Genomic DNA, 57,671 nt, shown 5'->3' with positions numbered 1-57,671 from the left:
TTGCCGTAGTGCAGGATCGGCACGCAACCCACCGAATTGTGCACGCTCATGATCGTCGAGCAGGCACCGTCGCCCGCGGCGATTTCTTCCAGGGCCATGGCGTAGGCCAGGTAACCGGTGTCGCAACCGCCCCACTGTTCCGGCACCAGCATGCCGAAAAAACCCAGTTCGGCCATTTCACCGATGGCTTCCTTGGGGAATCGGTGCTCACGGTCCCACTCGGCAGCGAAAGGTTTCAGGCGCTCCTGGGCAAAATCCCGGGCCGCGTCGCGAATCTGCTGTTGTTCGTCATTGGGAAGCATGACTATTCCTTAACATTATTTTGGACCCTGTAGGAGCGAGCATGCTCGCGATGGACGTCAACGATGACGCGGGAAGCCTGATTCCCCGCAGTGCTCTCGAGTTCATCGCGAGCATGCTCGCTCCTACAGAAATCGTGTCAGTAGAGGCATTCCACGGCCATGGCCGTCGCTTCACCGCCGCCGATACAAATCGCCGCCACGCCGCGCTTCAAGCCTTTGTGCCGTAGGGCCGAGAGCAGGGTCACAATAATCCGCGCACCGGAGGTACCGATCGGATGACCCAGGGCACAAGCACCGCCGTGCACGTTGAGTTTCTCGTGAGGGATTTCCAGCTGAGTCATTGCCACCAGGCTGACAACTGCAAACGCTTCGTTGATCTCGAACAGGTCGACCTGATCCAGCGACCAACCGGTTTTCTTCAGCAGTTTCTTTATCGCACCGATGGGCGCCACCGGAAACAGGCTCGGGGTATCGGCAAACGCCGCGTGCCCGTGAATCACCGCCAGTGGCTTCAGGCCTTGTTTCTGCGCTTGCGACTGGCGCATCAACACCAGCGCCGCCGCGCCGTCGGAAATCGAACTGGCATTGGCTGCCGTCACGGTGCCGCCCTCGCGGAACGCCGGTTTCAGCGTGGCAATCTTGTCGAGCCTGGCTTTCGGTGGCTGCTCATCATCGCTGATCGTCACCTGCTCTTTGCCGACGGTCACGGTCAGCGGCACGATCTCGTCCTTGAAACTGCCATCCTTGATCGCCTGCTGAGCGCGGGTGGTCGAGGCAATGGCGAAGGCGTCCTGGGCTTCACGGCTGAAACCGTGGGTTTCAGCGCACTCCTCGGCGAAGGTGCCCATCAGGCGGCCCTTGTCGTAGGCGTCCTCCAGACCGTCGAGGAACATCGAATCCAGCACCCGGCCGTGGCCCATGCGATAACCCGCACGGGCGCGGTCCAGCAGGTATGGCGCGTTGGACATGCTTTCCATGCCGCCGGCTACCACCACGTCGGCACTGCCGGCGAGCAGCATGTCGTGGGCCAGAATGGTCGCTTCCATGCCGGAACCGCACATTTTGTTCAGGGTGGTGCAGCGGGTCGATTTATCCAGCCCCGCGCCTAGCGCCGCTTGACGCGCCGGGGCCTGGCCGAGTCCGGCAGGCAGCACGCAGCCGAACAGCACCTCATCGACAGCATCACTGGCAACACCGGCACGCTCCACCGCCGCCTTGATGGCCGCGGCACCGAGTTGCGGCGCGGTCAGGCTTTTCAGTTCGCCCTGGAAACCACCCATCGGGGTGCGCACGGCGCTGACGATGACAATTGGATCATTGGATTGAGTCATGACAAATCCTCCTTACTTGGCCGCCATGCGCAAGGCACCGTCGAGACGGATTACCTCGCCGTTGAGCATGCTGTTTTCAATAATATGCCTGACCAGCCCCGCGTACTCGGCCGGTTTGCCCAAACGCGGCGGGAATGGCACGCCAGCGGCCAGAGAATCACGCACTTCCTGTGTCATGCCGGCCATCATCGGGGTTTCAAAAATGCCCGGTGCGATGGTCATCACACGGATACCGAAGCGCGCCAACTCACGGGCGGCGGGCAACGTCAGGCTGACAATCGCGCCTTTGGACGCCGCGTAAGCCGCCTGGCCGATCTGGCCGTCGTAAGCCGCCGCCGAGGCGGTGTTGATGATCACACCGCGCTCGCCATCGGCGTCCGCTTCGGTTTCCGCGATTGCCGCCGCCGCCAGACGCAGCATGTTGAAACTGCCGATCAGGTTGACGTTGATCACCTGGCTGAAACTGGACAGCGCATGCGGGCCGTTCTTGCCGAGGATCTTCTCGCCGCGCACGATACCTGCGCAGTTGACCAGACCGTTGAGACCACCGAAGGCTTTGACCGTGGCCTGCACCGCTGCTTCGGCGGCCGCTTCGTTGCTGATGTCAGCGACAACACTCTGCGCACCCAGGCGCTGGGCCTGTGCCGCGACCGCATCGGCGTTCATGTCCACCAGCATCACCTTCGCGCCGGCTGCGACCAGCACTTCAGCGGTGGCTGCACCGAGGCCGGAAGCCCCGCCGGTGACGATAAAAACCTTGTTCTCGATCTGCATCATTGTTTCCTTGAATTCATGCTGAAACGTTCTTCGCGGCGGCCTCTTGAGCCTTGGCGATTTCCTGATTACGCAAAATAAAGCGCTGCAATTTGCCGCTTGGGGTTTTCGGCAGTTCGCTGACAAATTCGATTTCACGGGGGTACGAATGCGCCGCCAGACGCTTGCGCACGTGTTGGCGCAGTTCTTCGGCGAGCTCCGGTGCAGCGCGGTATTGCGGGCTGAGCACGACGAAAGCCTTGACCAGTTCTGTACGTTCCGGATCTGGCTTGCCGACGACGGCGGCTTCGACCACGGCCGGGTGTTCGATCAGCGCACTCTCGACATCAAACGGCCCGACGCGATAGCCGGAAGTGGTGATCACATCATCACTGCGCCCAACGAAACTGATGCTGCCATCCGGGTTCCACTCGACGGTGTCGCCGCTCAGGTAATAGTTACCCACGAAGGCCTTGGTTGGCCCGCCTTCATAACCCGCGAACCAGCACATCGGCGACTGGCTGCGATCGATGGCCAAAATGCCCGGCTGGCCGACACCCAGTTCCTTGTAGTCGTCATCCAGCACCACGATGCGGTGACCGGGCGAAGCAAAACCGGCGGCGCCCATATGAATCGGATGCTCCAGGCCATGGTGGTTGCACAGCACCATGCCCAGTTCGGTCTGTCCGTAATGGTCGTGAATGACCACGCCGAGGTTGTCGGCGAACCAGCGAATCACTTCCGGGTTCAGCGGCTCCCCCGCGCTGCTGACAATGCGCAGTTTGCCCTTGATCGATTTGGCGAATTCATCGCCGCCGGCAATCAACAGACGGTACGCGGTCGGCGAACCGGTGAGGTTGGTAATTGCGTATTTGTTGATCACCCGGCACGTGCTTTCGAGGGTGAACGGACCATCGTAAAAGGTGATCGGATGCCCCATGGCCATGGGACCTGTGACACCAAAGTAGATGCCGTAGGCCCAACCCGGATCGGCGACGTTCCAGAACGCGTCTTCGGGACGCAAATCCACGGCGTCGCGTGTGTAGCTCTCGAAAGCGACAATAGCCTTGAGCGGTACCGACAGCGCTTTCGAAGGGCCGGTAGTGCCCGAGGTAAACATCAGCAGGAAGGGGTCTTCGCCGCTCAGCAGCACCGGATCGCAAGTCGCAGGATAATTGGCCAGTTCGGCCCAGAAACTGAAATCACCGCGCACGATGCCCTGCCCTTTGGCGCCAGCGACGGTGACGATGGTCGGGCAATCGGCGACTTCGGCGAGTTTCGACCGGTTGACCGCGTCGGTGACCACCACTTTGGCGCCAGAGCTGCTCAGACGGTGCTCAATGGCTTTGGGGCCAAACGCGGTAAACAGCGGTTGATACACCGCACCGATGCGCCAGGTGGCGAACACGGTGATCAGCAGTTCGATATTACGTGGCAGGAGACCGGCAACCTTGTCGCCTTTTTTCACGCCTTGCGCGAGCAGGAAATTGGCGAAGCGTGCAGCCTTTTCTTGCAGGTCGGTGAAGGTGTAAGTCGCGCTGGCGCCGTCGCGACCTTCCCAGAACAGGGCGATTCGGCCCGGCAAGGCATGGCGATCGCAACATTCGACACAGGCGTTGAGGGCTGTCAGATCACCGGCGAGTGCAGCATCGACGGTGTGTTGATAGTTGAACTGAGAAGTAGCAGACAAGTAATCGCGCATTGCCAGAATCCCTCTGTGTTTTTTATTAGGTTGGGGGAACCGTAATCAACAGGGAAATACTCGCTCTGCGCGGGTTGGCAGGCAATGGTCTAAGTTATCAAGTTGTCTGACTGGTTTGGCCAAAGCCCGCAAGGCGTCAGGAGATGAAGCGAACCCCGGGTTTGGCGCGCTCGTCGACGGTGAGCTCGAACACGTCCGCACGCGCGTAATGCCCGACCACGTCGTAGTCGTATCGAGCTCGGACGAGGTCATCGGTATCGATTTCGGCGGTAAGCAAACCGGAGCCATCGCGCAGCGGTCCGGCCAAAATGTCGCCCATTGGGCCGACGATGACGCTGCCGCCGGCAATCAGTGGCCGGTCCGCCGGCCAATTGGCGATGTCTAGCCCCAAGGCTTGCGGCGAAGCCTGAACCTGACAGGCGCTGACCACGAAGCAACGCCCTTCGTGGGCAATGTGGCGCATGCTGACTTGCCACATCTCCCGCTCGTCCACTGTCGGTGCGCACCACACCTCCACGCCTTTGGCGTACATCGCGGTACGCAGTAGCGGCATCATGTTTTCCCAGCAAATCACAGCGCCGATTCGCCCGACCTGGCTGTCGATCACCGGTAACGTCGAGCCATCGCCCTTGCCCCAGATCAACCGTTCGGTGCCTGTGGGCATCAGTTTTCGATGTCTGGCAACCAGCCCGGCCTGTGGATCGAAATGCAACGCGGTGCAATACAAGGTGCTGCCTGCCCGTTCGATCACACCCACGACCAGATTGGCCCCGGTGCGCGAGGACAGCCCGGCCAGCACCTCGGTTTCGATGCCGGGAACGTCAATGGCATTGGCGAAATATCGGGCAAACGCTTCACGCCCTTCGGGCAGTCGATAACCCAGTTGCGTGCCGAAGCCTTCACCCTTGGGATAGCCGCCCAACAGGGCTTCGGGCATCACCACCAGACCGGCCCCGGCTTCGACGATCGCGTTTTCATAGGACAGGATCTGGTCCAGGGTGTCAGCTTTACCGCCCGGCGAAGCACCGATTTGCAGGGCGGCAACAATGGATGTGGGCATCTTGGAAAACTCCGTTGGGATCAGGTGTTGCTCATTCTCCGGCGCCACTGGATCATGAATAAAGCCCTGATCACTGCTGAATGATATGAGCCACATGAATATCACCGACATCGACCTCAACCTGCTCAAAGTCTTCGAAGCCCTGCACGAAGAATCCAGCGCCAGCCGTGCGGCCCTGCGCCTTGGCGTGACGCAGTCGGCGGTCAGCGCAGCCCTGCGCCGGTTGCGCGAGGTGTATGACGATCAACTGTTCGTGCGTACGGGCCGAGGGCTCGCGCCATCGCTCAAGGCCAATCAGCTGAAACCGGTGGTCAGCGAAGCCTTGAACAAATGCCGCCAGAGCCTGGCGATGGTTGATCCGGCCGCGACTGTGTACGACGGACGCTCGGTCATCGTAGGCCTATCGGATGATTTCGAAATTGCCTACGGGCGACGCTTGATCGAAGAAATCGCTCGGCGGGCACCGAAACTGCGCCTGATTTTTCGCCAGACCCACAGCCAGATCGTCGGCCAGGCATTGATGGAGCGCGGCATCGACCTGGCGATTACCGCTGGCGGATTCGCCGAGCGACTGCTCAGCCGGCAAGTATTGGGCGAAGGCGGTTACTTGTGCCTGGCGGACCCTGCGAGTCTGGCCGAGGGGCAGCAACACATCAGCCTCGAGGAGTTTGTCGCCCGCGAACACATTCTGGTGTCGTCCGGCGGATTTATCGGCATCACTGATGAAGGGCTCGCGGCGCTGGGGTTGAGCCGACGGGTGTGTGCCTCGACCACGCATTTCGCGGCGTTGCCGCATCTACTCAAAGGCAGTCACGCCGTGGCGACCATTCCCGCTCATGCAGCGCGAAGCATCGCGACAATCACCGGGCTGGCATTGCTGCCCTGCCCTTTGGCGCTGCCGCGCTATCCGATCGAACTGGGTTGGCGCACCAGCACCCAGCTCGATCCGGTGGTCGTTAAAGTGCGAGAAGCGATTATCTCCATCTTCTAGTAGGAGCTGCCATCAGGCTGCGATCTTTAAAAAAAGATCAAAAGATCGCAGCCTGCGGCAGCTCCTACTTGGCCGCCATCAGGCGATTGACTTCACTGCGCACCATATTGGCGAATTCCGGCGGCGACATGCCGTCCAGCTCGGATCGCACCCATTCGGCCCATTTGCCTTTGCGCTTGGCCCGCTCGCCAAACAACCGCGCGGCTTCGCCCTTGGCTTTGCCCAGGTTGTTTTGCCAGAGGTCGAACAGACGGGATTTCTCGTCTTCAAGCGCTGCGCGCTCGGCAAGGGATTTGTCGGCCAGATTGAAGCTCATGGGAATTTCCTGCTGCGTAAAATTGGCGACATCTTACACTGTAGGACGAAACGTCCTGCGCCGGTTTACAGCAAAATTGCGTCCCCGTGACGATTGGACTGCAACTTTTGCACCGGCGGCAGACTCCATTGTTCACTGTCCACTCACCTGCAAGGAGTACGTCAATGGCCCGGAAAACCGCCACGCAAGTCGCTGATGAACAAATCAAGGATCAGGCCTTCAGCGAACTGTCGACGCTGATAGAAGAATCGGAAAAACTGCTCAAGAGCAGTGCATCTCTGGTTGGAGAGGAAGCGGAGACCCTGCGCGAGCAAATCTCCTTGAAACTCCAGCAGGCCAGGGATTCAGTCAGCAGCGTCCGCGACCGGACATTGCCTGCGGTCGAAGCCACGCAAACCTACATTGGCGGACATCCATGGCAAACCGTTGCGATTTCCGCCGGATTTGGCCTGGTGGTTGGCTTACTGCTCGGCCGTCGCTAAACCCATCATTTGCACTCACCGAAACCCCTGTAGGAGCGAGCCTGCTCGCGATGGACGCAAGAACGCCGCGTTTACCCAGTAAGCACGGGTTTTCGTTGACGTCCATCGCGAGCAGGCTCGCTCCTACAGTTTGAAAATTCAGATTCCGCCCAACTCCCGCAGATTCGCCATTGTTTGCGCATCCAGCGTAATGCCTCCAGCCTTGGACTTGGCACGCTGCTGATGACGTCGATCCCCCGGCAGCCGCTTCAAACCGACTCCGTGCATTTGTCGCACCAGCTCCTTGCTGCGCTCGGCAAAACCTTGTCCGGCAGCCTTGCTCGGGTCAATCACGATCAGTAGCTGGCCGGTCCACGGCGTTTTAGCGCCCGGGTGGTTTTTCCAATCGAACTCGAAGGAAAAATTGCCCCCGGTCAGCGCCGCCGCCAACAGTTCGACCATCATCGACAACGCCGAGCCCTTGTGACCGCCGAACGGCAGCAATGCTCCCCCTTCAAGAATCGCTTTAGGGTCGGTGGTCGGTTGACCGAGGCTGTCCACACCCATGCCCTCCGGCAAGCGTTCGCCCTTGCGCGCGGCAATCTGGACATCGCCATGGGCAATGGCGCTGGTGGCGAGATCAAAGACAATCGGTGCACCGTCGGCCCGTGGGGCGGCGAAGGCAATCGGGTTGGTGCCGAACAACGGTCGATCGGCACCATGGGGGACCACGCAGGTCATGCTGTTGACCACACTCAATGCCACCAGTCCCTCGTCCGCGAAAGGCTCGACGTCCGGCCACAATGCGGCGAAATGGTGCGAATTGCGGATTGCCAACACCGCGATCCCGGCGCTGCGAACCTTTTCAACCAGCAAGGGACGCGCTGCCGCCAGCGCGGGTTGTGCAAAACCATTGCCGGCATCGACACGGACAAAACCAGACGCAACATCTTCAATCACCGGAACAGCCTGGCCATTGACCCAGCCGCTTTGCAGCGTCGACACATAACCCGGAATCCGGAACACGCCATGGCTGTGTGCACCATCGCGCTCGGCGCCGGCGCAATTGAGCGCCAGGGTTCGGGCGACCTCGGCAGACGTGCCATGGCGGACAAAAATGTGTTCGAGCAGTAGAACGAGCGAGTCGAAATCGAGCGTTTGTTCGGCCGAACTGACTGCCATTTCAGGCGATGCGGTCATCAGAAGCTCCAGTGTTTTTTATTGTTAAGCACGTTGACTCGCCGATTAAGCGCTTTCTTGTGGGCTCGCTGTCAAGTCTTCACGACGGGTTTCGGGTGAGCAATATGTACCGCACCAGTGCAGCGCATTGATCGTACCGTTTTTCCTCGAACCAAGATCAATCGCAACATTTCGAGGAAACACCATGACTGATTCATTCATACCGTATTTTTTCGACGAGGCTGAACGCGCCTCCAAGGCAAAACAACCCGGTGACCGGGAAAAAGCGCTGGGTTTCACAACAGATGATCTGAACTGGCTGCAGGCGGTTTATCTGCCTACCGATGCGACCCGAAAGGCCAATGTCAAACCCATGTCCGTCCACCAGTTGCTACTGGACTTGCCTGACTCGATCAAAACCCCGCTAGCCGGTGCCTTTGCGATGAGCCGGCCCGTCGAGGGTGACGTTGTGCTCTACACACCCTGGAAAGGCCTGGTCAAATACGCCGACATGGATGACCTCAAGACCGACCTCAAAACCTGCTTGACGCAGGACACCGGCAAACTCGAACTGCTACGTTTCCTGTCGGTTCACCGGCGCCATGTCGTGCTCGCAGGCGATACGCCAGACATCTCCATCGAAGTCGTTGAAGGTGCTGTGTTCGAGCACCAGCAAACCACCCTCGAACTCAATCGCACGCAAAATGTCGAGGCGATGATGGCCGAACTGCGCAAGACGCCTACGTTGCAATCGATGCTGGATGAGACGCTCAACATTGCGTTCTTCAGTTCATTCCCAAAACTGGATCAACGCCGCACCCGCCTGGAATGCACTCGTCCGGCTGTCGGTAAAATCGAAACCCCTTCCCCAACCACATCACTGTCCTTGAGCGAAGCCTTGTTGCAGCGCTACGCGAGTAACCCCCGGCCGGCCAATGAAACCAGGACCTTTTCCAACCCTAAACATGGCGTCAGCAGCAAAGCCGACAATCAGACCTGGGAAAGCACCCTGACCGATATTGCCGGAGGCTTTACACCTCGCCTGCAAAGCCAGATCGAAACGTTCTGGAACACCGAGCTCCGCAAAGGTCTGTCGCGCGAGGCATTTTTTACCGAGTGCTTGTGCGACACCTTTCACCTCAATCTGTTGCTCAAGCGCCAGGAAGGGGTTTTGACAACCGAGGAATATCTACGCCTGGTCAAGGTCAGTCTCGCCTCTGTTGCGGACAACCCGCTTCGCATCGAAAAAGTCCGCATATCCGCGCCGTTCAAACACTATGTCGACCTGGCCTCGACACTGATGATCGGCGAAAGCGGTACACCCGGTTTTCTGTATACCCAAACCAGGGGGATCGAAGCGACGACGGACTTGCCTGCGCTACAGAAAATCGTGCTGCTGATGCTGAAAAGCGAAGGCCACGAAGACAATTTGCTGAACTACATGTCACTGGATGAACGCCGTACTTTTCTCGATCTGGAGTCAGACAAGCGCACCGTTACCGGCGTACCGATCCCTCGTCCCGTATTTGAACATTTGATGGCGGACATTCTGGCCAAGCAGCAGGAGAACCTCACGTGTGCATTGAGAGCCTTCCTTGAAAGCAAAGGCAAGCATGACCTTCATGGGTTGGTGGGCAAGGCACTGGATGTGCGTGGCTACATTGATGATCGATTGCTGGCCATCGATGGCGACGAGCGCTGGAATGCCCAGGCAGTGCACCAATGGGCCGCACAGCCGGCCACCGTGCGTGCCGAAACAGCCAAAGCCCACCTGGCCTTGCTTAACACGCTCACGCAGGCTCTGGAGCACAATCTGCAGAGCCACCCTGCGATCCCCGCCGCCACGCTGACCGTGGCGGACGCAAAAAAGACGGTGGACGCGTCCGTGAAAAAACTGCAATCGGACTTTGCGCACCTGCTTGGCCTGGGGTTGAAAAGCGAACTGGAACTTCGAACGGTCGACCGCACGCTGAGCGCGACGGAACAGGCCATGATCAAAGCAGTGCTCGACAACCCGGTGCGCCTGCAAAGGGCCGCGCTCAATAACAATATTCCCGATATTTGCTCCCTGGCGCTCAAGGCGAACGGTTCCGACACGTTGTTGAAATTGTCCAGTTGCTTCGTGCTGACTGAACGACGCGATACGGACCCGACGAAATCGGGTAAGGCGATTTTGTGGACTCCGGCGTTGGGGTATGAGCCCTTCCCTTCATTGCCGGCGTTAAAGACAGAACTGGATCAGCGCCTGCTGGAGCACGATAAACGCACGTTTCTGCTTGAGAATCTAAGTCGAAGCGAACGGTCACCCACGCGAAGTTACACGCTGGCACCACTGCAGCAAGTGAACGAAAACTTTCTGGACCAAGTGCAAAGGCCTTTTGTCCAACTGGACGAAACGAGCGTCACAGAGGCACTTGCCACGACGGCGTCCACCGCAACGCGCGCCCGTCTTTTACACCAGATAGCCTTGCGCCAGCCTCAGACCGGGTTACGCCGGGCAACCGACATCGCCAAGGCTCTGACCACCCGACAAAGCCTTCCGGCATGGCTCGCCAACGCGTCCATTGAAGATCAGGTCCTGCATGCGGAATTGCTTCAACAGTACCTCGACTGCGTCAAAGATGATCAGGATTGCCTGAGTGACATTCCCTCGCTGGCGCGCACGGCGCACCAGGAGCTTCAGAAACTGCTCAAGGCGGACACGTTTGATCTTGATCCGGACAAGATCGAGTTGAAATTCACCGCGCCCCAAGTGTCGACACAAATTCTTACGGCGTTTGCACTCAGTCATTTCGATGATCTGGATGCCGCCCGATTCACCGTCGCATCGCTCGACACCACCCCGATCCCTGGCAAAGTCGACGCAACCTATGTCAAAGACCTGATACGAAAACTGAACCTTGGCCAACGCCATCAAGAAGTACTGAAGCAGTATTTTGCGCCGACCCATACTGACGCCCCGGCGCGCAGAAAGCGTTTTGTATCGCAGGTACCCTGGCAACTGATGCACTACGCCCACACGCAAAAGTTGCGTGAGCGCTTGAGCGAAAGCGGATTCGATCTGGTCAAGCAAATCATGGATATGCCCGACGCAACTGCGCGGGCAGCGGTGAACGATGCAAAAGCGATTATCCGGCCTTTGGAATTCGTCGGCATCAAGAAAGACCAGACAATCCAGGTACCCGGTGTCTATCTGATCGGGACCCACGGCAACGATTCCGGCAGACAGGTTCTGGTGGCGCCTTACAGCCCCAGGCACGGCCTCAAGGAGTATGAAGATCAACACGCCTTGATGTCCGAACTAAAGGCCCCGGGCATGCTGCGCCACTGGGTTCTCGGTCGATTGCCGGATTCCGACCGGACACTCTGCAAAGAGCGGTTTTCACTCGACAGTCAGGAAGCTGCGGTCAGTCTTGCTTCCAATCCGCTGAAGGGAAACGTACTGGTGCAGTTGTTCAAGGATAATGCTGTGCTGCTCGGCCAACTCTTGGGTTGCCAGGCCGACACTGAAGCCCAAAGTGAATGGGCAACCGTCAAACACGTGTTGGGCGAAGACTTGCGAGAAATGTTTTCGTTCTGCATGGGCAAACTGGCGTATCCAATTACGGTGTGGCGCAGTTTTCGTCAAATCCAGGCGTCTGCCGAACACTTGCAAAACCATCACTGGACAGCCGCGGTCTCCGGATTGGTCAGCGGCCTGGCGCAACTCGCCTCACTGCGTGGCTCGATGGTCACGAAGAACGCCCCTTCTGCTGCCGTCAGCACGCTGCCGACAGAAACACCCGACACTCCATTCAACTGGAAAGACATTGCGGTCACGGCACTTGAGCGCACGCAATTGAAGCAACACGAAGCCAGCGACGTAGAGCTGCATTCAATGGCATTGGACACGGCACTCGGGCTCTATAAGCACGCCGCAACCCAAAAGACCTATGGTGCCGTTGAAGGCAAGGTGTATCCGGTCGAAAAGAAACGAACGCGCTGGCGCATCGTTGGTAACAAAAAACCGGGGCCCTATTTGCGTCAGAGTGTTACCCGGCAATGGATCATCGACCCGCCACCCGCATTACCAATGGCCCCAAGCCAGGGCGTGCTCAAACGGGTGGAAACTGTGATGGCCGTCTGGGAAGGCATGAATGTCGACGCAAACGGTATGCCGCAGATCCGTGAGCGATTCCCGGTCAAGGCACGGGAGATAGAAGAAGGCCTGAACCAGGCGACCACCTATGTCTGGAATGCCTTTCGCAACCTGCAGTTGCTCAAAGAAACCGGTGATGCAGTCACACCGGTCCATCAACTCATCATGGACTTCGCCGACGTGCCGAAAGTGGAGCCCATCCACGTAACCATGGTGGAAAAGGTCATTGCAGAGATTTTTACTGCCTTGCTGGACCCGACACTAAGAGCACCGAACAGCAAACGTTTTGCGGTTGGACGCGTCCTCGCGGACCCGGAAAACACATTCGGTTTCATCGTTCCGTCCGACCCCAAACGAAAAATCTATCTGGCGGAGCAGTTCTTCCGGCCTGTCTTCGATTACTACCGCAACTACATGTCGGATGCAGCCTTTCCGATCCGGGCTCACACCCGCGCCGCCACGTTGATTCATGAGCTCTCGCACATCGTATGCAACACCGAGGACATCGCCTATCTCGACTCCGGCAGACCGTTTCACACGCTGATTGAAACAACGAGCGTGCGGGCCAGGGCGCTGAAGGACGCACTCAGCAATCTGCACAAAAAGGGATTGTCGAGCCAGACACCTTTGCCCGAGCTGTTCTCTCGTTACAACGACGATCTGCAAGTCTGGGAGGACCTGGGGCAAACATACTATGAAGAAACCGACCGTCCCCTTTTGCAGGTTTTGCGACTGACCGGTGACAAAACCCTCAGTGACGCACGCATTCGCTTCAAAAGAGACCCATTGGTCAGACTGGCTGTACAACTGGGCAATGCTGACAGCGTGACGTTACTGATCACCCAAATGGGACGCCAACTGCATGTCAGCGCCCCTTGAATCCGAAAATAGGTGCGCGTTTGATGGGTAATTGCCATGATCGATGTTCTCGCCGGCTGCCTCCAAGGTTAGAATGCAGGAAATCAGGATGGGCCAATGACCGAACAAACGCTCTCGGAAGCCGAATACGACGCCATCACCGATGCCGCTGCGCATTGGTGCATGCGTTTGCACGCCAATGACTGCACCGAGCACGAGCGCCTGGCGTTCGTGCAATGGCGTGATGCACATCCGCTGCATGCGTTCGAGTACGAGGCCATGCTGGAAATCTGGGACGTCGCGGGGGAGTTGCCTCGTCCGGACACCGTCGTGCCAATGCTTCGCGTCAAACCCGCCACCCCGTGGCGCACCCTGGGCATTGCTGCTGCGGTGTGCGCCCTGGCGTTGCCACTGGCGGCCTATAGCGGCTGGCATCTGGGTTGGGTTCCAAATTCGTACCAGCACTTCGAGGCGATCGACAATGTCCGTCATGTGACCTTGAACGATGGCAGTCAGGTCGAGCTGAACCTGGGCAGCGAGCTGACGTTCAGCAACTACAAGAATCAGCGGCAAGTCACGCTGGACAAAGGCGAGGCGTTCTTCAGCGTCAGCCATGACACCCGCCACCCCTTTGTGGTCAAGGCTGCCGAAGGTCGAATTCGGGTGACAGGCACAAAATTCAACGTCTGGATGTATGAAGACCAGGTGAAGGTCAACCTGGTCGAAGGTTCGGTGCTGGTCACCAGCAACGATGACCTGCCCGGTGACGGTCTGCGCCTGGGACCTTCGATGCAGGCGAGTTACGGCAGGGGTGACTTCACTCCCCGCATCAGCCAGACCTATGACAGCGACACAACGCTGGCCTGGCGACAGGGCAAACTGGTGCTCGATGACCTGGCTTTGAATGATGCGCTGCCACTAATCAATCGCTACCTGGACAAGCCATTGATCGTTGCCGATAACAGCACCGGTTCGATCCATATTGGCGGCATCTACAACATCAAGGACATCAATGGGCTGGTGAAATCCCTTCCACGGGTCTTGCCGGTCTATTTGACGCGTAACCAGAGCGGCAATCTGGTGGTGAATTCGATCCCGCAAAAACCTTCAAAAAGCTGAAAAGACCGCAACCCTTTCGGGATGCGGCCTTTTTTGTTCACACATATTCACTTAGTGCGCCGCCACCTTGCCAGGCTTGTCTTCCTGTTGTCGGATGGTCTGCACCTGATACTGCGGATCGGAAGTGATCTGCTGTTCGGTAAACGGCAATACACCCAGTTGCTTCTGCGAAAAGGCCGATGTCTGGTCCCGAGCGTACTTTGACGCCGGTTCACTGGACAACGAGAACGCTAACAGTCCTTTGGCTTGCGGCCCGTTGTCATCGAACGTCACCACTTGCAGGTAGCTGGTGCCGCTGACCACTTCGCGCTTGCCGTCGGTTCGCGGCACGCTTTGAATGGCGTTGTAGACACCCAGCGCTCCCGGCCCGCCATGAATCGGTGTCTGCTGACCGCCGCTGCTGACCACCTGAATATCGCCCCAGCGGCTGTTGGCTTTGAGCCCGGACTCAGTCACCTGTTCAACTGACGCCAGCATCGCCCCGCGCAACGCCTTCGCCACCTCGGGACGATCGACCGCGAGGCCGCGTGGGGTGTGTTGCGGGTCATTTGGATCGAACGCCACACGCCAGGCATCCGGGAATTGCTCCAGCGCCTCCATGACATTCTGGAAGTGCACGAAACCCAGGCCGCTGTTGAGGTTTGCATGGCGGTCCCAGGTCGTGAGGCTGACGCACAGCGGCGCAAGGTTTTTTGCATCGGCACTGAGCCCCGTCGCGCAGAACTGCAACAAATCCGGCATGACCTGCTCAGCCTGATAGACCTGATCGTCCATCACCATGTGTTGCAAGTCTTGCGCGCCGATTTTGCCAGCTTTGGTCAGCGCACTCAGACGCGCCAGCGCAAATCGCGAACGCAGCCCCAGCGGCTGACCGTCCTGACTGATCAACGGCGAATAGCCCGTCAACGGTTGCGCCGGGTTGGCCATCCATGCCGAGTCGTTGGAGTGCTGGACAAAGTCCTTGCGCAGCAATTGCGGCAACTGGCTGGACGCGTAGATCCCTTTTTGTGCGGCCTGCGGGTCGATGTCCCAGGCGCAGGCGCTGTTGGAACCGTCCAGAATGATCATCTGCAAGCCGATTCGCGGATCGCTGCATTTCGCGAGTTTGTCGGCGCCCACGTTCGGCACCACCGACAGGTTCATGTAGAGGGTCTGCCCCTGATCGTCCGCCGCCAGCGTGTTGACCCACGGAATGCCTTGAATGGAGTGCACCGACTCCTGGAAGTCCTTGAGGTTGCCAGCACGGTTCATTGCATACCACTGCTGCAGCACGCGATCGTTATCCAGATTGGCATCGCGCAGGCTGAACGCGTGCTGATTGTCCCAGTCGAGCTTGCCGGGCCATTGCACGATCGGACCGAACTTCGAACTGTAGACCTCATGGGTAATTGCCTTGATCTGCCCGTCCGCCAGCTTGACGTTGACGGTCAAGGTCTGCTTGTCCAGCGGCAAGGACTCACCATCCAACAGGTAACGCGTCGAATCCTTGGGGTCCAGTTGCAGGCGATACAAGGTGAAATGCTTGGACGAGTCCACCGTATGGGTCCAGGCCAGGTGTCGATTGAAACCGATGTTGATCACCGGCAGACCGGGTAATGCAGCGCCCATCACGTCCAGTTTGCCGGGGATGGTCAGGTGCATCTGATAGAAGCGCATGCCGCCGACCCACGGAAAATGCGGATTGGCCAACAGCATGCCGCGCCCGTTGAAGGAACTGTCGCTGCCGACCGCCACGGCATTGCTGCCCCGGTCCAGCGCGAAACGCTGCATACGTGTAGTCGCGACCTGGAAAGCGGCGTGGTCATTCGATGCCTGGGTAACCGACTTGGGTGGCGTAGCACCGGCCAGGGCTTCGGCGAACTGCCCCACACCGCCTTCGACCAGTAGACGACGGGTTAACTTGACCAGGTCCATCGCCGTAATCTCCCGCACCCAGTCGCCCTGGCATTGCACCGGCAACGTCTGGGCGCGACGCTCCGCCAGGCCACGGTTGTAACCCGCGACATAACCTTTAATCAGTTCGCGGACTTCAGGCGTTTGTGCCTGCCAGAAACCCGCGACAGCCTGCGGGTTGTTCAGCCACATGAAGAACAGATCGCTGGTCAGGTTTTCACGTTCTTCGACGGTGAACTGGTCCGGCCCGAAATACCGCGAGCGCTCGCCGTTGACCGTGGTGATTTCGTTGGCCAACAGGCACAGGTTGTCCTGGGCGTAGGCATAACCGATGCCGTACCCGAGACCACGTTCATTGTCTGCACGAATGTGCGGCACACCGAAACTGGTCCGGCGGATCTCGGCAGTCGCCTGCTCGGGTTGGGTGCGCGCGTTCGCTGCAAGGCTCAACCCCAGAAACACGCCTGCCAGGCTCAACCTGGTTAACTGGCTGGAAATAATCACGCTCGCTCCTGATCGAAAAAACGATGGCCACAGTCCTGCGTACAGATACGCACTGCGCCTCCCTTTAGGGACGAAGCTCACAAAATTAATTTAGGGTTTACGCGGCACAGGACCGAGTGCTTACAACCCGATCACACAGCTTCGACAAAATTTCTACATTCAAGTCTTCATGATTTGGGCTGCTCAAACGTCTAGTTATACAAGAGCGCCCATTTTTTCCTGATCAGGCTCTGAAAAGGAGTTTTGCAATGTACAACTCGCAACTGCCAGCGGACGGTAGCAACGCGCCAAAGGGTACTTCCATGGGAGTCGGCGTATTCGAGCCGCGTACCGAACGCCACGGCAACGAACGGATCAGGGTTCTGCTCAAGAACTTCGGTTTGCGAACCAGTCTGATTCGCCTCAAAGTCATCGATGCCCTGCTCACGGCCGCCGAAAGCGACCGCAGCCTCGGGGTGCGTGGCGTGCACAGCCATTTGCTGGAACTGGATATCCCGCTGTCTTTTCTAAGCGTTCGCGAAGTGCTGAAGCGCCTGTGCAGTGAAGGTGTGATCGTCCTCAATCCGGACAAAAGCTACAGCCTGCACCCCAAGGCTGCCGCCATGCTCCACCAGTAAACAGGACCGGGCCCTGGATCAGGGCTTGACCTTACGGCGCATCACGCCATTGATGACCACCACGATCACCGCCACGCCGATGGCGATGTACTGGAACATTTTTTCGCTGATAGCGCCGGTGTTCTGCAGCCAGGAAAGGCCAAACATGATTCCCAGTACGACGAGGGAGATCAGAATCGAGTATTTCAAACGTTGCGACTGGGTCATTGCGGTTTCCTGAAACTGAAAGATGTATCCGACTTGGCGGGGCCTCATGTTACAGCCGATGAAACGTTTTGGCTTCATCGCGGCGATATCTTGAGGGTTTTCCCCTTGAGCATCAGCACCGACGCTCAAGAGACCACCTGACAATGTTGTAATGTCCCCTTCATCCGGCTGACAGCATTGATCTACCATGATCTGGCTGGCGCACTCTGTAGCACTTGGAAACAATCCTCGAATGCCTGACCGATAAAACAGGTCAGAATGCGTTTTTTTGCCCGTTAGCCGAGACCAAAGCCCATGCGAACCCACCTGCGCCTGATCGCCCTGAGCGCCCTGTTTGTTTCCTCCCTGGCTCAAGCCGCCGACCTGATTCCGATCGAAGTCCACCGCGACGCCAATTGCGGTTGCTGCAAGAAGTGGATCAGCCATCTGGAGGCCAATGGTTTCAAGGTCGAGGATCACGTTGAAGCCAACATGAGCGAGTTCAAAAAGGAGCATGGCGTACCGCCGCGTCTCGCGTCATGCCACACCGGCCTCATCAATGGCAAATTTGTCGAAGGTCACGTACCTGCCGATCAGGTGCTGGCCTTGACCAAGCGCAACGATCTGCTGGGCGTCGCCGCTCCCGGCATGCCAATGGGTTCGCCCGGCATGGAAATGGACGGCATGAGTGATGCTTACCAAGTCATCGGCTTGAAAAAGGATGGCACTGATGTGGTGGTTGCGGACTATCCGGCGCATTGATACCCGGGGCGTACATCGGCCTGTTTTTTGCCGCATTCGGTGCTGCGACGTTGCTGCCTTTGCAGTCCGAAGCCGTACTGGTGGGATTGCTGGCCAGCGATCGGTACGAGATCGGGTTGTTGCTGGGTGTGGCAACGCTGGGCAACGTCCTCGGTTCGCTGCTTAACTGGTGGCTGGGACGCGGTATCGAGCGGTTTCGCGATCGGCGCTGGTTTCCGGTCAGTCCTGAACGCCTGGAAAAAGCCCGGATTTATTACCAGCGTGGGGGCCATTGGTCGTTGCTGCTCAGTTGGTTACCGGTGATCGGCGATCCGCTGACCCTCGTGGCCGGGGTGATGCGCGAGCCGTTGGGGCGGTTCCTGTTGATCGTCACCCTCGCCAAAGGTGCCCGCTATAGTGTGCTGGCACTCGCGACTTTGGGCTGGATGGGTTGAACCAACAAGGGCGGCGATTGCCTGCTTAATGTCGCCCTAATCAAGCCGATCCAGGATCGGCGGATTTTTGATGGAGTTAACCCATGTCGCTGCCCTTACCCCGCTGGCTTCCCCGACTGCTGCTGACCACCGCCCTGCCCCTTACGGCCTCGGCCCAAGGGCCTGTCTATGGTCCCGAGTTGCAAGGTTTCGAGTATCCCTACACGCTCAAGCACTTCGCCTTTGAATCTCAGGGCAAATCCCTGCAAATGGGTTACATGGACGTCGCCGCGCAAGGCAAGGCCAACGGTCGCAGCGTGGTGCTGATGCACGGCAAGAACTTCTGCGGCGCTACCTGGGAAAGCTCAATCAAAGCCTTGAGCGACGCTGGTTACCGGGTCATTGCCCCCGACCAGATCGGATTCTGCACCTCCAGCAAACCGGACAACTACCAATACACCTTCCAGCAGCTGGCCAGTAACACCCAACAGTTGCTCAAAGCCCTCGGCATCCAGAAAGCCACGCTGCTCGGGCACTCCACCGGCGGCATGCTCGCCACCCGTTATGCCCTGCAATACCCCGAAAACGTCGAACAACTGGCGATGGTCAACCCGATTGGCCTGGAAGACTGGAAAGCCCTCGGCGTGCCCTATCGCACGGTAGACCAATGGTACGCGCGCGAACTCAAGCTCAGCGCCGACGGCATCCGCACCTACGAGCGCAACACGTATTACGGTGGCCGCTGGAAACCGGAGTTTGATCGTTGGGTGGACATGCTCGCCGGCCTGAACACAGGCTCTGGACATACCCAGGTCGCCTGGAATTCGGCGCTGATCTACGACATGATTTTCACCCAACCGGTTTACTACGAATTCCACAACCTGAAGATGCCGACCCTGTTGTTGATCGGTACGTCCGACTCCACGGCCATCGGTAGCGACATTGCATCGCCCGAGGTCAAGGCGAAAATCGGCCATTACGACCTACTCGGCAAACAGGTGGCGAAGCTGATCCCTCATTCGACGCTGATCGAATTCCCGGGGATGGGCCACGCGCCGCAAATGGAAGAACCGGAAAAATTCCACCAGGCCTTGTTGACCTGGCTGAGCAAATCCAGTCCGACGGGTAAATGAGGAGCGGCTGATGGCGTTGCAGATTGCAGTGATCGACGATTGGCAGGACGTGGCTCGGGGCGTGGTGGACTGGTCGGTGCTGGATGCGGTTGGCCAGGTGAGTTTCCTGCATGACTACCCTGCTGATAACGAGATTCTGGCGCAGCGCTTGGTTGATTTCGAAGTGATCTGCGTGATGCGCGAACGCACGCGCTTCGATGAAGACCTGCTGCGTCGCCTGCCAAAACTCAAGCTGCTGGTCACCGCAGGCATGCGCAATGCCGCCCTGGACCTGAAGGCCGCCGCCGCACTGGGCATCCAGGTCAGTGGCACTGACAGCTACAAACATGCCGCACCGGAATTGACCTGGGCGCTGATCATGGCCGCGATGCGCAATCTGGTGAACGAGGCCAACGCCCTGCGTGCCGGAAAATGGCAACAAGGCCTGGGCGGCGATCTGCACGGCAAGACGTTGGCAATCCTCGGCCTGGGCAGCATTGGCCAGCGTGTTGCGCAGTTTGGCCAGGTGTTCGGCATGCGGGTGATTGCCTGGAGCGAAAACCTCACCGCCGATCGTGCTGCCGAAGACGGCGTGACCTATGTCAGCAAGCAGCAACTGTTCGAACAGGCCGACGTGCTGTCGGTGCACCTGGTACTCAGCGACCGCAGCCGGGGTCTGGTAGACGCCCAGGCGCTGGCGTGGATGAAGCCGACGGCGTTGCTGGTGAATACCGCGCGTGGGCCGATTGTCGATGAGACTGCGTTGATCAAGGCGTTACAGAAACAACGACTTGCCGGTGCAGCGCTGGATGTCTTCGAACACGAGCCGTTATCGGAGCATCATCCGTTCCGGACCCTGGACAACGTGCTGGCCACGCCCCATGTCGGCTACGTCAGCGAGCAGAACTATCATCAGTTTTTCTCGCAGATGATCGAAGGCATCCAGGCATGGGCGGCGGGGCAACCCGTTCGCGTGCTGGGCTGAGAAAAACCTTCGACTTTTGCAATCCCACCGATGTCTCAACCTTGCGCTATAAATTGCAAGGACGTAACCCGATCCGAAACGCATCCACCTGTGGAGCATTGCCCATGAAAGTCCGTTTCGCTATGTTGGCTTCCCCATTGTTTCTGGCTGTTGCGTTGTCCAGCACCCTCGCGCTGGCGAACGGTGACGATGAGGATGACGTCCCCGCCAAACCCAATTGCCCCAAGGGCCAGGTTTTCGACACCAAGTCGCAGAAATGCGTCAAGCAAACCAGCAGCCTGGTGCCTGACGAAGACCGCACCCGCTACGCCTATCAGTTGGCCAGGGACGGGCGCTATGAAGAAGCCCTGGCCCTGCTCGACACCCTGAAAAACCCGAACACTGCCAAGGCCCTGAATTATCGCGGCTACGCCACGCGTAAACTGGGGCGCACCGACGAAGGCATCGGTTACTACCTGCAATCGGTAAAACTCGACCCGCAGTACGCGCAAGTACGCGAATACCTCGGCGAGGCCTATGTGATCAAAGGCCGGCTGGACCTGGCGCAAGAACAGTTGCAGCAGATCAAATCCATTTGCGGTAATACCCGTTGCGAGGAATACCGTGACCTGGCCGAAGCCATCGACGGCTCATCGAAGACCTGAGGCACACTCATCGTCGGCCGGGAGTTTCAAGAGCTGTTGTGCGCTCGGAAACTCTCCCTGCCGCGCCTGGAGCGTATATCGCACCTTATCGCCAACCACAAAGCACTGACCGGCCGTGGTGATGCCCGCCCCTAACCTGATCGCCACACAGGCGCAAAGTCCATCCTCAGGTTTGATCAGCGCAAAACACGTGGACGTAGAGTCAACCCTGACATCCCTGAATGCACTGATCGTCCCCTGACCGCATTTTGTTATTATTGGTGCGCTCATTCCGGCCTCCTTACCCTTGTCTTCCGCCTGACTACACACGGACAGTGAAACGCACAAGTTGCCGACATGACTACTGTAAAACATGACAGTCAGTACATTGCGGCGGGTCAGAAAGGCTGCCGTTCGTCCAATTCAGCCCGTTGCAGGCAACCACAACCTGAAACGCGCCCCACCCAACGGCGAACCTTCGACCGTCAGCGTCCCGCCTTGGGCTTCCAACGCCCGTCGACTGATTGCCAATCCCAACCCGAACCCGCCCGTGGCCCGATCACGACTGCGATCAAGGCGGTAGAAGGGTTCGAAAATACGCTCGCGCTCGTCTTCGGGAATGCCGATGCCGTCATCATCCACCCAGATCTCGCATCCGCCGGCGTAGACCTGAACCCCGATCTGGATGCGTTCTTCGCAATAACGCATGGCATTGCGCAGCAGGTTCTGCAGGGCACGGGCCGTCAAGCGTGGGTCGAGACTGAAGCGTTCCAGTTGACCGTGGAGCAACACGTCGATGACGATGTCCGGTGACTGCTCTTCATCGACACTGCCCAAAATGCTGTCGATAAACTCATCCAGCGACACCTCGACCTGTTCCGGCAGTTGCGCCGGGTTTTGCAGGCGGCTGTAGGAAAGCAACTCCAGCACCAGTTCATCCAGTTCGCGAATGTGTGCCACCAGGCTCTGCAACCGCTCGCGACTGGCGGTCGGCAAATCCTCGGACAGGGCCAGCGCCAGGCCGAAGTCCAGGCGAGTCAGCGGTGTGCGCAGTTCATGGGACACTGCATTGAGCAGATCCCGCTGCTGATTGAGCAGGTTCTCGATGTCACCGGCCATGGTATCGAACACATTGGCCAGACTGCCGATGTTGGAACTGGCGGGGATTTTCGTACGTTCGCTCAAATGTCCTTTACCGAAGCGTTCGGCAGTGCCTTTGAGGCGCTCCAGATCGCGCCAGTGCGGGCGCAGCCACAGCAACAGACAGGCAAGCATGGTCGCGCCGATCAGCACGTTGATGCTCCAGTACAGGAGGTTGACGTCCATCGGGTCCGGCGGCACAACCATTTGCACGACCATCCGATCATCCAGCGGCGCCACCGCCAGTGTGCGCCAGCCCCAGTCGCCGACGCGTACTACATTCTCGCCGAACTGCAAGCGTTGCTGTTCTTCAAGCGTCAAACCGACATCGTCGTTGCCGCTGAGCACGATATGCAGCGGGCTGAATTCTTTGTCCATTTGCTCGGCCAAAGCTGGCCACTGCTCGGCGGGCACGCCATGAAACTGTTTGACGATCAGGGTCTGCAACCCGCGGGAGTAATCAAGGTTGTAGGTGACAAAACGCTCCTGGAAAACCCTGACCACCAAGTCTGGCACCAGATAGATTGCCGCGCTGTACGAAACAATGGTCACGACATACAAGCGAAAGAGGATTTTGAACATCGGCTCAGCATTCCCACTCGGAGCGGCTGAACAGATAACCCTTGCCCCACACCGTCTTGATCTTGCGTGCCTCGCCGGCGTGGTCGTCGAACTTGCGCCGCAATTTGGAAATCGCCACGTCCACGGAACGGTCGGTGCCGTTGAATTCGATACCGCGCAGACGTTGCAGGATCTGGTCGCGACTCAGCACTTCGCCCGCATGCCGGGCCAGCACCACCAGCAGGTTGTACTCGCCGCTGGACAATTCGACCAGCTGCTCGCGCCAGGTCACCGTGCGTTCGGACAGATCGATGCACAGGTTGCCCATCAGAATGCGATCGTTGGCGGTTTGCGGTTCGCTGAGGCTGCTGCGCCGCAACAAGGTTCGCACCCGGGCCAGCAACACTCTCGGCTCACAAGGCTTGGTCACGTAGTCGTCAGCGCCCATCTCCAGGCCGAGCACCTGATCGTGGCTGTCATCGCGCGCAGTGAGCATCAGGATCGGCAACGTTGCCGAGTCAGCGCGAAGCAAGCGGCAGACTTGCAAACCGTCGAGGCCGGGTAGCATCAGGTCGAGGATCACCAGGTCCGGCGGACTGGTCCGCGCACGTTCGCGCACGTGGTCACCGCGGCCGATCACGCTGACGGAGTAGCCGTTGCGTTCCAGGTAGCTGGCAATCAGTTCGGCCAGAGCGGTGTCGTCTTCGACCAGGAGAATGTTGGGCATGGGGTGTTTCCAGAAAGTGCAGTGGCGTCTGTTCCGGCCCTATCGCTGGCAAGCCAGCTCCTACAGGTCGTGCGCTGAAAATCCTTGTAGGAGCTGGCTTGCCAGCGAAGGCGGCCTGACAGACGCAATAAATTTCAAGAAGTGCAGGATATACGCCCTCCCCCCCCCCTGAGTAAAACCCTTACACAATTTCACACAGCACCAACAAAGCTTCACCGCTACCCTCGCTGTCGCCCAGTAGGATGCTGGGGGTCTTTATTGGGGTATTTCATGTCAAAGAATCTGCTTGCCAGGCTCAGCCTGATCGCATTGGCGTTGGCGCTTGGCGCCTGTGACAAGTCCTCGAACGCTGAAGAGCCGGAGCCACTGGCCACCGTGCGCATCGAGACCCTCGAAGCCCAGCCGCTGACCATCAGCAGCGAACTGAGCGGCCGGATTGCCGCACCACGTATCGCCGAAGTGCGCGCACGTGTTGCGGGCGTGGTGTTGCAGCGCACCTTCCGTGAAGGCAGCGACGTGAAAAAAGGCGACGTGCTATTCCGTATCGACCCGGCGCCGTTCAAGGCTGACCTGGACAGCGCCGAAGCCGTCCTGCGCAAGGCCGAGGCCAATGCGTTCCAGGCCCGGTTGCAGGAACAACGCTACGCCCAGTTGATCGACGACAAGGCCATCAGCGGTCAGGAGTATGACAACGCCCGTGCCAACGCCCGGCAGACCGCCGCCGAAGTCGCTGCCAGTAAAGCCGCCGTGGAGCGAGCGAAACTGAACCTCGGTTACGCCACGGTTACCGCACCGATTTCAGGGCGTGTCGGCCGTGCACTGGTCACCGAAGGCGCACTGGTCGGACAGAACGAAACCACACCGCTGGCGCTGATTCAGCAGCTCGATCCGATCCATGCCGACCTGACCCAGTCCACTCGCGAACTCAATGACCTGCGCCGAGCTTTTCGTTCCGGCCAGTTGCAGCAGGTCGGCCAGGGTCAGGCCAAGGCCACGTTGATTCAGGATGACGGCAGCCTTTATCCACTGCCGGGCAAACTGTTGTTCAGCGACATCACCGTTGATCCGGGTACGGGGCAGATTATTCTGCGCAGTGAATTTCCCAATCCGGATCTGGATTTGCTCCCTGGTAGCTTCGTGCGGGTACGCCTGGAGCAAGCGGTCAATCAGCAAGGTCTCAGCGTGCCGCAACGGGCGGTCCAGCGTGACAGCGCCGGCATCGCCCAGGTGCTGATGCTCGACGCCGAACAACGGGTCGCGCAACAGCCGGTCGAGTTGGGCGCCGTGCAGAACGATCGCTGGATCGTCACCGGCGGGCTCAAGCCAGGCGACCGTATTGTCGTTGAAGGCCTGCAACACGCCCGCCCTGGCGAGAAAGTGCAGATCGACGACACTCCTCTTCCACTGGCCCAGATGTCTGGCCAATAAGCAGGACGCTTGTTTATGCCGCAGTTCTTTATCGACCGCCCAGTGTTCGCCTGGGTGGTCGCCCTGTTTATTCTGTTGGCCGGTGCGCTGGCCATTCCGCAATTGCCGGTGGCGCAATACCCCGACGTCGCGCCGCCGCAGATCGAAATCTACGCCGTGTACCCGGGCGCTTCGGCGCAGACCGTGGACGAGAGCGTGGTCAGCCTGATCGAGGAGGAACTCAACGGCGCCGATCACCTGCTGTATTTCGAATCCCAGAGCAGCCTCGGCAGCGCCACCGTGAAGGCCACGTTTAAACCGGGCACCAATCCGGAGCTGGCCCAGGTCGATGTGCAGAACCGCCTTAAAGCCGTGGAATCCCGTTTGCCGCAAGCGGTCATTCAACAGGGCTTGCAGGTGGAGAAAGTCTCCTCGGGCTTCCTGCTGTTGATCGCCCTCACTTCCAGTGACGGCAAGCTCGACGACGTGGCGCTCAGCGATTACCTGGCACGCAACGTGATGAACGAGATCAAGCGTCTGGACGGTGTCGGCAAAGCGCAGTTGTACGGCGCCGAACGGGCCATGCGGGTGTGGATCGATCCGCAGAAACTGATCGGTTTCAACCTGACCCCTGCCGACGTCAACGCCGCCATTGTCGCGCAGAATGCCCAGGTTTCAGCGGGCAGCATCGGTGACTTGCCGACTCGCACCACCCAGGAAATCACTGCGACCATTCTGGTCAAAGGCCAGCTCTCGACGCCGGAAGAATTCGCCGACATCGTGCTCAAGGCCAATCCCGATGGCTCCACAGTGCGCATCCGCGATGTGGCGCGGGTCGAGATCGGCAGCCAGGAATACCAGTTTTCCACGCGTCTGAACGGCAAGCCGTCCACCGCTGTCGCCGTGCAGTTGTCGCCCGGCGCCAATGCCCTGAACACCGCAACCCTGGTGCGGGCGAAGATGGACGAACTCAAGCGCTACTTCCCGGCCAACGTCGAGTATTCGATTCCGTACGACACCTCGCCTTTCGTCAAAGTCTCGATCACCAAAGTGGTTTACACCCTCGGCGAGGCGATGTTGCTGGTGTTCGCGGTGATGTTCCTGTTCCTCCAGAACATCCGCTACACGCTGATCCCGACGCTGGTGGTGCCGGTCGCCCTGATGGGTACGTTCGCAACGATGCTGGCGCTGGGCTTTTCGATCAACGTACTGACCATGTTCGGCATGGTACTGGCCATCGGCATTCTGGTGGACGACGCCATTGTGGTGGTGGAGAACGTCGAGCGGATCATGGCCACCGAAGGTTTGTCGCCCAAGGACGCCACGCGCAAGGCGATGACACAGATCACCGGCGCCATCATCGGCATCACGCTGGTGCTTGTGGCGGTGTTCATTCCAATGGCGTTCATGCAAGGCTCGGTAGGAGTGATCTACCAGCAGTTCTCGCTGTCGATGGCGACCTCGATCCTGTTCTCGGCGTTCCTCGCCCTGACCTTGACCCCGGCGCTGTGCGCCACGCTGCTCAAGCCGATTGCCAAAGGCGAACACCACGAAAAAACCGGGTTCTTCGGCTGGTTCAACCGCCGCTTCGAGCAACTGACCGACCGCTATCAGGGCTGGGTCGCCTATGCGTTGAAACGCACCGCACGCTACCTGGTGATCTACGCAGTGCTGCTGGTGGGGCTGGGTTTTGCCTTCAGTCGCTTGCCCTCTTCGTTCCTGCCGGTGGAAGACCAGGGTTACACCATCACCGACATTCAACTGCCACCGGGTGCGAGCAAGAACCGCACGGTGCAGGTGGCCGGGCAAATCGAAGCGCACAATGCGACCGAGCCAGGTATTCGCGACAGCGTGGTGATCCTGGGTTTCAGTTTCTCCGGCAGCGGCCAGAACGCGGCGCTCGCCTTCAGCACGCTAAAGGACTGGTCGGCGCGCAGCAGCGATGATTCGGCCAGCGCCATTGCCGATCGCGCCAACATCGCCCTCAGCCAGATCAAGGACGCCGTGACCTTTTCCGTGCTGCCGCCACCGGTGGATGGCCTCGGCACGTCCAGCGGCTTCGAGTTCCGCTTGCAGGATCGCGGTGGTCTTGGCCACGTGGCACTGATGGAAGCCCGCACTGCGTTTCTGGCGGCAGCCGAGAAGAGTCCGATCCTGATGAACGTACGAGAGAGCTCGCTGGCCGAAGCGCCACAGGTCGAGTTGATCGTTGACCGCAAGCAAGCCAACGCGTTGGGCGTGTCTTTTGCCGACGTCGGTAACGTACTGTCCACCGCTGTCGGCTCGGCCTACATCAACGACTTCCCCAACCAGGGACGGATGCAGCGGGTAATGGTACAGGCCGAAGGTGATCAACGCAGTCAGGTGGACGACTTGCTGAAGATCCACGTGCGCAACACCCATGGGAAAATGGTGCCGTTGTCCGCCTTCGTCCAGGCCAAATGGACTCAGGGTCCGGCGCAACTGACCCGCTACAACGGCTACCCGGCAATCGCCATTTCCGGCGAGCCTCAAGCGGGTCACAGCACCGGCGAGGCCATGGCCGAAATCGAGCGTCTGGTAGCACAAGGCCCGGCGGGGTTGGGCCAGGAGTGGACCGGGTTGTCGCTACAGGAGCGCTTGTCCGGCAGCCAGGCGCCGATCCTGCTCGGTTTGTCATTGTTGATCGTGTTTCTGTGTCTGGCGGCGCTCTACGAGAGTTGGTCGATCCCGACCTCGGTGTTGCTGGTGGTGCCTTTGGGCGTGCTGGGTGCGGTGTTGGCGGTAACGTTGCGCGGGATGCCCAACGATGTGTTCTTCAAGGTCGGGCTGATCACCATCATTGGTCTGTCGGCGAAAAACGCGATTCTCATCATCGAGTTCGCCAAGAGCCTGTACGACGAAGGCCACGACCTGATCGATGCGACCCTGCAAGCCGCACGTTTGCGGTTGCGGCCGATTGTCATGACTTCACTGGCGTTCATCCTCGGTGTGGTGCCCTTGGCGATTGCCACCGGCGCCAGTTCGGCGAGCCAACAGGCTATCGGCACCGGGGTGATTGGCGGGATGATCACGGCGACACTGGCGGTGGTATTTGTACCCGTGTTTTTTGTGGTGGTGATGAAACTGGTGCGCAAGCGCTAACCAACACCACACCCCCTGCAGGAGCTGCCGAAGGCTGCGATCTTTTGATCCAGATCTTCGGCAGGCAACCTGAACATCAAAAGATCGCAGCCTTCGGCAGCTCCTGCATAAGCAGTGCTATGGTGCAAGGACGCCTCTGCAAAGCGAGTCTCCATGCCCTTCCTTCCCCGTACTCATCCTCGCCTGTCTGCCGCCATCCTGCTCGGCATCGCAGTGGGCATCCTGATGCCGGCCGACTCGGTCATCAGCAAGATCCTCTTCGGTTGGAACGCCGGGGTCTGGACTTACCTGATTCTGATGTCCTGGCTTGTCGTGCGCTCGAAAGCCCCAGACGTGAAACGCATCGCCGAAATCGAAGACGAAAATGCCGGCCTGGTGTTGTTGGTCGTGTGCATCGCCGCGATCGCCAGCCTGGCGACGATCACCTTTGAACTGGCAGGCAGCAAGGATCTGGAAACCACCCGCAAGCTGCTCCATTACGGTTTCACCGCCTTCACAGTGCTTGGTTCCTGGCTGTTGATCGGGGTGATTTTCAGCGTGCACTACGCCCGCCTGTTTTATACCTGGGAAGGTAAAGAGCCCGCCTTGCGCTTTGCCGAGGGACTGGACACGCCCAACTACTGGGACTTCCTGTACTTCTCGTTCACCATCGGCGTGGCCGTGCAGACTTCTGATGTCGGCGTCGCGACGCGCGACATGCGCAAGATTGTGCTGGCGCAATCGCTGATCGGTTTCCTGTTCAATACCGCCATCCTCGGTTTCTCGATCAACATTGCGGCTGGCTTGTTCAATTGATGGCTGCACAAACCTTCTAGCCATTGCTCGGGTTACAAGCGTTAAATGGAACGGCCATCCGCTTCACAGGTGCAGCATGACCACTCACAACTGGCTCGATCTGGCCCAGGACGCTGACACCGGCATCGAGACCCTGCGCGCGCATTTCCAGGGCCACGCCTACGACCCGCACTGGCATGACAGTTACCTGGTCGGTGTCACCGAGCAAGGCGTCCAACAGTTCAATTGCCGCCGGGCAAAACATCAAAGCACGCCTGGGCAGGTTTTTTTGCTGGAGCCGGGTGACATTCACGACGGCGAAGCGCCGACCGATGAAGGCTTCACCTACCGCATGCTGTACCTCGATCCGCAATGGTTACAGCGTGAGGTCGGTGCTGTATTTGATAACGCGCCGCACAACAGTGAGTTGAGTTTCGCCATTACCCTGGCCAGCGATGCGCGACTGGCCCACGCTGCCAGCCTCGCATTCGAAACCCTGCACGTTGGCGAACTGAAAATCGTGCGCCAGGCAGCCCTCGACGGTTTGGTAGAACGGCTGACCCATCACCTGCACTGGCGCACCCGCTATGGTGAAGACCCGCGCCTGCCCCTGGTTGCGCAAAAAGCCCGGGACTATCTGCATGCCAACGCGCAAGCCGACATCGGCCTCGATCAATTGGCCGCCGTCACCGGTGTCGACCGCTTTCGCCTGACCCGCGCGTTTAAAGCAGCGTATGGCATCGCGCCCCACGCGTACCTGGTGCAATTGCGTCTGGCCACGGCGAGACGAATGCTGGCCCGTGGAGAACAACCGGCGACGGTGGCCATGGCCCTGGGCTTTGCCGACCAGAGCCATTTGGGGCGATGGTTCGTACGCGCCTACGGCCTGACGCCAGCGTTGTACCGCAAGCGCTGCTCAAATCTTCCAGACAGGTAAGCCACCGATTGTGAAGATCCACCTTAATGATCTTCACCGGAGTTTGCCTGCGATGCTGTCCTCTTTCCCGACGTTGCTGCCCTTTGTGCTGTTCGCCTTCGTGGCATCGATCACCCCTGGCCCGACCAACATCCTGGTGCTGAGCAACAGTGCCCGTTTCGGTATGGCCGCCGCCGTTCCGATCATCCTCGGCGCCTGCGCCAGCGCCGCAATCCTTGTATTGCTGGTGGGTACTGGTGCCGGTTCAGCATTGATTCAATGGCCCTTGGTGCAAACGCTTATGCGGTGGGCGGGCGTGACATGGCTCAGTTACCTGGCATGGCAGATTCTCCGGGCCCCCGCCGCGGGTATTTCTGCCCGGAACGACGAAGAGCGCCTCAGTCTGCTCGGGGCAGCCAGCCTGCAATGGATCAACCCCAAGACCTGGATGATGGCGTTGGCGGTGGTCAGCGTGTTTGCTGACGTGGGCGAAGATCGCCTTGTGCATGTGATGTATCTGTCCCTGGCATTTTTTCTGATTTCCTTGCCGTGCCTCGGGGTCTGGGCGTTGCTCGGCGCGGGCTCCAGCCGCTGGTTGCGTTCGCCCTGCGCCATGCAACGTTTCAATCGTTGTACGGGCCTGTTGCTCTTGGGTTCAGCCTGGTTAAGCCTGCTGGCCTGATTTCCATTTGTCGGTTTTTATCGAACGCTGCGCCATCGAGTGCTTGACGGCGGATTCGTTTCTGGTGTCTTCTGAAACCGGTTTCAGCGCTACAGCGCTCAGCCTTATAAATCCAATAAGAAGGTTTCAGACCGTGAACGATTTTTCCGCCGCCCAGCGCAGCCGCGTGACCATGCTTGACGTGGCCGAACACGCCAAGGTCTCCAAGGCCAGCGTCTCGCGGTTCATCGGCGAAGACCGCGCCTTACTCTCCGATGCCATTGCCCAGCGCATCGAGCAGTCCATTGCCGAATTGGGCTATCGCCCGAACCAGATGGCCCGGGGTCTGAAGCGCGGGCGCACGCGCCTGATCGGCATGCTGGTGGCCGACATTCGCAACCCTTATTCAATCGCCGTGATGCATGGGGTGGAAACCGCCTGCCGCCAGCACGGTTACAGCCTGGTGGTGTGCAACACCGACCGCGATGATGAACAGGAACGCCAGCACCTGGCCCTGCTGCGCTCGTACAACATCGAAGGCCTGATCGTGAACACCCTCGGCCATCACCGCAACGAATTGCACGAACTGCACCGGGAAATGCCCCTGGTACTGGTGGATCGCAAAGTCGAGCATCTTGAAAGCGACATGGTCGGACTGGACAACCCCGCAGCGGTGGCCATGGCCCTCACCCATCTTGAAGAACGCGGCTACCGCGATGTATTGATGGTGACGGAGCCGTTCGACGGCACCAGTTCGCGGATCGAGCGGGTCGACAGCTTCAAGGCTCAGGTCGAACATCGCCCGGCCCTGCGCGGCACGTTGATCGAAACCGGCAGCGATTTGACTGCACGGCTGAAAGACTTTCTTGAATCGCCAGGCCCCGGCCCAAAAGCGCTGTTTTGCGCCAACGGAGTTGCGGCACTGGCCAGCACCTATGCGTTGCGTGATCTCAAGTGCAAGCTGTTTGAGGACGTGGGTTTGATCGCCCTGGATGACCTGGATTGGTATCCCCTGGTGGGCAGTGGCATTACCGCCCTCGCCCAGCCAACCAGCGCAATTGGCGCCAGTGCGTTTGAGTGTTTGCTCAAGCGGTTGCGCGGGGATGACGGTGCGGTGCGGACGCTGGATTTTTCGGCGCAGTTGATCATTAGAGGGTCGACCCTTGGGATTTCTCAGTGAGTTTTCTGCCCTCATCGCGAGCATGCTCGCTCCTACAGTAGATGAGCGTACGCAGAGCCATTGTAGGAGCAAGCTTGCTCGCGATGAGGCCGTCACCAGCGACGCCTATTTTTTTGAACAAAAATGAAACCGGTTTCAGAGGTAGAAAAACAATGAACAAACCACCCGTTTCCATCAGCCTCTCAAGCTACGGCGCCGACCTGGTGCGCCAGCGAGGCCAGGGCAGTTTCATCGAATTATTGGCCGCCGCCGGCGCCACTCACATCGAATGGCGCGAAGAGCTACTGACCACTGAAGCCCCCGCGCAATTGGCTCAAGCCACTCAAGCTGAGGGCCTGCAAAGTGTGTACTCCTCGCCGATGGAGCTGTGGCTCGCCGGCCAATCCAAACCCAATCCCGAACTGGTCAGCGCCCTGCAGCGCGCCCAGGTATTCGGCGCGAAATGGCTGAAAGTGTCGTTGGGGTACTTCACAGACAACAGTGACCTGCAAACCCTGGCCCGAATGCTTATAGCGAGCCCCCTGCAGCTGCTGGTTGAGAACGATCAGACCCTGCAGGGTGGCCGCATCGAACCTTTCCAGCGGTTTTTCGATGAAGTCGAACGGCACAGCCTGACAATCAAAATGACTTTCGATATCGGCAACTGGCATTGGCAGGATCAGTCCGCTGCCAGCGCCGCACGGTTGCTCGGCCGTTATGTCGGTTATGTGCACTGCAAAGCAGTCACTCGACGCGCCGACGGCAAACTGGTCGCCATCCCACCCGCCGCCAGCGATCAGCAACAGTGGGAACACCTGCTGCGGCACATGGCCCAAGGCGTTTTGCGGGCCGCGGAGTACCCGCTGCAAGGCGACGATCTGCTGCAACTGACCACCGAACACGTCGCCGCCCTCGCCCAACTCGGCCAGTCGCAACGGGATAGCGCTCATGTCTGAGATCGATATCCTCTCGTTCGGCGAAACCATGGCGATGTTCGTCGCCGAGCAAACCGGTGACTTGGCCAGCGTCAACGCTTTCCACAAACGCATAGCCGGCGCTGACAGCAACGTCGCCATTGGCCTGTCGCGGCTGGGCTTCAACGTCGCGTGGCTGAGCCGGGTCGGTGCCGACTCTCTGGGTCGGTTCGTGATCGACACGCTGGAAAAAGAAGGTCTGGACTGCCGCCACGTCGACATCGACACCGCCCATCCCACCGGCTTTCAGTTCAAGTCCCGCACCGATGACGGCGGTGATCCCGTCGTCGAGTACTTTCGCCGGGGTTCGGCGGCCAGTCACTTGTCGGCGCATTCGATCGTTCCAGGGCTACTCAATGCACGGCATCTGCACGCCACCGGCATTCCACCGGCGCTGTCGGAAACGGCTCGGCAGATGACGTTCGAATTGATGAGCCGCATGCGTGATGGTGGGCGCAGCGTGTCCTTCGATCCCAACCTGCGCCCAAGCCTGTGGGCCAGCGAGCAACTGATGATCACTGAGATCAACCGCCTCGCCGCCCTCGCCCATTGGGTGTTGCCGGGGTTGAGCGAAGGTCGGTTGCTGACCGGTTTCGACGAACCGGCCGACATCGCCGCGTTTTACCTCGACCAGGGCGCCGAGGCCGTGGTGATCAAACTGGGGGCGCACGGCGCTTATTACCGCACGCACCTGGATTGCGGTTTTGTTGCCGGCGTGCCCGTGCGAACGGTGGTCGACACGGTCGGTGCCGGCGACGGTTTTGCTGTCGGCGTGATCAGCGCGCTGTTGGAAAACCACAGCATTGTCGACGCCGTGCAGCGTGCCAACTGGATTGGCAGCCGAGCGGTGCAGAGCCGAGGAGATATGGAGGGGTTGCCGACCCGTACCGAAATGCTCGCTGAATTTGAGACCGCCATCGCGAGCAGGCTCGCTCCCACATTAGAACGCGTTCCCCTGTAGGAGCGAGCCTGCTCGCGATGAGGCCCGCACAGTCACTGAAGATTCGAACCCGTTACCTGCTGCGACAAAAACAACAAGCTCAGGAGCACCACTCATGAAAACCGCAACGCTCGCCACCCGCCGCTGGTGGTACATCATGCCCATCGTGTTCATTACCTACAGCCTGGCGTATCTGGATCGTGCCAACTACGGTTTCGCCGCCGCTTCAGGCATGGCCGCCGACCTGATGATCACCCCGGGCCTGTCATCGCTGCTCGGCGCGCTGTTCTTCCTCGGATACTTTTTCTTCCAGGTGCCGGGGGCGATCTACGCGCAAAAGCATAGCGTGAAGAAACTGATTTTCGTCAGCCTGATTCTCTGGGGCAGCCTGGCAACGTTGACCGGCATCGTCTCCAACGCCTACTGGCTGATCGTCATCCGCTTCATGCTCGGTGTGGTCGAAGCGGCGGTGATGCCGGCGATGCTGATCTATCTGTGCCATTGGTTCACCCGCGCGGAACGCTCGCGGGCCAACACCTTCCTGATTCTCGGCAACCCGGTGACCATGCTCTGGATGTCGGTGGTCTCGGGCTATCTGGTGCAGCACTACAGCTGGCGCTGGATGTTCATCGTCGAAGGTTTGCCGGCGGTGCTCTGGGCATTCATCTGGTGGCGGCTGGCCGATGATCGTCCGGCCCAGGCCAAGTGGCTCAGCGAGCAGGAAAAACAGGATCTGGAAAGCGCCCTGGCCGCCGAACAGGTCGGCATCAAAGCGGTAAAAAATTACGCCGAAGCGTTCCGCTCGCCCAAGGTGATCATCCTGGCCCTGCAGTTTTTCTGCTGGAGCATCGGCGTATATGGTTTCGTGCTGTGGCTGCCGTCGATCCTCAAGGCTGGCGCGCAAATGGACATGATCCAGGCCGGATGGCTGTCGGCATTGCCTTATCTGGCGGCCGTCATCGGCATGCTGTTGGTGTCGTGGGGTTCGGACAAACTGCAGAAACGCAAGCGCTTCGTCTGGCCGCCGCTGCTGATTGCTTCGATTGCCTTCTACGGTTCCTACGCCCTGGGCGCCGAACATTTCTGGTGGTCGTACGCCCTGCTGGTGCTCGCCGGCGCCTGCATGTACGCGCCGTATGGCCCGTTCTTCGCGATCATCCCGGAAATCCTCCCGGCCAACGTTGCGGGTGGCGCCATGGCGCTGATCAACAGCATGGGTGCGCTAGGTTCATTTGGCGGCTCTTATCTGGTCGGTTACCTGAACAGCTCCACCGGTTCGCCCGGCGCATCGTTCCTGTTGATGAGCGGCGCATTGATGCTTTCGGTGGTGCTGACCGTACTCCTCAAGCCCGGTGCCAGCGACCGTGAGCAGACCACGATAGCGCGTACCGCCACCGCCCATTCCTGAATTGAAGTCGAGATCACCCAAATGAAAAAGCAGGTCGTTCTGTACAAAAAACTTTCGCCGCTGCTCATGGCTCGCCTGCAGGAGCAGGCTGAGGTCACGCTGATCGACAGCCTTGATGCACAAGGCATGGCAAAACTGCGTGACAGCTTGCCCCGCGCCCACGGTCTGCTCGGCGCCAGCCTGAAACTGGATGCCGAACTGCTGGACCGGGCGCCGCACCTCCAAGCCATCGCCAGTGTCTCGGTGGGCGTCGACAACTACGACATTGACTACCTCAACGAGCGTCGGATCTTGCTCAGCAACACCCCTGATGTGCTGACAGAAACCACCGCCGACACCGGTTTCGCGCTGATTCTCGCCAGCGCCAGGCGAGTGGTGGAATTGGCGAATCTGGTTCGCTCAGGCGAATGGAAACGCAACATCGGCCCGCCGCATTTCGGCAGTGACGTGCACGGTAAAACCTTGGGCATCATCGGGATGGGACGTATCGGCGAGGCCTTGGCGCAGCGTGGGCATTTCGGTTTTGGTATGCCGGTGATCTACCACAGCCATTCGCCAAAACCGGCGGTGGAGCAACGTTTCAGAGCGCAGTACCGCGGCCTGACCGAGCTGTTGCAGCAAGCGGATTTCATATGCCTGACGTTGCCGTTAACCGCCGAAACCGAAGGCCTGATCGGTGCCAAAGAGTTCGCGCTAATGCGGCCCGACAGCATTTTCATCAACATTTCCCGAGGCAAGGTGGTCAATGAAGCAGCGTTGATCGATGCCTTGAGCACGGGTCAGATTCGTGCGGCGGGGCTGGATGTTTTCGAACGTGAGCCACTCAATCCTGATTCGCCGTTGTTGCGGCTGAACAACGTGGTGGCGACGCCGCACATCGGCTCTGCAACCCATGAAACACGTGAAGCCATGGCCAAGTGTGCGGTAGATAACCTGTTGGCGGCGCTGGCGGGTGAGCGGCCGGTGAATCTGGTGAATGCCAGGGCGTGGAAAGCTTGAGAACCTGATCGTTCGCGGGCAAACCATTGTGCGAGCGAGCCTGTTCCGGGCGGCGTGCGACGATGGACTTGCCAGCGCCGGGTTTATCCAGCATGCACGCGGTGTCGTTAACGACCATCGCTGGCAAGCTTGCTCGTGCAATCGCGATGAGTGGCGCCAGAAGACTGTGTTATCCCCGATATCAGCAAATCCGCCGCACACAACGCCATGCGTCGACAGGCATCCGCCAGCCTGGTTTGATCCACCACCAGGCCGATGCGGATGTACCCCGCCGCACTCGGGCCGAACGCTTCGCCCGCCAGTACCGACACGCCATACCCTTCGAGCAGCCGCTCGGCGAAGTGCTGGGCGGACAATCCGGTCTTTCGTACATCGACCATCACGAACATCCCGCCATCGGGCCGAACAGGCCTGAGGCTCGGACACAGGCTCAGACTTGCGCACACCAGGTCGCGCCGCTGGCGATACTCCTCACGCATGCAGGCGACTTCCGGCAGGTCTTGATCCAGCGCCAATTGCGCAGCGTTCTGCACGAAGTCCGGAATCCCGAACAGCATCGACAGCGACAGATTCACCAGGTGTTCGGCCATGGGTTTGGGGCCGATCACCCATCCCACCCGCCATCCACTCATGGCATGGGATTTGGAAAGACTGTTGATCGTCGCAGTGCGCTCGGCCATGCCCGGCAGACTGGCCGGGCTGATGTGCTTACCCTCGTACAACAGATCGCTATAGACCTCGTCACTGATCAGCCACAGATCATGACGAATGCACAGCGCAGCCAGCGCTTGCCAGATGGGGAGCGACAGGCTGGCGCCGGAAGGATTGTTCGGACTGTTGAGTAAAATGGCTCGAGTCTTCGGTGTGATCCGAGCGGCGACATCGGCCGGATCCACGCGAAACCCGTTTGCCGAACGAACGGGCACCGACACCAGTTTGGCTGCACACGCGCCGATCACGCCTTCGTAGGTCACATACATGGGCTCGGCGATGATCACTTCATCGCACGGGTCCAGCAGGCATTGTGCGACCGAGTACACGGCGCACTGCGCACCCGGAAAGACGATGACATGGTCTGCATCGACGGGTTGACCGCTGCGCTGGCGATGTTGACGGGCGATGCTGTTACGCAACCCTCGATTGCCCCGTACTTCGGGGTAATGAGTGTCGCCAGCCAGCAGACTGGCGATCGCGGCCTGAACAATGGGTTTGGGTGTCTCGAAGTCTGGATCGCCGATCGAGAGCAGCAGGACATCGGCCCCCTGCTCGCGCAGCTCCAGCGCTCGATCATGAATCTGCCAGGCCGCCGCTCCTTCTCCCGCGATTCGTTGGGTCAAGGCTGAATAGCGCATGTCGTTCTCCTGTCGCGCGAATTCCTAGCCTCAACCCTATCTCAATTCATGAAACACGCCACCCTTCGAATGCGCATCGCAGAAACTATCCGCGTGTACGGCTGGCCATCCACCAGACCCGGGCAATATCGGTGGCTCGCTCACGCAACAGGCGCGGCGCCTGGGTACACGCCTGGTCCAGGCTCATCGGCCCGCTCGCCAGGGCAAACGCTGCATCGATGCCGTGGTCGTACAGCGCTTGATAGCCCTCGCCCAGCGTGCCGGCGATCACAATGACCGGCACACCTTGTAGTTTTGCGATGCGTGCCACGCCGTACGGCGTCTTGCCGCGAAGGGTCTGTGCATCGAAACGACCTTCGCCCGTGATCACCAGATCGGCTCCAGCGACCGTTTCGGCCAGGTTCACCAGTTCCGCCACCACTTCGACCCCGGCCTTGAATTGCGCGCCCAGGAAGGCCTTTGCGGCAAATCCCAAACCACCCGCCGCACCGCTGCCGGGCTCGTCGCGCACATCCCTTTTCAAGGCGCTTGCACAATGCCCCGCAAAATTCGCAAGGGCGCAGTCCAGTTGTTCGACCTGCTCGGGTGTAGCGCCTTTTTGCGGGCCGAAAATCACCGAGGCGCCATGCGGGCCACACAGCGGATTGTTGACGTCGGCGGCGATGTCGAAACGCACGTGTGCCAAACGCGGGTCGATGTCGCGCAGGTCTATCCGCGCGAGTTGCGAGAGTGCCAGGCCACCCGGCGCCAAGGTCTGCCCTTGGGCATCGAGCAGCTTCACGCCCAAGGCTTGCACCGCGCCCGCACCACCGTCGTTGGTCGCGCTGCCGCCAATCGCCAGAATCACCCGTTGCGCGCCGGCGTCGAGGGCCGCGCGAATCAATTCGCCGGTGCCAAAGGTGCTACTGATGCAGGCATCGCGCTGATCCACGGGCACCAACTGCAAGCCACTGGCCTCGGCCATTTCGATGATCGCGGTGTGGCTTTGCGGCAACCAGCCCCAGGCGGCGTTGACCGTTGCACCCAGCGGACCGCGTACTTCATTGCGGCGCAGCTCGCCTTCACAGGCAGCGAGAATCGATTCGACCGTCCCTTCCCCGCCATCGGCCATCGGGCATTTGATCAATTGCGCTTCGGGCCAGACTTCAGCCAATCCCAGCGCAATGGCATCGGCCACGCCTTGGGCGCTGAGGCTGTCTTTGAACGAGTCGGGGGCGATCACGATTTTCATGGGAATTCTCCAGTTCCAATGCCTACATGCTGCCAGCCGCCACACACAATAACGCCGGTCCGCTGCACAAGTGGTTGTGAGGATTATTGTTCATTTCCACAAAACCCGAGATACACACGCTCACTGTAGGAACTGCCGCAGGCTGCGATCTTTTGACTTTGATTTTTCAAGATCAAAAAATCGCAGCCTGCGGCAGCTCCTACGGGGTATGTATATCGGTCTGCGGCAGTAGCTGCACGCCCAGGTACAACGCCAACATGCCGTCGAGGCGCAATGGGTCAACTCCACTGAGTTCGGCAATCCGCTCCATCCGATAGCGCAGGCTGTTGCGATGAATCCCCAAGGCATCGGCGCAAGCCTGGCTCTGACCGTCGTGTTCGCACCAACTGCGCAGAGTCGCCAGCAACTGACCGTTGTTGTCCTTGGCGATGACCTTGCGCAGCGGATTCAGCAACTCGTCGAGGGCATCGTCATTGCGGTGACGCCAGAGCATGACCGGCAGGCGATAGCGATGGAGCGTCAGCAATCGAGAACCGGGCAGCACATCGCGGCCGTAGGCCAGCAAGTCGCCAACCCGGCGATAGCAACGGCGCAAGCCGCTCAGTCCATCGGCCTGCCCGCCTACGGCCAGGCGCAGGATGTTCCAACCCAGGGCGTCGAGCTTATCCAGCAAACGGTCATTCTCGATGGAGTGACTGGCCGGTCGGCACCAGAGCAGCGAAGACTTCGCCGAGTTCACGCACCAGCTGTCGGGATAACGGGTCGTCAGCCAGGCGTTGAGTGCCTCGGCGGTTTGCCCTGGTCCGTGCTCCATGCCTAACTCGAACAGGTACGGCACACGGGTCAATTGCGGCTTCAGGCCCAATTGCTGAGCTTCGTCGATCAACCGCGGTGAACTGCCGGCGTCGCTGAGCAATAACGCCAACAGGTCATCGCAACGCTGGCGCCGCCATTGCTGTTCGGCCTGCTGATTGCGCTGGCCCACCAACATTTCAGCGGTCATGCGCACCAGTTCGGCATAGGTGCGCAGTTGCTCGGGTTCACCGGTGATGCCGAGTACGCCGATCAAGCGCTGATCGAGCATCAGCGGCAGGTTGATGCCCGGCTGCACGCCCTTGAGATGGATCGCCGTTTGCGCGTCGATCTCCACCACACGACCGTTGGCCAACACCAGTTGCGCACCTTCGTGCCGGGTGTTGACCCGCTCAGGTTCGCCGCTGCCGAGGATCAGGCCCTGGCTGTCCATGACATTGACGTTGTACGGCAGAATAGCCATCGCCCGGTCGACGATGTCCTGGGCCAGGTCGTGATCGAGTTCGAACATAGGCGTAATCCTTGAAGAGATTTGAAGGAACGGGTTGTTCACCCGCACAGGGTGGGTTCGCAAACCCTGTGCGCCGGCACAAAGACAGCAACCGTTAGGGTGGTCGAGACTCTCAGGGCGATCAACGTTACCCTTTGCATCGCAAAAAATCATAATAAAGAGAGAGCCGCCATGTCACAGAGCGCCGTAGCGTCCCAGGCCATCGCTGACGATAAAAACGCCGTCTATAAACGCATTACCCTGCGTTTGATTCCGTTCATTTTCATCTGCTACCTGTTCAACTACCTCGACCGGGTGAACGTTGGATTTGCCAAGCTGCAGATGCTCGACGCGCTGAAATTCAGCGAAACCGTGTACGGCCTCGGGGCCGGGATCTTCTTTATCGGCTACGTGCTGTGCGGCGTACCGAGCAACCTGGCCCTGACCAAATTCGGTCCACGGCGCTGGATCGCGCTGATGATGATCACCTGGGGCACGCTGTCGACCTGCCTGCTTTTCGTCACCACACCGACCGAGTTCTATACATTGCGCCTGTTCACCGGCGCGGCCGAAGCCGGGTTCTTCCCGGGTGTGGTGCTGTACCTCTCGCAGTGGTTCCCGACCTTCCGCCGTGGCCGCATCATGGCGTTGTTCATGTCGGCGATCCCGGTTTCGGGTTTGCTCGGCAGTCCCTTCTCTGGCTGGATTCTCAATCACTTCGCCGCAGGCCAGGGTGGTCTTGCCGGCTGGCAGTGGATGTTCCTGCTGCAAGGTATTCCGACCGTTGTGCTCGGCGCACTGGCTTACTTCCTGCTCAGCGACAGCTATGCCAATGCCAAATGGCTGACCCCGTTCGAGCGCTCGGTGCTCGAAGCCGACCATGCCGAGGACCTGGCCAGCAAACCGAAAACCACCACCGATTCGCTGCTGGCGGTGTTCAAGAACCCGGCGATCTGGGCCTTCGGCCTGATCTACTTCTGTATCCAGAGCGGTGTCTACGCGATCAACTTCTGGCTACCGTCGATCATCAAGAACCTGGGCTTCAGCGATAATCTGGTGATTGGCTGGCTCAGTGCGATTCCGTATCTGCTGGCGGCGGTGTTCATGTTGATCGTCGGACGCTCGGCAGACCTGCGCAAGGAACGTCGTTGGCATTTGGTTGTACCGATGCTGATGGGCGCGTTGGGTCTGTTGATCGCCGTAAACTTCGCCGCCAACCCGGCCCTCGCCATCCTCGGCCTGACCATCGCAACCATGGGTGCCCTCACCGGCCTGCCAATGTTTTGGCCAGTGCCGACCGCGATGCTCAGCGCCGGTGCGGCTGCCGGTGGTCTGGCGTTGATCAACTCCATGGGGCAGATGGCCGGCTTCCTGAGCCCCTACCTGGTGGGTTGGGTCAAGGACAGCACCGGGTCGACCGATGCGGCGCTGTATCTGCTGGCGGGTGTCATCGTCTGCGGTAGTTTGCTGGCGTTGCGCATGACCCGAACCCTGCGCGCTTAAAAGCGAAAATCAAAAGATCGCAGCCTGCGGCAGCTCCTACAATGTGAATGTCATTTCTGTGTAGGAGCTGCCGCAGGCTGCGATCTTTTCGTTTGCCATATCCAACAATTCTGATATCTGATTGAGCCTTTCCCACTGGTAAAAGGATTTGCTCATGAGCTATCGCACGCTGGGTCATTCAGGTCTTCAGGTGTCCACCCTGACCCTGGGCACGATGATGTTCGGCGAACAGACCAGCACCGAAGATTCCTTGCGGATCATCGACAAGGCCTGGGACCAGGGCATCAATTTCATCGACACCGCCGACGTCTACACCAACGGTCGCTCCGAAGAAATCGTCGGTGAAGCGATTGCCCGTCGCCGGCAGGAATGGGTACTCGCGACCAAAGTCGGTTTCGGCCCGGTGGACGGCGTTCCGAACCGCAGCGGTTTAAGCCGCAAGCACATCTTCAATGGCATCGATGCCAGCCTGGTGCGCCTGGGCACCGATTACCTCGACATCTATTACCTTCACCGCGAAGACCACAATACGCCGCTGGAGGTCACGGTATCGGCCATTGGCGATCTGGTTCGCCAGGGCAAGATCCGTTACTGGGGCTTGTCCAACTATCGTGGCTGGCGCATCGCCGAGGTGATTCGTGTAGCCGACAAGCTGGGCGTCGACCGGCCGGTGATCAGCCAGCCGCTTTACAACATCGTCAACCGCCAGGCCGAAACCGAGCAGCTCAGCGCCGCGCAAAACTACGGACTTGGCGTGGTGCCTTACAGTCCGCTCGCGCGCGGCGTACTCAGCGGCAAGTACGCGCCGGATGTGAAGCCGGACGCCAACAGCCGTGCCGGGCGTGCGGACAAGCGAATTCTGGAAACCGAGTGGCGCGTCGAATCCTTGCGCATCGCCCAGCAAATCCAGCAGTACACCCAACAGCGCGGCGTTGGCATCGTTGAGTTCGCCATCGCCTGGGTGCTGAACAACAATGCGGTCACTTCAGCCATCGTCGGGCCCCGCACCGAAGCGCAGTGGGACGCCTACACTATGGCGCAAGCGGTGAACATCACTGCCGAAGACGAAGCGTTCATTGATTCACTGGTGACGCCGGGGCATGCGTCGACGCCGGGGTTCAATGATGTGAGCCATTTTGTGTCGGGCCGTAAACCACATGATGTCTGACGAAACTCATCTTCTGTAGGAGCTGGCTTGCCAGCGAAAAGGGCGTGCCTGACGTACCGCATCGTCTGGTTCGCCGGCAAGTCGGCTCCTACGCAGGAAGGTGTTGATCAGTGGGTCAGTATTTATCGCTAAAACCACGTATCCTCCGCACCCCGTTTCACCGTCAACCTCGCGAGGACAGCTTGTCTAAAGGTATCGCTCTATCGGTTTCAGCCTCGGTGCTGTTCGCCGTCATGTATTACTACACATCGTTGCTCACTCCCCTGAGCGGCGTGGAAATTTTTGGCTGGCGCATGCTGCTGACCGTGCCGTGCATGACCGTGTTCATGATCTGGTCCGGCGAATGGAAACGTGTCGTCGAGATTGTCCGGCGCGTGATCGCCAAGCCAAAACTGATCGCAGGTCTGTTTGCCTCCTCAGCCCTGCTGGGCGTACAACTCTGGCTGTTCATGTGGGCACCGCTCAACGGCTACAGCCTGGATGTCTCCCTCGGCTATTTCCTGCTGCCGCTGACCATGGTCTTGACCGGGCGCATTGCCTATGGCGAACGTCTCTCGTATCTGCAAAAAGTCGCCGTGGTGTTCGCCTGCCTCGGAGTGATCAACGAGTTGTATCAGGTTGGTGGTTTCTCCTGGGCGACCTTGCTGGTATGCATTGGCTACCCGACCTATTTCGTTCTGCGTAAACGCCTGAAGGCCGACAACCTCGGCGGCTTGTGGCTGGACATGGCGCTGACGCTGCCCGTGGCCTTCTGGTTCGTGCTGAGTGGCGCGCAAGGCTTCGGCGTGTTCGAGCAGCATCCGTGGCTGTCGCTGTTGATTCCGGTGCTGGGCGTGATCAGTGCGTCGGCACTGGTGGTTTACATCATTGCCAGCCGCTTGCTGCCCTTCAGCCTGTTCGGGTTGTTGAGTTATGTTGAACCGGTGCTGTTGCTGGGCGTGGCATTGTTGCTGGGGGAAAGTATCAAGGCCGGCGAGTGGCTGACGTACATTCCGATCTGGATGGCGGTGCTGGTGCTGGTGTTTGAAGGGTTCAAGCATCTGGTCCGACAGCGCAGACCCTAAAGCCTTTTGATCTTCAAAAAAACCGGTCACAAAGGACCGGTTTTTTACATTTACATCCGCTTAGTCAGTGGTCAGCACACCACGGCGTACCTGATCCCGCTCGATCGATTCGAACAGCGCCTTGAAGTTGCCTTCGCCGAAACCATCGTCGCCCTTGCGCTGGATGAACTCGAAGAACACCGGCCCCATCAGGGTTTCCGAGAAGATCTGCAGCAGCAGACGCTTGTCGCCCGACTCGGACGAACCGTCCAGCAAAATGCCCCGAGCCTGCAGTTCGCCCACCGGCTCACCATGATTCGGCAAGCGACCTTCGAGCATTTCGTAGTAGGTTTCCGGTGGCGCGGTCATGAAGCGCATGCCGATGTTTTTCAGGTGATCCCAGGTCTTGATCAGGTCATCGGACAGGAACGCAACGTGCTGGATGCCTTCGCCGTTGAACTGCATCAGGAACTCTTCGATCTGCCCGGCGCCCTTGGACGATTCTTCGTTCAACGGGATACGGATCATGCCGTCAGGCGCGGTCATCGCTTTGGAGGTCAGCCCGGTGTACTCGCCCTTGATGTCGAAGTAACGAATTTCGCGGAAGTTGAACAGCTTCTCGTAGAAGTTGGCCCAGTAGGCCATGCGACCGCGATACACGTTGTGGGTCAGGTGGTCGATGATCTTCAGGCCAGCCCCGGCCGGGTGACGGTCAACGCCTTCAATGAACACGAAGTCGATGTCGTAAATCGAACTGCCTTCGCCGAAACGGTCGATCAGGTATAGCGGCGCGCCGCCAATGCCTTTGATCGCCGGCAAATTCAGCTCCATAGGGCCGGTTTCAATGTGAATCGGCTGGGCACCCAGTTCAAGCGCTCGGTTATAGGCCTTTTGTGAATCCTTGACACGGAATGCCATGCCGCACACCGACGGACCGTGTTCGGCGGCGAAGTACGAGGCCACGCTGTTGGGCTCGTTGTTGAGGATCAGGTTGATCGCGCCCTGACGGTAGAGGTGGACGTCTTTGGAGCGGTGGGTCGCGACCTTGGTGAAGCCCATGATCTCGAAGATCGGCTCCAGCGTGTTCGGAGTCGGGGAAGCGAGCTCGATGAATTCAAAGCCCATCAGGCCCATTGGGTTTTCGTATAAATCTGCCATGGTCGGCGCCTCATCATTTTTATCAATTAACAAAGGTTATTTGCTAGCAATGCTGAGACCGGTGGGTGGCGCGCAGGAGATACCCCGCACGCTGCGTGCGAGGAAGTCACCGTAGATCAGTTGAAACCCGAATATCTTCATTGTCGACCCAAGGCTCTTGCGGGCGAGGCTTCTGCTGCTGCCAGAAGACGATTATTATTGTATGCGTAACCCGATTCTACACAGCGTAAAACGGTTTGTCCGCCTTCTGTATAAAATCCCCTTTTTTCCTGAGCGCGCAAGGGGTTTATTGCGCAGATAAATCCCTGCCAGAATCACGCCCCCTGCAGGTGCACGCCACGGCTGACAATATGACGGCAGCGTAACCGCCCAGGGCCAACTATCATGGCCTATACCCGAACTCTTTATGGGAGGCGTATTGCCCTACCAGCATTTGAGAGCCTAATTTCATCGCAACAGGTTTCGCGAATGCCACTGAAAGTCAAATCCCGCCAACGCAGACTCAGGATGGCGATCACCTTGATCAGTGGTTTGATCCCCATCCTGCTGGGATCCGTCATTCTTTATATGCAGGCGCAGCGAACACTCCAGCAAAGCTCGGCACAAACCGCCCTCGAAGCAATTCACCAGTTCGACCTGATGCTCGACAACACGGCCCAGGCAGCTCAGGCGTTACTGCCACTGGCCGGGCAGAATTGCAAAGACGTCACGCTTGCCCTGCGCGAACAAGTGACCCGTCGTCCTTTCGTGCGCTCGACCAACCTGGTGTGGGACAACGATCTTTACTGCAGTTCGCTGTTCGGTGAGTTTCACGAAATAGTCAATCCCGGTGACTACACGCACGGCGGGTTATGGTTGATGAATGGCAACCCGGTGACCCCCGACACGGCACTGCTGGTATATCGACTCAGTGAAGGCAAAAAAGGCGCACTGACGACCCTGGATGGTTATCACTTGAGCAACATCCTGCGCCTGATTGGCGGCAAGGCTGCGTTGCTGCTCCAGGTCGGCCCCGACTGGTTGTCGGCTGACGGTAAAGTCCATACGAGCGCGCGGCCTGAATTGCCCGTCGCCCAAAGCACTGAGCTGTCGAAAAAATACGCTTTTAAAGTATCGGCAGGTTTCCCTGAAGGCGAAGCCTGGCGATACATACGCAGCGAATACCCACCGCTGTTCAGTTTGCTGATCTTTTTCGGTGTGATCGCCGGTGCCATCGTTCACTTCCTGCAAAAGCGCTCAATGTCGCCGACCCATGAAATGCAAAGGGCGCTGGAAGCATCGGAGTTCATTCCATACTTCCAGCCCGTTGTGCATGGCGACAGCAAGCGCTGGGCCGGGTGTGAAGTATTGATGCGCTGGAAACATCCAAAGGAAGGCCTGGTGCGCCCAGACCTGTTCATTCCGTTTGCCGAACACACCGGTCTGATCGTGCCGATGACCCGCTCGCTGATGAAACAAACCGCCGCCCTGCTCGCCCCGCAATCGGACTCCTTCAGCGAGCCCTTTCATATCGGTATCAACATCACCGCCAGTCATTGCCAGGATCTGGAATTGGTCAACGATTGCCGTGAGTTTCTCGATGCATTTGTTCCAGGCTCCGTTCATCTGGTGCTGGAACTGACCGAGCGGGAACTGATCGAACCCACGGCCATCACCCTGCAACTGATCGAACAACTCCATGGGTTGGGCGTGAAATTCGCCATCGATGACTTCGGCACCGGTCACTCAAGCCTTGGTTACTTGCACCAGTTTAATGTCGATTTCTTGAAAATCGACCAGAGCTTTGTCGCCATGATCGGCGTCGATACCCTCTCCAGTCATATTCTGGACAGCATCATCGAACTGGCGGGCAAGCTCGAGCTGGCACTGGTTGCCGAAGGCGTGGAAACACCACGACAAAGTGACTACCTGAGCGCTCAAAGTGTGAACTTCCTTCAGGGTTATCTGTTCGGCAAACCGATGTCTGGTGCAGAGTTCATTAGTGCATTAAGTGACCATTAACTAACGGACTTAACCGACAAGACAACGTGTACAGGCACCAAAGTGAATCAAATTACTACTCTAGTTACATGAAGAAAAAGTCAGGATTTACTCTTGGCCAATTAACTACTACAATTTTCATGCCCGCGCTAAATTGGCAGGTGAGCCATTATCACCGAGTCGCTTCAAAGCTCTTGGCTTATAGCTTTGTTTGCGGTTGGTATCAACCAAACACACTATTGGAGTAAAGATATTGTCCAGACTCGCTGAATTTCGTGCAGCCGAAAAGGCCCTTCAAGAACAGCTCAAGCAGCTCGAATCCCTGAAGAACGATGCCGGGCTCAAGAAAGAAATCGAATTCGAGGAGAAGCTCCAGGGTTTGATGAAAACTTACGGCAAGAGCCTGCGCGACATCATCGCCATTCTCGATCCGAACCCGAGCAAATCCGGTCTTCAACAGGCCACCGCACCTAAAACCCGCCGGGCTCGCGTGGTCAAGGTTTATCAGAACCCGCACACTGGCGAACTGATTGAAACCAAGGGCGGCAACCATCGCGGCCTGAAAGCCTGGAAGGAACAATATGGCGCCGCCACCGTTGACTCCTGGCTTCGCGGCTAACATTTGTACCCACAGAAAAGCCCTGCCAATGCAGGGCTTTTCTGTGGTGTCATTTAAATCCGCGTAAAGGTAGCGCACGCTTACCTAACTGCCGATCAACTTTGTGCTTAATCCGTTTGGGTATCTAAAATTTTTTCTTGTGTCGAGACCGCACACCGGATTACTAAAGTTTCAAGCTGTTACGCGCTGCCTCTACTTCCCCCATGCTCGCCTTGTAAGCCTCGGCCTGTCCGGCGTAAGAAAGAACATAGGCTTTATCGGCATCCATCGCGGCGACCAATGTTTGTGAAAGCACATGCCTGCCGTTCTGCGTGATAGTGCAGGTTGTCTCAAGCGCCGCCAATCGACTCAACGTAGTGGAGTGGATGCGTGTGCAAACACTTTGATAACCGCTCGCAAAAAAGTCCTTCTGCACCGACTTGCGCATTTCCAGCAGTACACCTTCCAGGTTTACCTGGTGATTGCTTTCGACCTGACTCATCGTCAGCTCCATCACCATGACCGGCGCGCCGCCCTGATCATTTTTCACTGCTCGCTGGCGGCTCACACCGACATCGACTTCGGGAACGGCTTCAACCTGCCAGCCTTGTGGCCACGTCACGACGGGGGCTTCAGCGAACGCAAGGCTAACGCCCGACAGCAAAGCTAACAGAACGAATAACGAATGACCGAATCGAAACATTGCACTCAGTACTCACAAATTGATCAACAAAGTCTGAGCCCGGACCGCCCGGTCAGGCAATAGCTGAGCGTTTGCGTTTGGCGATGTCAGAGCCCTTGCGTATCATTGTCGCCATTCGTTAGCCCACATATTTTCCGGAGGGTCCATGAGCCTGCACGAATTGAACAGCTTCCCGGGCGTCACCGCCCAACCAGACACCGCCACCCAGAAGTTCGTCTTCAATCACACCATGCTGCGGGTCAAGGACATCACCAAATCCCTGGATTTCTATACGCGCATCCTGGGCTTCACCCTGGTAGAAAAACGTGACTTCCCGGAAGCCGAGTTCAGCCTGTACTTTCTGGCGCTGGTCGATAAAAGCCAGATTCCCGCTGACACCGCTGCACGTACCGAATGGATGAAGTCGATTCCGGGCATTCTGGAGCTGACCCACAACCACGGCACCGAAAACGACCCGGACTTTGCCTACCACAACGGCAATACCGATCCGCGCGGTTTCGGCCACATCTGCATCTCGGTGCCGGACATCGTCGCCGCGTGCGAGCGTTTTGAAGCACTGGGCTGCGACTTCCAGAAACGCCTGAGCGACGGCCGCATGAAGAGCCTGGCGTTCATCAAGGATCCGGATGCCTACTGGGTCGAGATCATCCAGCCAGCGCCGCTCTAAATCAAAATCAAAAGATCGCAGCCTTCGGCAGCTCCTACAAGAACGAGGTTTGCATTGACTTGAAATGCTTTTCTCCCGTAGTAGCTGCCGCAGGCTGCAATCTTTTTCAACACACACAAAAACCCCATGATCACTCATGGGGTTTGTGTTTTCAGCGCCGCCTTTTATGCCGGGGCCGAAGTCCGGATCAGATGATCAAATGCGCTGAGCGAAGCCTTGGCACCCTCACCTACCGCGATCACGATCTGCTTGTACGGCACAGTCGTCACGTCACCTGCTGCGAACACGCCCGGCACCGACGTTTCACCACGCGCATCGACAATGATCTCGCCACGAGATGACAGCTCGATGGTGCCTTTGAGCCAATCGGTATTGGGCAGCAAACCGATTTGCACGAAGATCCCTTCCAGTTCCACGGTGTGCTGTTCGTCCGTCTGGCGATCCTTATAGCGCAATCCGTTGACCTTCTGACCGTCGCCAGTCACTTCAGTGGTTTGCGCACGGGTGATCACGGTGACGTTCGGCAGGCTGTGCAACTTGCGCTGCAATACGGCATCGGCACGCAACTGCACGTCGAACTCCAGCAGCGTGACGTGCGACACGATACCGGCCAGGTCGATAGCCGCCTCGACGCCGGAGTTGCCACCGCCGATCACCGCCACTCGCTTGCCTTTGAACAGCGGACCGTCGCAGTGCGGGCAGTACGCCACGCCCTTGTTGCGGTATTGTTGCTCACCGGGGACGTTCATTTCACGCCACCGTGCACCGGTCGCGAGGATCACGGTTCTGGCCTTGAGCTTCGCCCCACTGGCGAAGTGGACTTCATGCAGCTCGCCCTCTTTACCCGTGATCAATTTGTCTGCGCGCTGCAGGTTCATGATGTCCACGTCGTACTGCTTAACGTGTTCTTCCAGCGCCACGGCCAGTTTCGGCCCTTCGGTTTCCTGCACGGAGATGAAGTTTTCGATGGCCATGGTGTCGAGCACCTGACCACCAAAACGCTCTGCCGCGACGCCGGTGCGAATGCCTTTACGCGCTGCATAGATCGCGGCCGATGCACCCGCCGGGCCACCGCCGACTACCAGCACGTCAAAGGCTTCCTTGGCGCTGATCTTCTCGGCCTGACGCTCGATGCCGCTGGTGTCGATCTTGGCGAGAATTTCTTCCAGGCCCATGCGGCCCTGACCGAAGTTCACACCGTTGAGGTAGATGCTCGGGACCGCCATGATCTGGCGCTCATCGACTTCAGCCTGGAACAACGCACCGTCGATAGCAACGTGGCGGATGTTCGGGTTCAACACGGCCATCAGGTTCAGTGCCTGGACCACGTCCGGGCAGTTCTGGCAGGACAGCGAAAAGTAAGTCTCGAAGGTGAACTCGCCTTTGAGCGAGCGAATCTGTTCGATCACTTCAGCACTGGCTTTCGAAGGGTGGCCACCGACTTGCAGCAGCGCCAACACCAACGAAGTGAATTCGTGGCCCATCGGGAGGCCGGCGAAACGCAGGCTGATATCGGCGCCCGGGCGATTGATCGAAAACGACGGCTTACGCGCATCATCGCCGTTGTCGAGCAAGGTAATCAGGGTGGAAAGACTGGCAACGTCTTTCAAGAGTTCGAGCATTTCCTGGGATTTCGCACCGTCGTCGAGGGAAGCAACGATCTCGATCGGCTGGGTGACCCGTTCCAGGTACGATTTCAACTGGGCTTTAAGATTGGTGTCCAACATACGGGCGATTTCCTTGAATTCTTGAGACAAAAAAACGCCCGAGCGAATCTCGCCCGGGCGTTTTTGTTGGGCGGTGCAGCTTGCTTAGAAGGTGCGGATGTCCGCCCTGATGAAGCGCGTCACAGACTTAGATCTTGCCGACCAGGTCCAGGGACGGAGCCAGAGTGGCCTCGCCTTCTTTCCACTTGGCCGGGCAAACCTGGCCTGGGTGGGCAGCGACGTACTGGGCAGCCTTGATTTTGCGCAGCAGCTCGGAAGCGTCACGGCCTACACCGCCATCGTTCAGTTCAACGATCTTGATCTGGCCTTCAGGGTTGATCACGAAGGTGCCGCGGTCAGCCAGGCCAGCTTCTTCGATCAGTACGTCGAAGTTGCGGGAGATGGCGTGGGTCGGGTCGCCGATCATGGTGTACTGGATCTTGCCGATGGCTGGCGAAGTGTTGTGCCAGGCAGCGTGGGCAAAGTGGGTGTCAGTGGAAACGCTGTAGATCTCGACGCCCAGCTTCTGGAATGCGTCGTAGTTGTCAGCCAGGTCTTCGAGCTCGGTTGGGCAAACGAAGGTGAAGTCGGCTGGGTAGAAGAACACCACCGACCACTTGCCTTTCAGGTCAGCGTCCGAGACTTTTACGAAGTCGCCGTTTTTGAAGGCGTCAGCTTTGAAAGGTTTAACTTGGCTGTTGATGATAGGCATCGTTGACTCTCCGTCAGGGTTAAGAAGTTGATGGAAAGAACTTTACCTATCCAATCGCTCGATAGCTCATTGGCAAATCTGATGCTGCTGATTGGCTTTGGCTATTAGCCACCGGAATTAATAGAAGAAAACTGAATTTACAGTGCGATTGGTGTTTCCAGGCGCGTCATGCCTAGAAACGGGCTGGTCTCGATGTAGCGCATCGCGGACTTCATGTCCTTCCAGCCCACGTAGCTCATCAGCGACTTCAAGTCCCATCCACTTTGATGCGCCCACGTGGCGAAACCACGGCGCAGCGAGTGGCTGGTGTAATGCTGGGCGCAGATACCCGCGCGCTCCAACGCCTGACGCAACAATGGAATCACGCTGTTGGCGTGCAAACCTTCTTCAGCTAAATGCCCCCAACGGTCGACGCCGCGGAAAACGGGTCCGCGTACCAGCGCCGCTTCAGTGATCCAGTCGATATAGGCCTGCACCGGGCACAATCGCTGCAATGCCGGGGTTTGGTAGGTTTTGCCGAGATTGTCGCGATCACTCTTGCTACGCGGCAGATACAGCGTGATACCGGCGGCGGCGCTGGCCTGCACGTGTTCAATTTGGAGCCGACACAACTCATCACTGCGAAAGCCGCGCCAGAAACCCAGCAGGATCAATGCTGTATCCCGTTTGGCGCGCAACAGAGCAGGACGGTCATTTTTGGCTTTCGCTGTTTGCGCTTCCTGCGCCAGCCATGTCACCACTTGTTCCAGATGGCGAAGCTGCAAAGGCTCGGCCTGTTTCTCCTGGGCCGGGTGCAGCGCCCGTATGCCTTTAAACACCTTGCGTACCACCGGCGCTTTGGTTGGATCGGCAAAGCCCTGGCTGTTGTGCCACTGCGCCAACGCCGACAAGCGCAGCTTCAAGGTGTTGATCGACAACACCCCGGCGTGGGCAACCAGATAACGCGCCACGCTATCGCTTGTCGCCGGCAAAAAACCGCCCCACACCACCTCGAAGTGCTCGATGGCCGCCCGATAGCTGCGCCGGGTGTTGTCGCGTGTCGCGGCTTGCAGGTAACGCTCGATATCACTCATTCAAATCACCTTCACCACCTGCAGGAGCGAGCATGCTCGCGAGGGATGTTAACGATGACGCTCGCTGCCTGGCTGTGCGGAGCTCTCTGGTTTTTCGCAAGCGCGCTCGCTCCTACAGGGGTTTTGTGTACCGAAATTGCGCCACTGATGCTGAAAACCAGCCTTCATACGGGGTAATACCAGTATATCCCGTGTTAATAACATTCAGCATTTAACTTTTTATTATGAATGGTACAATGTGTAATGTAGTGGTATGTACCACAGCAATAAATCGTAGGAGATCTCATGGCTCGTGGCGGCGTAAATAAAGTGGTAGTGCAGGCTGCCCGGTTGGCGATCCTTGCTCGAGGGGAAAACCCCAGCATTGATGCTGTGCGAATCGAGATGGGCAACACGGGCTCGAAAACCACGATCCATCGCTACCTCAAAGAGCTGGACGACCGGGTCGAAAACACTGAAGAAACGTCGGAACCGATTGACGATGAACTGTTGGCGCTGGTCGCGCGACTGGCGCAACGGCTCAAGCAGCAGGCGCAAGAGCCTGTCGACCAGGCCCGCGAACAGTTCGAGCAGCAACGCAAAGCGCTGGAGATTCAGCTGACCGAGGCGCAAGACAACAACACCGAATTGCAGCAGCAATACGAATTTCAAAGCCTGGCGCTGACCCAGGACTCCGAGGCCCTGCAAGAAACCCGTGCCATGCTGCAAGCGGAGCAATCGCGCAACGCCGGCCTGAACCAGGCGCTGACCGATTTCGAATTGCGCCTGCAAGACAAGGACGAGCAGATCCGCTCCCTTGAAGAGAAGCACCTGCACGCTCGCGAGGCGCTGGAGCACTATCGCAACGCGGTGAAGGAACAGCGCGAGCAAGAACTGAGTCGCCACGAAGGCCAGGTGCAACAACTTCAGGTGGAATTGCGTCAGGCGCAGCAGAGCGCGCTTGTCCGTCAGGACGAAATCACCCAGCTGCACCGAGACAACGAGCGCTTGCTGACTGAGAACCGCGGCACGCTGCGGGAGCTGAGCCTGATGCAGGAGCAGCTCAAGCAAAGCAATACCCGTCAGGATCAACTGCTGGAGCAGACAACCCGCGTAGACAGCGAGCGCACCCTCCTCCAGGAACGCTTGCGCATCGCCCTGCTGGAAAGTCAGGCGCTCAAACAGAATGTCGATGAGCAGTCGCAGATCAACAAATCATTGGAATTGGAATTGACCAAAGCCCAGGCAGACCTGGAGGAAAGCGTGCGTCTGGCGGCCGTCGTTACGACGGCGCCAGACTCAGCCAAAGACGATTAACCGGTGACCGGCGTACGCATGGTGACGAACTCTTCGGCGGCCGTCGGGTGCACGCCGATGGTTTCGTCGAAGTCGCGCTTGGTCGCGCCCGCCTTCAAGGCAATCGCCAGGCCCTGAACGATCTCCCCGGCCTCCGGGCCGACCATGTGGCAACCCAGCACCTTGTCGGTTTTGGCATCCACCACCAGTTTCATCAAGGTGCGCTCCTGACATTCGGTCAAGGTCAGCTTCATCGGGCGGAAGCGGCTCTCGAAAGTCTGCACCTCATGGCCAGCTTCGCGAGCCTCCTCTTCGGTCAAACCGACGGTGCCGATATTCGGCAAGCTGAACACCGCCGTCGGGATCATCTTGTAATCCACCGGACGATATTGCTCAGGCTTGAACAGGCGGCGCGCAACGGCCATGCCTTCAGCCAGCGCCACCGGTGTCAGCTGCACACGACCGATGACATCGCCCAAGGCCAGGATCGACGGCTCGGCGGTCTGATACAAATCATCGACCTCAACAAAGCCCTTCTTGTCGAGTTTGACCCTGGTGTTTTCCAAGCCAAGGTTGTCGAGCATCGGACGCCGACCGGTCGCATAGAACACACAATCGGCTTCCAATTGACGTCCATCCTTGAGCGTAACTTTCAGGCTGCCATCGACCTGCTTGTCGATGCGCTCGATGTCCGCGTTGAATTGCAGGTCCATTCCACGCTTGGTCAGCTCTTCCTGCAAATGCTTGCGTACGGAACCGTCGAAACCGCGCAGGAACAACTCACCACGATACAACAGCGTGGTCTGCGCGCCCAAGCCATGGAAAATCCCGGCAAACTCGACAGCGATGTAACCACCGCCAACCACAAGAACTCGCTTTGGCAGCTCCTTGAGGAAGAACGCCTGATTGGAACTGATCGCGTGTTCATGCCCCGGAATCTCCGGGATCTGCGGCCAGCCGCCCGTGGCGATCAGGATATTTTTAGCGGTAAAACGCTCGCCATTCACCTCGACTTGATGCGGATCGATGATTTTCGCGTGTCCCTCATGCAACAACACACCGCTATTGACCAGCAGATTGCGATAAATGCCGTTCAGGCGATTGATCTCGCGGTCCTTGTTGGCGATAAGCGTCGCCCAATCGAACTGCGTTTCATCCAGCGTCCAGCCAAAACCAGACGCCTGCTCGAAGTCTTCGGCGAAATGCGCGCCATACACCAGCAGCTTCTTCGGCACACAGCCGACGTTCACACAGGTCCCGCCCAAATAACGGCTCTCGGCCACCGCCACTTTCGCGCCAAACCCGGCCGCAAACCGCGCCGCCCGCACACCGCCGGAACCGGCACCAATCACATAAAGGTCAAAATCGTAGGCCATTTTCAATCTCCTCGGCAGGCCGACAGCATATCACTCGACCCACTTGCCGCCACAAGGCGGCACCCGATAGCCCCTCACGCCTCAGCGTCATGTGCACACACTCGGCAACGTATTAAAAAGGCCGCTCAGAGCCAAGCCTTGGCCTGCCCTGAGCGGAATCCACTGATGCGCGCCGCAGAACGAGCGGCCTTGAGGATTCGTCGTCACGCCAGCTCTCGCTCTTGCTGGGTAGCGAGTTCAGCCTCGCGTTTGGCGATGGCGGCTTCGAGTTTCGGGGAGGGTTTGGCCCATTGTTCCGGGGGGAGTGGTTTGGACCATTCAATGATGTCGGGATAAGGCAGATCAGGCGGATGTGAAAGCTTCAAATTCTGAACTTTCTCCGCCAGGTACGTCCCCAAAATCGTAATGCAGAATATCCCCCATAAAACACCTATGAGGTCCCCCTTGCGCAGGTCAGAAATGATCGAACCGATTTGCGTTTCTTCGTAGGGTGCAATTCCTACTCGGCTATCAGGTACAGCCTCCGACCCTACTTCCATGTAGCTGCGCATGCACTCCCACAACGCCATCGCCGTGGTGCCGCCGCCGCAGTTGAAGCCCAGCGAAAAGTGCTTGTTGTCTTCCTCGGCGTGGGGATCGGGATTCTCGAAGCCGATGACCAGCAAGCCCATCGTGTTGCGGCCAGCCTGGCTGACGGAAGAGTGCTGAGTGGCGGCGGCGGTCACGCTTTCCCAGGGGACGAGCCAGTATTCGCCGTTATCGCGTGGGACGCAGACTTCGCGGCGTTGGCGGTTGAAGCGCACAGGGAGCGGTACTTCGCGGAATAGGGCCTGGATCAAGAGAACGGTAGGCACACCAATAATGATGGTGGTCATCACCGCAAAAAGGTGCATTTCATCGTGATCATTTCTGAACAGATAACCCATAAATGCAAACAGTACCACCATCGGCCAGAGCACCATCACCGCTGAACCAATGCTGTAGTTGCCGACATCCAGAAACACCTCATTCTTGCGCCAAATGATGTTGAGCACATCACACGGCTTTTCTCCCGTAGGGATGGGCAGCGGCGCCAAATAATCATTGCGCGACAACAGCCGTTGTTTTGTGGTGCCTGCCTCGGGCGTGCTCATGGTTTGTCCTTGGGTTGCAGGTAAGAGGCACCGGGATGATCTTCGCCGAGCCGGTAGCGCGGGACACGATCCAGCTCAGGTGTCGGGTCGTTCCGCAGCGCGATCACGCCGGTGCTGTCGCTCAAGGTAAAGGCCAGCCTTGCTTCGCCACCGATGAAGGTCGGGGCACCAAGCATGGCGAGGAGTGGCGTGCGATAGCGCAACCGCAGGGAAACGGTGCTGGGCAACCGGCCTTGAGGATTTGTCGTCACGCCAGCTCTCGCTCTTGCTGGCTAGCGAGTTCAGCCTCGCGTTTGGCGATGGCGGCTTCCAGTTCCGGGGAGCGTTTGGCCCATTGTTCCGGGGGGAGTGGTTTGGACCATTCGATGATGTCGGGGTGGATCAGGTCCGGCGGCGGGTTTAGCTTCCAACGTTCCAGCACGTCGATCAGTAAGGTATTGAAGATAAAAATTCCGCAGAATCCCTCCCACAAGGCAGTTACCAGCCAACCCCTGAGCTTCGCGGCCTTTACCAGATCATCCAGATAGGTTGCCCAAATCCCTTTCGAGCGGTCGAAACGTGCTGTCTGATCCTCGACAACGTCCGGCCCGATCTCCATGTAGCTGCGCATGCACTCCCACAACGCCATCGCCGTGGTGCCGCCGCCGCAGTGGAAGCCCAGCGAAAAGTGCTTGTTGTCTTCCTCGGCGTGGGGATCCGGATTCTCGAAGCCGATGACCAGCAAGCCCATCGTGTTGCGGCCAGCCTGGCTGACGGAAGAGTGCTGTGTGGCGGCGGCGGTCACGCTTTCCCAGGGGACGAGCCAGTATTCGCCGTTATCGCGTGGGACGCAGACTTCGCGGCGTTGGCGGTTGAAGCGTATGGGTAAGGGGACTTCGCGGAAGAGGCCTTGGATTACCAAACAGATAGGAATGCCCATAATAACTGCGCCCAATATCAAAATCTCTTGACTGAATTCAATGTCGAGATTTCGAGTAAAAAAAGACATGGCTAAAAACAGCATCACCCCCGGCCAAATGGTCATCACCGCCGAACCGATGCTGTAGTTGCCGACATCCAGAAACACCTCGTTCTTGCGCCAGATGATGTTGAGCACATCACACGGCTTTTCTCCGGTAGGGATGGGCAGCGGCGCCAAATAATCATTGCGCGACAACAGCCGTTTTTTTGTGGTGCCTGCCTCGGGCGTGCTCATGGTTTGTCCTTGGGTTGCAGGTAAGAGGCGCCGGGATGATCCTCGCCGAGCCGGTAGCGCGGGACACGATCCAGCTCAGGCGTCGGGTCGTTCCGCAGCGCGATCACGCCGGTGCTGTCGCTCAAGGTAAAGGCCAGCCCTGCTTCGCCACCGATGAAGGTCGGGGCGCCGAGCATGGCGAGGAGTGGCGTGCGATAGCGCAACCGCAGGGAAACGCTGCTGGGGGTTGTGCCCAAGACATCGCGTAGCGCCTTGAAGGGACCACTCAGGCGCAGACCCTGACCGTCCTTGAACGGTATCCACTCGCAAACGCTGCTGACCAGCCAGTGCGGCGTCATGTCCCGCCAGGGACGCGGCGGCTTGAAATGTTGGTTGGGGCTGTTCTTGATCAGATGGCGGTA

General features: G+C 58.8%; 50 protein-coding genes and 2 pseudogenes (1 of these 52 running past the window's edge). 27 read left to right on the top strand and 25 right to left on the bottom strand.

Annotated elements, in window-relative coordinates; all coding sequences use genetic code 11:
• The 5 genes from AD668_RS14780 to AD668_RS14760 all read right to left on the bottom strand — a co-directional run.
• Nucleotides 1–302: the beginning of an acyl-CoA dehydrogenase gene (locus AD668_RS14780; protein WP_053159986.1), read on the bottom strand. The gene continues 826 nt to the left of window position 1, outside the view; only the first 302 of its 1,128 coding nucleotides appear in the window; its start codon is at nucleotides 300–302; its stop codon lies off the left edge, out of view.
• A gap of 137 nt (nucleotides 303–439) precedes the next feature.
• The gene (locus tag AD668_RS14775; protein WP_053159984.1) at nucleotides 440–1,633 is read right to left on the bottom strand and encodes an acetyl-CoA C-acyltransferase; all 1,194 of its coding nucleotides are present in this window, start codon (nucleotides 1,631–1,633) and stop codon (nucleotides 440–442) included.
• Nucleotides 1,634–1,645: 12 nt separating this feature from the next.
• A complete protein-coding gene (locus AD668_RS14770; RefSeq protein ID WP_053159981.1) occupies nucleotides 1,646–2,407 on the bottom strand; it encodes an SDR family NAD(P)-dependent oxidoreductase in 762 nt (253 codons plus the stop codon).
• Nucleotides 2,408–2,423: 16 nt separating this feature from the next.
• Entirely contained in the window at nucleotides 2,424–4,088 is a 1,665-nt protein-coding gene (locus AD668_RS14765) for an AMP-binding protein (RefSeq protein WP_053159979.1), read from the bottom strand.
• 136 nt (nucleotides 4,089–4,224) lie between these two features.
• Nucleotides 4,225–5,148, bottom strand: a complete 924-nt coding sequence (locus AD668_RS14760) for a carbon-nitrogen hydrolase family protein (protein ID WP_053159977.1) — start codon at nucleotides 5,146–5,148, stop codon at nucleotides 4,225–4,227.
• Nucleotides 5,149–5,233: 85 nt separating this feature from the next.
• Here AD668_RS14760 and AD668_RS14755 point away from each other — a divergent pair, with 85 nt between their 5' ends.
• Nucleotides 5,234–6,139 (top strand): LysR family transcriptional regulator, encoded by a 906-nt coding sequence (locus AD668_RS14755; protein WP_053159975.1) that lies wholly within the window; start codon nucleotides 5,234–5,236, stop codon nucleotides 6,137–6,139.
• A 64-nt stretch (nucleotides 6,140–6,203) separates the two neighbouring features.
• On the opposite strand, the gene AD668_RS14750 is transcribed toward AD668_RS14755, so the two are convergent.
• Nucleotides 6,204–6,455 carry a hypothetical protein gene (locus AD668_RS14750; RefSeq protein ID WP_053159973.1) on the bottom strand — a complete coding sequence of 84 codons (252 nt, stop codon included), beginning with the start codon at nucleotides 6,453–6,455 and terminating at the stop codon, nucleotides 6,204–6,206.
• Between the two features lie 164 nt (nucleotides 6,456–6,619).
• On the opposite strand from AD668_RS14750, the gene AD668_RS14745 reads away from it, so the two are divergent.
• Nucleotides 6,620–6,937, top strand: a complete 318-nt coding sequence (locus tag AD668_RS14745; RefSeq protein ID WP_053159971.1) for a YqjD family protein — start codon at nucleotides 6,620–6,622, stop codon at nucleotides 6,935–6,937.
• 138 nt (nucleotides 6,938–7,075) lie between these two features.
• Here AD668_RS14745 and AD668_RS14740 read toward each other — a convergent pair whose 3' ends face one another.
• Together AD668_RS14740 and AD668_RS29975 are read right to left on the bottom strand one after the other, a co-directional pair.
• Nucleotides 7,076–8,116 carry an Ldh family oxidoreductase gene (locus tag AD668_RS14740; RefSeq protein ID WP_053159969.1) on the bottom strand — a complete coding sequence of 347 codons (1,041 nt, stop codon included), beginning with the start codon at nucleotides 8,114–8,116 and terminating at the stop codon, nucleotides 7,076–7,078.
• Between the two features lie 553 nt (nucleotides 8,117–8,669).
• Complete coding sequence (locus tag AD668_RS29975; RefSeq protein WP_256220664.1) at nucleotides 8,670–8,846, bottom strand: hypothetical protein; 177 nt, start codon at nucleotides 8,844–8,846, stop codon at nucleotides 8,670–8,672.
• Nucleotides 8,847–9,242: 396 nt separating this feature from the next.
• On the opposite strand from AD668_RS29975, the gene AD668_RS14735 reads away from it, so the two are divergent.
• The gene (locus AD668_RS14735) at nucleotides 9,243–13,112 is read left to right on the top strand and encodes a dermonecrotic toxin domain-containing protein (protein ID WP_256220663.1); all 3,870 of its coding nucleotides are present in this window, start codon (nucleotides 9,243–9,245) and stop codon (nucleotides 13,110–13,112) included.
• A gap of 96 nt (nucleotides 13,113–13,208) precedes the next feature.
• Nucleotides 13,209–14,210 carry a FecR family protein gene (locus AD668_RS14730; RefSeq protein WP_053159965.1) on the top strand — a complete coding sequence of 334 codons (1,002 nt, stop codon included), beginning with the start codon at nucleotides 13,209–13,211 and terminating at the stop codon, nucleotides 14,208–14,210.
• Nucleotides 14,211–14,261: 51 nt separating this feature from the next.
• Here the strand turns inward: AD668_RS14730 and AD668_RS14725 are convergent, their stop codons facing one another.
• A complete protein-coding gene (locus tag AD668_RS14725) occupies nucleotides 14,262–16,607 on the bottom strand; it encodes an acylase (protein WP_053159964.1) in 2,346 nt (781 codons plus the stop codon).
• Between the two features lie 248 nt (nucleotides 16,608–16,855).
• On the opposite strand from AD668_RS14725, the gene AD668_RS14720 reads away from it, so the two are divergent.
• Nucleotides 16,856–17,224, top strand: a complete 369-nt coding sequence (locus AD668_RS14720; protein WP_053159961.1) for a fe2+ zn2+ uptake regulation protein — start codon at nucleotides 16,856–16,858, stop codon at nucleotides 17,222–17,224.
• A gap of 18 nt (nucleotides 17,225–17,242) precedes the next feature.
• Here AD668_RS14720 and AD668_RS14715 read toward each other — a convergent pair whose 3' ends face one another.
• The gene (locus AD668_RS14715) at nucleotides 17,243–17,431 is read right to left on the bottom strand and encodes a hypothetical protein (RefSeq protein WP_053159959.1); all 189 of its coding nucleotides are present in this window, start codon (nucleotides 17,429–17,431) and stop codon (nucleotides 17,243–17,245) included.
• Between the two features lie 294 nt (nucleotides 17,432–17,725).
• Between AD668_RS14715 and AD668_RS14710 the strand changes: the two genes are divergently transcribed.
• From AD668_RS14710 to AD668_RS14690, 5 genes are all read left to right on the top strand, one after another.
• The gene (locus tag AD668_RS14710) at nucleotides 17,726–18,172 is read left to right on the top strand and encodes a DUF411 domain-containing protein (RefSeq protein WP_053159957.1); all 447 of its coding nucleotides are present in this window, start codon (nucleotides 17,726–17,728) and stop codon (nucleotides 18,170–18,172) included.
• On the top strand, nucleotides 18,172–18,606 hold the full coding sequence (locus AD668_RS14705) for a YqaA family protein (protein ID WP_053160409.1): 435 nt from the start codon (nucleotides 18,172–18,174) through the stop codon (nucleotides 18,604–18,606). The genes AD668_RS14710 and AD668_RS14705 overlap by 1 nt, the downstream gene beginning before the upstream one ends.
• Before the next feature lie 83 nt (nucleotides 18,607–18,689).
• The gene (locus AD668_RS14700) at nucleotides 18,690–19,718 is read left to right on the top strand and encodes an alpha/beta fold hydrolase (RefSeq protein WP_053159955.1); all 1,029 of its coding nucleotides are present in this window, start codon (nucleotides 18,690–18,692) and stop codon (nucleotides 19,716–19,718) included.
• 10 nt (nucleotides 19,719–19,728) lie between these two features.
• Nucleotides 19,729–20,682, top strand: a complete 954-nt coding sequence (locus tag AD668_RS14695) for a D-2-hydroxyacid dehydrogenase family protein (RefSeq protein WP_053159953.1) — start codon at nucleotides 19,729–19,731, stop codon at nucleotides 20,680–20,682.
• 104 nt (nucleotides 20,683–20,786) lie between these two features.
• Complete coding sequence (locus AD668_RS14690; protein WP_053159951.1) at nucleotides 20,787–21,326, top strand: tetratricopeptide repeat protein; 540 nt, start codon at nucleotides 20,787–20,789, stop codon at nucleotides 21,324–21,326.
• Between the two features lie 402 nt (nucleotides 21,327–21,728).
• Here the strand turns inward: AD668_RS14690 and AD668_RS14680 are convergent, their stop codons facing one another.
• Together AD668_RS14680 and AD668_RS14675 are read right to left on the bottom strand one after the other, a co-directional pair.
• On the bottom strand, nucleotides 21,729–23,027 hold the full coding sequence (locus AD668_RS14680) for an ATP-binding protein (RefSeq protein ID WP_053159947.1): 1,299 nt from the start codon (nucleotides 23,025–23,027) through the stop codon (nucleotides 21,729–21,731).
• 4 nt (nucleotides 23,028–23,031) lie between these two features.
• Nucleotides 23,032–23,733: a response regulator transcription factor gene (locus tag AD668_RS14675; RefSeq protein ID WP_053159945.1), complete on the bottom strand. Its 702-nt coding sequence runs from the start codon at nucleotides 23,731–23,733 to the stop codon at nucleotides 23,032–23,034.
• A 270-nt stretch (nucleotides 23,734–24,003) separates the two neighbouring features.
• Between AD668_RS14675 and AD668_RS14670 the strand changes: the two genes are divergently transcribed.
• From AD668_RS14670 to AD668_RS14625, 10 genes are all read left to right on the top strand, one after another.
• The gene (locus AD668_RS14670) at nucleotides 24,004–25,161 is read left to right on the top strand and encodes an efflux RND transporter periplasmic adaptor subunit (protein WP_053159943.1); all 1,158 of its coding nucleotides are present in this window, start codon (nucleotides 24,004–24,006) and stop codon (nucleotides 25,159–25,161) included.
• Nucleotides 25,162–25,176: 15 nt separating this feature from the next.
• Nucleotides 25,177–28,263, top strand: a complete 3,087-nt coding sequence (locus tag AD668_RS14665; RefSeq protein ID WP_053159941.1) for an efflux RND transporter permease subunit — start codon at nucleotides 25,177–25,179, stop codon at nucleotides 28,261–28,263.
• 153 nt (nucleotides 28,264–28,416) lie between these two features.
• Nucleotides 28,417–29,058: a DUF1345 domain-containing protein gene (locus AD668_RS14660; RefSeq protein ID WP_053159940.1), complete on the top strand. Its 642-nt coding sequence runs from the start codon at nucleotides 28,417–28,419 to the stop codon at nucleotides 29,056–29,058.
• Between the two features lie 76 nt (nucleotides 29,059–29,134).
• Nucleotides 29,135–29,974: an AraC family transcriptional regulator gene (locus tag AD668_RS14655; protein ID WP_053159937.1), complete on the top strand. Its 840-nt coding sequence runs from the start codon at nucleotides 29,135–29,137 to the stop codon at nucleotides 29,972–29,974.
• Nucleotides 29,975–30,026: 52 nt separating this feature from the next.
• Nucleotides 30,027–30,635, top strand: a complete 609-nt coding sequence (locus tag AD668_RS14650) for a LysE family translocator (RefSeq protein WP_053159935.1) — start codon at nucleotides 30,027–30,029, stop codon at nucleotides 30,633–30,635.
• A 133-nt stretch (nucleotides 30,636–30,768) separates the two neighbouring features.
• Nucleotides 30,769–31,794 (top strand): LacI family DNA-binding transcriptional regulator, encoded by a 1,026-nt coding sequence (locus tag AD668_RS14645; RefSeq protein WP_053159933.1) that lies wholly within the window; start codon nucleotides 30,769–30,771, stop codon nucleotides 31,792–31,794.
• Nucleotides 31,795–31,946: 152 nt separating this feature from the next.
• Nucleotides 31,947–32,729 (top strand): sugar phosphate isomerase/epimerase, encoded by a 783-nt coding sequence (locus AD668_RS14640; protein WP_053159931.1) that lies wholly within the window; start codon nucleotides 31,947–31,949, stop codon nucleotides 32,727–32,729.
• Nucleotides 32,722–33,708: a sugar kinase gene (locus tag AD668_RS14635; protein WP_053159929.1), complete on the top strand. Its 987-nt coding sequence runs from the start codon at nucleotides 32,722–32,724 to the stop codon at nucleotides 33,706–33,708. Before AD668_RS14640 ends, AD668_RS14635 begins: the two co-directional genes overlap by 8 nt.
• A gap of 94 nt (nucleotides 33,709–33,802) precedes the next feature.
• Nucleotides 33,803–35,095 carry an MFS transporter gene (locus AD668_RS14630; protein ID WP_053159926.1) on the top strand — a complete coding sequence of 431 codons (1,293 nt, stop codon included), beginning with the start codon at nucleotides 33,803–33,805 and terminating at the stop codon, nucleotides 35,093–35,095.
• 21 nt (nucleotides 35,096–35,116) lie between these two features.
• Nucleotides 35,117–36,094, top strand: coding sequence for a D-glycerate dehydrogenase (locus AD668_RS14625; protein ID WP_053159924.1), 978 nt, complete (start codon nucleotides 35,117–35,119; stop codon nucleotides 36,092–36,094).
• 182 nt (nucleotides 36,095–36,276) lie between these two features.
• Here AD668_RS14625 and AD668_RS14620 read toward each other — a convergent pair.
• From AD668_RS14620 to AD668_RS14610, 3 genes and pseudogenes are all read right to left on the bottom strand, one after another.
• Nucleotides 36,277–37,446 (bottom strand): annotated as a pseudogene (locus AD668_RS14620) (pyridoxal phosphate-dependent aminotransferase); the annotation flags it as partial.
• 85 nt (nucleotides 37,447–37,531) lie between these two features.
• Complete coding sequence (locus tag AD668_RS14615; protein ID WP_053159920.1) at nucleotides 37,532–38,677, bottom strand: glycerate kinase; 1,146 nt, start codon at nucleotides 38,675–38,677, stop codon at nucleotides 37,532–37,534.
• A gap of 199 nt (nucleotides 38,678–38,876) precedes the next feature.
• Nucleotides 38,877–40,001, bottom strand: a complete 1,125-nt coding sequence (locus tag AD668_RS14610; protein ID WP_053159918.1) for a sugar diacid recognition domain-containing protein — start codon at nucleotides 39,999–40,001, stop codon at nucleotides 38,877–38,879.
• A gap of 171 nt (nucleotides 40,002–40,172) precedes the next feature.
• On the opposite strand from AD668_RS14610, the gene AD668_RS14605 reads away from it, so the two are divergent.
• From AD668_RS14605 to rarD, 3 genes are all read left to right on the top strand, one after another.
• Nucleotides 40,173–41,483, top strand: a complete 1,311-nt coding sequence (locus AD668_RS14605) for an MFS transporter (RefSeq protein WP_053159916.1) — start codon at nucleotides 40,173–40,175, stop codon at nucleotides 41,481–41,483.
• A 154-nt stretch (nucleotides 41,484–41,637) separates the two neighbouring features.
• Entirely contained in the window at nucleotides 41,638–42,651 is a 1,014-nt protein-coding gene (locus tag AD668_RS14600; protein WP_053159913.1) for an aldo/keto reductase, read from the top strand.
• A 182-nt stretch (nucleotides 42,652–42,833) separates the two neighbouring features.
• Nucleotides 42,834–43,715 (top strand): EamA family transporter RarD, encoded by an 882-nt coding sequence (rarD, locus tag AD668_RS14595; protein ID WP_053160407.1) that lies wholly within the window; start codon nucleotides 42,834–42,836, stop codon nucleotides 43,713–43,715.
• 60 nt (nucleotides 43,716–43,775) lie between these two features.
• Here the strand turns inward: rarD and hppD are convergent, their stop codons facing one another.
• Nucleotides 43,776–44,852, bottom strand: a complete 1,077-nt coding sequence (hppD, locus tag AD668_RS14590) for a 4-hydroxyphenylpyruvate dioxygenase (protein ID WP_053159911.1) — start codon at nucleotides 44,850–44,852, stop codon at nucleotides 43,776–43,778.
• 468 nt (nucleotides 44,853–45,320) lie between these two features.
• Between hppD and AD668_RS14585 the strand changes: the two genes are divergently transcribed.
• Together AD668_RS14585 and AD668_RS14580 are read left to right on the top strand one after the other, a co-directional pair.
• Nucleotides 45,321–46,853, top strand: coding sequence for an EAL domain-containing protein (locus AD668_RS14585; protein WP_053159909.1), 1,533 nt, complete (start codon nucleotides 45,321–45,323; stop codon nucleotides 46,851–46,853).
• Between the two features lie 232 nt (nucleotides 46,854–47,085).
• Nucleotides 47,086–47,451, top strand: a complete 366-nt coding sequence (locus AD668_RS14580) for a histone-like nucleoid-structuring protein, MvaT/MvaU family (RefSeq protein WP_053159907.1) — start codon at nucleotides 47,086–47,088, stop codon at nucleotides 47,449–47,451.
• Nucleotides 47,452–47,614: 163 nt separating this feature from the next.
• Here the strand turns inward: AD668_RS14580 and AD668_RS14575 are convergent, their stop codons facing one another.
• Nucleotides 47,615–48,133 (bottom strand): DUF4946 domain-containing protein, encoded by a 519-nt coding sequence (locus AD668_RS14575; RefSeq protein WP_053159906.1) that lies wholly within the window; start codon nucleotides 48,131–48,133, stop codon nucleotides 47,615–47,617.
• Nucleotides 48,134–48,278: 145 nt separating this feature from the next.
• On the opposite strand from AD668_RS14575, the gene gloA reads away from it, so the two are divergent.
• A complete protein-coding gene (gene gloA / locus AD668_RS14570; protein ID WP_053159905.1) occupies nucleotides 48,279–48,800 on the top strand; it encodes a lactoylglutathione lyase in 522 nt (173 codons plus the stop codon).
• Nucleotides 48,801–48,964: 164 nt separating this feature from the next.
• Here the strand turns inward: gloA and ahpF are convergent, their stop codons facing one another.
• From ahpF to AD668_RS14555, 3 genes are all read right to left on the bottom strand, one after another.
• Nucleotides 48,965–50,527, bottom strand: a complete 1,563-nt coding sequence (gene ahpF / locus AD668_RS14565; protein ID WP_053159903.1) for an alkyl hydroperoxide reductase subunit F — start codon at nucleotides 50,525–50,527, stop codon at nucleotides 48,965–48,967.
• Nucleotides 50,528–50,654: 127 nt separating this feature from the next.
• Nucleotides 50,655–51,218, bottom strand: a complete 564-nt coding sequence (gene ahpC, locus AD668_RS14560; RefSeq protein WP_007975937.1) for an alkyl hydroperoxide reductase subunit C — start codon at nucleotides 51,216–51,218, stop codon at nucleotides 50,655–50,657.
• Nucleotides 51,219–51,355: 137 nt separating this feature from the next.
• Nucleotides 51,356–52,291, bottom strand: a complete 936-nt coding sequence (locus AD668_RS14555) for a site-specific integrase (RefSeq protein ID WP_053159901.1) — start codon at nucleotides 52,289–52,291, stop codon at nucleotides 51,356–51,358.
• Nucleotides 52,292–52,576: 285 nt separating this feature from the next.
• On the opposite strand from AD668_RS14555, the gene AD668_RS14550 reads away from it, so the two are divergent.
• Complete coding sequence (locus AD668_RS14550) at nucleotides 52,577–53,587, top strand: DNA-binding protein (RefSeq protein WP_053159899.1); 1,011 nt, start codon at nucleotides 52,577–52,579, stop codon at nucleotides 53,585–53,587.
• On the opposite strand, the gene gorA is transcribed toward AD668_RS14550, so the two are convergent.
• From gorA to AD668_RS29680, 5 genes and pseudogenes are all read right to left on the bottom strand, one after another.
• Nucleotides 53,584–54,942 (bottom strand): glutathione-disulfide reductase, encoded by a 1,359-nt coding sequence (gene gorA / locus AD668_RS14545; RefSeq protein ID WP_053159897.1) that lies wholly within the window; start codon nucleotides 54,940–54,942, stop codon nucleotides 53,584–53,586. The two genes, AD668_RS14550 and gorA, sit on opposite strands and share 4 nt — an antisense overlap.
• Nucleotides 54,943–55,145: 203 nt before the next feature.
• A complete protein-coding gene (locus tag AD668_RS14540; RefSeq protein ID WP_053159895.1) occupies nucleotides 55,146–56,075 on the bottom strand; it encodes a hypothetical protein in 930 nt (309 codons plus the stop codon).
• Entirely contained in the window at nucleotides 56,072–56,326 is a 255-nt protein-coding gene (locus AD668_RS14535; protein WP_053159893.1) for a hypothetical protein, read from the bottom strand. The genes AD668_RS14540 and AD668_RS14535 overlap by 4 nt, the downstream gene beginning before the upstream one ends.
• Nucleotides 56,323–57,270, bottom strand: coding sequence for a hypothetical protein (locus AD668_RS14530; protein WP_053159891.1), 948 nt, complete (start codon nucleotides 57,268–57,270; stop codon nucleotides 56,323–56,325). Before AD668_RS14530 ends, AD668_RS14535 begins: the two co-directional genes overlap by 4 nt.
• Nucleotides 57,267–57,671, bottom strand: a pseudogene (locus tag AD668_RS29680) (hypothetical protein); the annotation flags it as partial. The gene AD668_RS14530 and the pseudogene AD668_RS29680, both read right to left, overlap by 4 nt.

This window comes from Pseudomonas sp. P1.8 (genome assembly GCF_001269805.1).
In the GTDB taxonomy this organism is placed as follows: Bacteria; Pseudomonadota; Gammaproteobacteria; order Pseudomonadales; family Pseudomonadaceae; genus Aquipseudomonas.
This window is presented reverse-complemented; position numbering and strand designations above follow the sequence as displayed.

Excerpts from the sequence above, each read along its gene's own strand:
- AD668_RS14625 (WP_053159924.1), top strand. The coding sequence starts at position 35,117 with ATGAAAAAGCAGGTCGTTCTGTACAAAAAACTTTCGCCGCTGCTCATG.
- gorA (WP_053159897.1), bottom strand. The coding sequence starts at position 54,942 with ATGGCCTACGATTTTGACCTTTATGTGATTGGTGCCGGTTCCGGCGGT.
- AD668_RS14660 (WP_053159940.1), top strand. The coding sequence starts at position 28,417 with ATGCCCTTCCTTCCCCGTACTCATCCTCGCCTGTCTGCCGCCATCCTG.
- AD668_RS14765 (WP_053159979.1), bottom strand. The coding sequence starts at position 4,088 with ATGCGCGATTACTTGTCTGCTACTTCTCAGTTCAACTATCAACACACC.
- AD668_RS14740 (WP_053159969.1), bottom strand. The coding sequence starts at position 8,116 with ATGACCGCATCGCCTGAAATGGCAGTCAGTTCGGCCGAACAAACGCTC.
- AD668_RS14710 (WP_053159957.1), top strand. The coding sequence starts at position 17,726 with ATGCGAACCCACCTGCGCCTGATCGCCCTGAGCGCCCTGTTTGTTTCC.
- AD668_RS14770 (WP_053159981.1), bottom strand. The coding sequence starts at position 2,407 with ATGCAGATCGAGAACAAGGTTTTTATCGTCACCGGCGGGGCTTCCGGC.
- AD668_RS14690 (WP_053159951.1), top strand. The coding sequence starts at position 20,787 with ATGAAAGTCCGTTTCGCTATGTTGGCTTCCCCATTGTTTCTGGCTGTT.
- AD668_RS14760 (WP_053159977.1), bottom strand. The coding sequence starts at position 5,148 with ATGCCCACATCCATTGTTGCCGCCCTGCAAATCGGTGCTTCGCCGGGC.
- hppD (WP_053159911.1), bottom strand. The coding sequence starts at position 44,852 with ATGGCAGATTTATACGAAAACCCAATGGGCCTGATGGGCTTTGAATTC.
- AD668_RS14680 (WP_053159947.1), bottom strand. The coding sequence starts at position 23,027 with ATGTTCAAAATCCTCTTTCGCTTGTATGTCGTGACCATTGTTTCGTAC.
- AD668_RS14695 (WP_053159953.1), top strand. The coding sequence starts at position 19,729 with ATGGCGTTGCAGATTGCAGTGATCGACGATTGGCAGGACGTGGCTCGG.
- AD668_RS14575 (WP_053159906.1), bottom strand. The coding sequence starts at position 48,133 with ATGTTTCGATTCGGTCATTCGTTATTCGTTCTGTTAGCTTTGCTGTCG.
- AD668_RS14550 (WP_053159899.1), top strand. The coding sequence starts at position 52,577 with ATGGCTCGTGGCGGCGTAAATAAAGTGGTAGTGCAGGCTGCCCGGTTG.
- ahpC (WP_007975937.1), bottom strand. The coding sequence starts at position 51,218 with ATGCCTATCATCAACAGCCAAGTTAAACCTTTCAAAGCTGACGCCTTC.
- AD668_RS14585 (WP_053159909.1), top strand. The coding sequence starts at position 45,321 with ATGCCACTGAAAGTCAAATCCCGCCAACGCAGACTCAGGATGGCGATC.
- AD668_RS14635 (WP_053159929.1), top strand. The coding sequence starts at position 32,722 with ATGTCTGAGATCGATATCCTCTCGTTCGGCGAAACCATGGCGATGTTC.
- AD668_RS14775 (WP_053159984.1), bottom strand. The coding sequence starts at position 1,633 with ATGACTCAATCCAATGATCCAATTGTCATCGTCAGCGCCGTGCGCACC.
- ahpF (WP_053159903.1), bottom strand. The coding sequence starts at position 50,527 with ATGTTGGACACCAATCTTAAAGCCCAGTTGAAATCGTACCTGGAACGG.
- AD668_RS14610 (WP_053159918.1), bottom strand. The coding sequence starts at position 40,001 with ATGTTCGAACTCGATCACGACCTGGCCCAGGACATCGTCGACCGGGCG.
- AD668_RS14630 (WP_053159926.1), top strand. The coding sequence starts at position 33,803 with ATGAAAACCGCAACGCTCGCCACCCGCCGCTGGTGGTACATCATGCCC.
- AD668_RS14650 (WP_053159935.1), top strand. The coding sequence starts at position 30,027 with ATGCTGTCCTCTTTCCCGACGTTGCTGCCCTTTGTGCTGTTCGCCTTC.
- AD668_RS14750 (WP_053159973.1), bottom strand. The coding sequence starts at position 6,455 with ATGAGCTTCAATCTGGCCGACAAATCCCTTGCCGAGCGCGCAGCGCTT.
- AD668_RS14540 (WP_053159895.1), bottom strand. The coding sequence starts at position 56,075 with ATGAGCACGCCCGAGGCAGGCACCACAAAACAACGGCTGTTGTCGCGC.
- AD668_RS14700 (WP_053159955.1), top strand. The coding sequence starts at position 18,690 with ATGTCGCTGCCCTTACCCCGCTGGCTTCCCCGACTGCTGCTGACCACC.
- AD668_RS14665 (WP_053159941.1), top strand. The coding sequence starts at position 25,177 with ATGCCGCAGTTCTTTATCGACCGCCCAGTGTTCGCCTGGGTGGTCGCC.
- AD668_RS14730 (WP_053159965.1), top strand. The coding sequence starts at position 13,209 with ATGACCGAACAAACGCTCTCGGAAGCCGAATACGACGCCATCACCGAT.
- AD668_RS14755 (WP_053159975.1), top strand. The coding sequence starts at position 5,234 with ATGAGCCACATGAATATCACCGACATCGACCTCAACCTGCTCAAAGTC.
- AD668_RS14670 (WP_053159943.1), top strand. The coding sequence starts at position 24,004 with ATGTCAAAGAATCTGCTTGCCAGGCTCAGCCTGATCGCATTGGCGTTG.
- AD668_RS14655 (WP_053159937.1), top strand. The coding sequence starts at position 29,135 with ATGACCACTCACAACTGGCTCGATCTGGCCCAGGACGCTGACACCGGC.
- AD668_RS14745 (WP_053159971.1), top strand. The coding sequence starts at position 6,620 with ATGGCCCGGAAAACCGCCACGCAAGTCGCTGATGAACAAATCAAGGAT.
- AD668_RS14640 (WP_053159931.1), top strand. The coding sequence starts at position 31,947 with ATGAACAAACCACCCGTTTCCATCAGCCTCTCAAGCTACGGCGCCGAC.
- AD668_RS14675 (WP_053159945.1), bottom strand. The coding sequence starts at position 23,733 with ATGCCCAACATTCTCCTGGTCGAAGACGACACCGCTCTGGCCGAACTG.
- AD668_RS14720 (WP_053159961.1), top strand. The coding sequence starts at position 16,856 with ATGTACAACTCGCAACTGCCAGCGGACGGTAGCAACGCGCCAAAGGGT.
- AD668_RS14605 (WP_053159916.1), top strand. The coding sequence starts at position 40,173 with ATGTCACAGAGCGCCGTAGCGTCCCAGGCCATCGCTGACGATAAAAAC.
- AD668_RS14615 (WP_053159920.1), bottom strand. The coding sequence starts at position 38,677 with ATGAAAATCGTGATCGCCCCCGACTCGTTCAAAGACAGCCTCAGCGCC.
- AD668_RS14530 (WP_053159891.1), bottom strand. The coding sequence starts at position 57,270 with ATGAGCACGCCCGAGGCAGGCACCACAAAAAAACGGCTGTTGTCGCGC.
- AD668_RS14715 (WP_053159959.1), bottom strand. The coding sequence starts at position 17,431 with ATGACCCAGTCGCAACGTTTGAAATACTCGATTCTGATCTCCCTCGTC.
- AD668_RS14600 (WP_053159913.1), top strand. The coding sequence starts at position 41,638 with ATGAGCTATCGCACGCTGGGTCATTCAGGTCTTCAGGTGTCCACCCTG.
- gloA (WP_053159905.1), top strand. The coding sequence starts at position 48,279 with ATGAGCCTGCACGAATTGAACAGCTTCCCGGGCGTCACCGCCCAACCA.
- AD668_RS14555 (WP_053159901.1), bottom strand. The coding sequence starts at position 52,291 with ATGAGTGATATCGAGCGTTACCTGCAAGCCGCGACACGCGACAACACC.